Raw genomic sequence first — 57,671 nt, 5'->3', positions numbered from 1 at the left:
AGCTCCACCACACAGAACAACCGCATCATACTCATCCACTAGCTTTTGAGCAGGAATATCCTTGCCAATCTCTGTATTCACTACAAAATTAATACCTTCTGCAGCTAATAAATCTACACGACGTTGAACAACTCTCTTATCGAGTTTCATAGTGGGAATGCCATATGTCAGCAGTCCGCCGATGCGGTCACTGCGTTCAAATACAGTTACTGTATGTCCAGCCTTATTAAGTTGAGCTGCTGCTGAGAGTCCAGCAGGTCCAGAGCCTACGATTGCAATCTTTTTGCCTGTACGTTTCTCTGGAGGATTAGGTACAACCCAGCCTTCTTCAAAGCCCTTATCAATAATAGCTAACTCAATGGTCTTAATGGTCACCGGCTGTCCAATTAGACCCACTGTGCAAGAGCCTTCGCAAGGAGCAGGACAAATGCTTCCAGTAAACTCAGGGAAATTATTCGTCTTATGCAGACGTTCCAGGGCTTCTTTCCAGAGTCCACGGTACACCAAATTATTCCACTCTGGAATTAGATTATGAACTGGACAACCCGAGGTTCCTCCAGCCATATCAATTCCTGTATGACAATACGGCGTTCCGCAATCCATGCAGCGCGCTCCTTGTGTCTGAAGCTCGTCCTCGGATAAATGATGGTGGAACTCCTCCCAGTCTTTTACCCGCTGCTCAGGATCCCGATCACCTGGGAGCTGCCGTTTATACTCCATAAAACCTGTAGGTGTAGACATGTTTACGTTTCCCCCATCCGTTCTCTTCGTGTTGAAGTATAGTACATTGTAGCATATTGCGGCTTCATATGGTCATGATCAGCGCAATGAAGTACCTGCACATTCTATACCTGTAGATTATCATTTCTAATTTTAATTATAGTAGCACTCATTACTTTTGCACAGTAATGGATTAATCTACTGATTTTTTGTACTATTTCACATGTTATGTCAGAGAAAACGTTTTATTGCTATTCCGTACGTTCATAAACAAGAAAACGATAATCATACGGATTCTTTTCATCACGAATTCCCTTCTTATTGGAAACCTCTTTCCACACACTCCAGTCAATATCAGGAAACCGGGTATTTCCTTCAAAATCCTGTTCAATTTGCGTTAACATCAACTTGTCAGCATACGGCAACATCAGCTTATAAATTTCCGCACCGCCGATCACCATCAGCTCATCGTCTTTTCTACCCTCGCTGAGAGCTTCCTCAAGCGTGTGTACAACCTCTGCACCTTCAGGAGCATAATCAGTATCTCTAGTCATAATTAAGCTTGTTCTGCCCTTTAGAGGCTTCCCTCCGAGCGAATCCCACGTTTTGCGGCCCATAAGCATTCTCTTTCCCAGTGTTTCTGCTTTGAAATAAGCGAAATCAAGCGGTAAATGCCAAGGCATATCATTATCTTTTCCAATAACATGATTGGTGCCCATTGCCCATATTAAGCTAATACTCATGATACACGCTCCTTCCTACCTATATAGATCAAAAAATCTTGATAACCATTAATTTATACTGCGATCGGAGCTTTTATCGAAGGATGCGGATTGTACCCTTCAATGATAAGGTCTTCCAGCTCGATATCAAAAAGTGATTTCTTATTTGAATTAATAACCAAGGTAGGCAATGGTCTTAAGTCTCTTGATAATTGCTCTTTTACTTGATCAACATGGTTTGAATAGATATGTGCATCACTAATGCTATATACAAACTCGCCTACTTCTAGACCACACTCATGTGCAATTAAATGTGTAAGTAAGGAGTAAGACGGGATATTGAAGTTAGCTCCAAGAAAAGAGTCAGCGCTGCGCTGCAGCAAGTGACAGCTTAATTTACCATTTGCAACATAGAACTGGAACATAACGTGGCAAGGTGGTAACGCTGCTTTACTCCCTTTTGCCCCAGCATTTATAACATCTTCCGGGTTCCATGCGCTTACAATTAAACGACGAGAATCAGGATTTGTTTTGATCTGATGAATTACATCTTGTAATTGGTCAATGGATTCACCCGTAGAAGATGTCCAATTTCGCCATTGCTTACCATAAACATTCCCTAGGTCACCATGCTTCGCTGCGAACGCATCATCTTCTAAGACACGATCACAAAATGCTTTCATCTCTGCTTGATAAACTTGATTGAAGTCTTCATCAATTAAACAACGATTCCCGAAATCAGTCATATCTGGACCTGTATATTCGTCTGATTCAACCCATCTTTTGAAAGCCCATTCATCCCAAATATGATTATTATTTTTCAATAAATAACGAATGTTTGTGTCGCCTTTAATAAACCATAATAATTCACTTGCGATTAAACGGAACGGTGTCCGTTTTGTTGTAAATAATGGGAAGCCTTTTGATAAATCAAATCGCATTTGATAACCAAATACACTAATAGTACCCGTTCCGGTACGATCTTCTTTTTTTACACCATTATCTAAAATATATTGTAAAAAATTCAAATAGGTTTGTTCTAACTCATTATTCAAATTACTGCACCTCCGTAATATTTCACCTCATATATTATATCTGAAAAATCCGATTTTTGTAGAAGGTAAGATATTTTTTAAATTTATTTAATAATCTGAGGAATTCACTACTCCGATATTCTTAACTCTACTCTAACCCCATAAGCACGAAGTGAGGCTTGTCCACCTACAGGGAAAGTAATCATAGGGGATGTATGTCCAAAGTCCACGTCTGCAATGACAGGAATGTCTGATAGCTCTTCTTTCGAAGTTATGATTTTGATCAACAGTTCTTTAGTCATACGTGATTCTTGTTGGAATCTGCCAATAACCAATCCTTTAACATGCTGAAAATCTGGTTGATGAATCAGCGATTGTAAATCCCTATCAAAGGTTGCAGGCGATGACTCATAATCATCCTCAAGAAATAATATCGAATTTTTTAAACTTGGCATATACTCCGTTCCCTGCAAAAGATTTAGTGTACAGAGGTTCCCACCGATAATTGTCCCTTTCGCTTCTCCATCATTGATAATGAACGGACCTTCATTTCTGATAAATACACGGTTCTCCTGATCCAGATACCACTCATCATCACTCCAATGCTTCGAAGGCCTCACCACTATTTCTTTGTTGTCCATCATCAGCTTACGGAAATATTCGGTGGTATATTCATTGTCGTGAAGCATTGCGAAGCTAGAAAAATGTGGTCCTGAATATGTAACTAATCCTGTTTTAGCATAGATTGCATTACTTAAAGCAGTAATATCCGAATACCCGCATAATCGTTTAGGATGCTCTGCAATGATGGAATAGTCGATATAACGTAGCAGTTGATTGCTATTAAAGCCTCCAATGGTCGTAAGAATCCCTTTAACATTCGGATCTAAAAAAGCTTCGTGCAAATCCTCTATTCTAGAATCGATCGATGAGGAAGCAAAATCATCCTTCTCAAAAGAATTTACGGAAAATGATATCCGAAAACCTAATTTTTGCAGCTGTTCTTTGGCAATTTTCCTTTGTTCAGCAGCGATTAACGACAGACTTCTGGCAGGTGAGATGATTCGCAACTCATCACCAGGCTTTAACTTATTGGGTTTCATCATTTGTCCTCCCTATATAAGTTTTTAAAATACGGATGAATGATTTTATAGTGTATTCGCTCAAATTGTTTCATCTCCTCCCATTATATCTTTTTTCAAAAAAGTGGAAAACTCAAAAAGGCGAAACGCAAATGCGTTCCGCCTTTCAGTGCCTGCTAGAGCAATTGGGTAGAGAAATTATTTCATTACGTGAATAGGGTGACCTTCAACCAGTTCAGCAGCTTCCATGACGATTTCGCCAAGGGTTGGATGCGCATGAATAGTCAAAGCGATATCTTCAAGTGTTGCGCCCATTTCAATTGCCAAACCAAGTTCAGCGATCAAGTTAGAAGCTTCGATACCAACGATTTGTGCACCAAGCACAAGATTGTTTTCGGAGTTAGCAACAATTTTGATGAAACCTTCTGGGCTGTTCAAAGATACGGCGCGGCCATTCCCTGCAAATGGGAACTTACCAGCTTTCACTTTGTAGCCTTTGTCTTTCGCTTCTTTCTCAGTCAAACCAACGCTTGAGCATTCAGGATCTGTAAACACAACTGCTGGGATGACTTTGTAGTCAACAACAGATGTAAGTCCTGCAATCGCTTCTGCGGCAATCTTACCTTCGTAAGAAGCTTTGTGAGCCAACGCCAGACCTGGAACAACGTCGCCGATAGCGAAGATGTTAGGAATGCTTGTGCGACCTTGGTGATCGACTTTGATCAATCCACGCTCGTCGAGCTCAAGACCGATCAGGTCTAGTCCAAGTTCACCATCAGTGTTAGGACGACGGCCTACAGTTACAAGCAAGTAATCCGCAGTAACTTCTTTGGATTCGCCACCAACAGAATATTTCACGGTAACTTCCTTGTCGTTCTGTACAGCACTTTCAGCTTTAGCGTTAGTTACGATTTCGATGCCAGTTTTAGCCATGTTTTTCGCAACAAGACGAGTCATATCTTTATCAAAGCCTGGAAGTACAGTATCCAAACCTTCGATGATTGTTACTTTAGTACCGAATTTGGAGTACATTTGGCCAAGCTCAGCGCCGATGTAACCACCACCGATTACGATCATACTCTTCGGAATTTCTGGAAGCTCAAGAGCTTCAGTCGAAGACAGAATGCGTCCACCGAATGGGAAAGGTTTCAGTTCAATCGGACGGGAACCTGTAGCAATGATGCAGTGTTTGAAGCGATAACGTGGGGATTCATGATCATTGAACACACGTGCTTCTGTGTCGCTGATAAACATGCATTCGCCGTTAAATACTTCAATTTTGTTGCCTTTCATCAAGCTAGTCACACCGCTAGTCATTTTCTTAACTACGCCGTTTTTGAACTCTTGAGTTTTGGCAAAATCCACTTTAACGTTCTCAGCAGTAACACCGAAAACTTCACCATGCTTAGCAGATTCGAACTGATGTGCAGCAGCAATCAGTGCTTTAGAAGGAATACATCCACGGTTCAAACATACACCGCCGAGTTCCGATTTATCCACGATGAGGACTTTTTGGCCGAGCTGGGCGGCACGAATTGCCGCCACATACCCACCAGGACCTGCACCAATGACCAATGTGTCAATATCTAGAGAAGCGTCTCCTACTACCATAATTATACCTCCATAACCAGCAGCTCAGGATTATTGAGCAGCGATTTAATGTAGTTCATAAAGTTTTGAGCAGTCGCACCATCGATAATACGGTGGTCAAAGCTGAGTGACAACGCCATTACAGGAGCAACTACGATTTCACCATTCTTAACTACTGCTTTTTCACTGATACGGCCAGTTCCGAGGATAGCCACTTCAGGGAAGTTAATGATTGGAGTAAAGAACATACCGCCAGCAGAACCAATGTTACTGATGGAGATCGTGCTGCCCTTCATTTCGTTAGCAGACAATTTACCGTCACGACCACGAACTGCAAGGTCAGTGATGCTGCTAGCGATCATCCAGATGCTCTTACGGTCAGCATCTTTGATAACTGGAACGATCAAGCCGTTTGGTGTATCAGTAGCGATACCGATGTTGTAGTATTTCTTGTAAACAATCTCGCCTGCTTCTTCATCAATCATAGCGTTAAGCGCTGGGAATTGACGGGAAGCTGCAACCAATGCTTTAACAATGAACGGAAGGTAAGTAACCTTAACGCCTTTTTTCTCAGCGATTGGTTTCATCCGTGTACGGAATGCTACCAGTTCAGTAACATCTACTTCGTCCATAATTGTAACGTGCGGTGCAGTGTAAGCCGATTTTACCATTGCATTGGCGATCGCTTTACGAATGCCCTTGTATGGTACACGTTCTTCTTCAAGACTAACATTACCGCTCGCTGCTGCAGATGTTGCTTTAGCTTCAGTTTTAGCAGCCTTAGGAGCTTCAGAAGCTGCCGCTGCAGGAGTTGCCGCTGCCGCAGGTGCTGAACCACCTTTCAAGAATGCTTCAACGTCTTCACGAGTGATTTTGCCGCCTTTTCCAGTTCCGTTCACTTTAGAGATATCCACTTTTTGCTCACGAGCAAATTTACGAACGCTTGGTGTAGCCAACACATCACGGTCAGGCGCTGGTGCTGCACTAACAGATCCACCTTGTTTAGCATCAGATGGGCTAGTTGCTGCAGGGGAAGAAGTGGTATTTGCACTTCCTTTTGCTGCATCTGCTTCTGCGGAAGCATGACCTGCTTGTTCAGGAACGTCACCTTCTGCAGCAATGATAGCTACAACATCGCCAACACGGCATACTTGACCATCTTTAGTCAGAACTTCCAACACAGTACCGTTCACTGGACAAGGAACTTCAACTACTGCCTTGTCATTTTGAACTTCCATGATGATATCATCATCGGTTACTTTGTCACCGGCTTTGATATGCATTTTGATGATTTCACCTTCATGCAGACCTTCACCCAATTCTGGGAACCGATATTCAAAGTTCGCTGATTTAGCATTCGCAGGAGCTGGTGCAGCAGGTGCAGGTGCAGCTGGAGCTTCTTCAGCAGCATGGCCTTCTTGCTCAGGCACGTCGCCCTCAGCTTCGATAATAGCTACAACTTCGCCAACACGGCAAACTTGGCCATCTTTAGTCAAAACTTCCAACACGGTACCGTTCACTGGACAAGGCACCTCAACTACCGCCTTATCATTTTGAACTTCCATTACGATATCATCATCCGTTACCTTGTCACCGGCTTTGATATGCATTTTGATGATTTCACCTTCATGCAAACCTTCACCTAGTTCAGGGAATCGGTATTCAAACTTTGCCACTTTGAAAACCTCCTTGTGAAATTGGGACTGATCTTATGGTTAGAATTCAGAAGAAGAAACGACGTTGTCATCCATAAAGGATGACAACCGTTTCTCATAGAAAAAATATTTTAGAAATCCAAAACTTTCTTCACGCCTGCAATAATACGCGCAGGGTTTGGAAGCCATGTATCTTCAATTTGTGCGAATGGATATACTGTGTCCGGACCTGCGATCCGAAGAACAGGTGCTTCCAAGTGCAGCAATGCTTTTTCGTTAATTTGTGCAATAACCTCAGCAGCAACACCGGAGCTCTTTTGAGCTTCTTGTACTACGATAGCACGGTTAGTCTTCTTCACAGACGCTACAATAGTGTCGATGTCGATTGGACTTACAGTACGAAGGTCAATAATTTCAACGTTAATGCCTTCTTTTTCGAGTTGCTCGGCTGCTTTGGTAGCTGTATGTACCATCAGCCCGTAAGTAATGATAGATACATCAGCACCTTCACGTACTACGTTAGCTTTGCCAAGTTCAACAGTGTATTCACCTTCTGGCACTTCAGCACGGAATGCATGGTAAAGGTTCAAATGCTCCATGAAGAATACAGGGTCATTGTCGCGGATAGACGCGATAAGAAGTCCCTTAGCATCATATGGGTTTGAAGGAATTACTACTTTAATACCCGGGCTTTGTGCAATCAAACCTTCGAGTGAATCTGTATGAAGCTCAGCAGCCTTAACTCCGCCACCAAAAGGAGTACGGAATACGATTGGAGCATTATATTTACCGCCAGAACGCCAGCGCAGACGTGCCGCTTGAACAACGATCTGATCAAGTGCTTCAAAGATAAAACCAACGAATTGAATTTCTGCAATTGGGCGGAAGCCTTGTACACCAAGACCAAATGCCAGACCACCGATAGCGGACTCAGCTAGTGGAGTATCAAAAATACGATCTTCGCCAAATTCCTTTTGCAGCCCTTCCGTTACACGGAAAACGCCACCTACATTACCAACATCCTCTCCGAAGATAAGAACGTTAGGGTCACGATTCAGTTCAACGCGCATCGCGTCGCGGATCGCTTCTTTCATATTCATTTGTGCCATTGCCTGATATCCCCCTTATTCAAAATCGGCTTTTTGCTCTTCCAGATGTTTAGGTGTTACTTCGAACATGCTGTCGATCAAGCCAGGTATAGTCATTTTTTCGGTTTGTTCAGCTTTTTTAATCTGCTCGTTAACAGTAGCTTTCGCTTCGTCTTTCACGCGCAGCGTATCTTCTTCAGTCCAAAGACCTTTCTTCTCCAAATACTTGGCAAGACGGTTGATTGGATCCTTTTCGCTCCATTGTCCTTCTTCTTCTTTCGAACGATATTTACTTGCATCGTCAGAAAGGGAGTGTGGACGGAAACGGTAAGTTACAGCTTCGATCAATGTAGCACCTTCGCCATTACGTGCACGCTCAGCAGCGTCACGAACAGCACTGATTACTGCAAAGATGTCCATGCCGTCAACTTTAATTCCCGGGATACCAGCTGCAACCGCTTTGTGAGCGATCGATTTGGAAGCTGTTTGTTTTGCGAATGGAGTCGTAATCGCGTAACCGTTGTTTTGAACAAAGAAGATAACAGGCAGTTTAAAGCGACCAGCAAAGTTCAAGCCTTCATAGAAGTCGCCTTCAGAAGAACCGCCATCACCAGTGTAAGTAATTGCAACACTCTTTTGTTTCTTCAATTTAAAGCCCATTGCAATTCCTGTAGCGTGCAGGATTTGCGCGCCGATGATAATTTGTGGCATCAATACATTAACGCCATCAGGAATAGCTCCACCATGTTGGTGTCCACGGGAATATAAGAATGCTTGGTACAATGGAAGTCCGTGCCATACTAGCTGCGGAATATCACGGTAGCCTGGGCATAAGAAGTCTTCTTTCTCCAAAGCGTACTCGCTACCAATCATAGTAGCTTCTTGACCGGATACCGGTGCGTAGAAACCAAGTCGGCCTTGACGACCAAGATTTACTGCACGATCATCCCAAGTACGGGTAAATACCATACGATACATAATTTCTTTCAGTTGATCGTCGGTTAAATCAGGCATTTTATCCTTGTTGATAATTTCTCCATCCGGGGAAAGTACCGTTAGAGCCTCGACGTCCTCTGTATACACTTCATAAGGAACTTTACTCATTATCTTCACCTCAATAAAAAAATTTGAATATCAGCTGCCTCTGTTATAATATTATTATACACCTGTTTGGTTACTTTCGTCAAAGAAATACTTATAAAATTTATATTTCTTTAAATTTTGTATGTATAACAGGTGATTTATTTTTATATAACAGTTTAAAGCTTTTGGAACAAGTAAATGATTAATCACACAGTTACTCAGCTATTCATTTTAGAGCAAACCGTTGTGTATTGCAAAATTCGACAAGAAAGGTGACGTGGCAACTATGAGCGATTCTGTTTTTCTGAAACGCACAATTGTAAAAGAAACGCTTTGGAGTAAACATCTGCAGGAGGAACGTAAATTACGCATCTATCTTCCTCCCGGCTACAACGAAGTCTTGAGCTACCCAGTGGTATACTGCCAAGACGGCGAAGAGTTCTTTAACTTTGGCCGTATCGCTACACTCGCTGGACGTCTTATTATAGAAGAAGACGTGGAGCCCTTCATCATTGTTGGTGTCGAAGTAGACGTCGCTGTTCGGACTCAAGAATACGCTCCTTTTGGAAGCAGATTCAAGCAGTACTTATCTTGCTTTTCCGAAGAGATTATTCCCTTCATTGAACAAAAATATCCTGTGCGCCGTACTCCGGACGAACGAATCTTAGCAGGCGACTCCCTTGGGGGCAGTGTATCGCTCCACCTTGCACTTGCTTATCCTGCGATCTTCACACGTATCATCAGCCTTTCCGGTGCATTCTATCCTGAATCCCGCGACATGCTGGCTAAAGAAGAGGATCTCTCCTGGCTCAACATTAATATGGTCGTTGGTCTGCAGGAAACAGAATACAAAACGGATACTGGCATTTATGATTTTGTTCAGATGAATCGAGAAACAAAAACATTGCTTGAATTACGCGGAGCAACCGTATCCTACCGAGAGAAAGACGGACTTCATCTCTGGGGCTTCTGGCAGAAAGAGCTACCAGAATCTCTACTCTATTTCTTAAACGCATAATGACCTATTGATAGTAGTAAATAGTGAACATCTAAAGAACAGTATGTAGATTACTTGATTGCGCTTACAGTTAAATCCAGCAATTTCCCTCGATTTACCATATGAATCATACAGAGAGAGCTGTAATCCGAATGGGTTACAGCTTTTCTCTTATCATTCTTTCCAGCAATATGTCACAGCCCGCGTTGATCAAATCATATACCTGTTCAAAATTACCTGTAAAATACGGATCCGGCACTTCGCGCAGCTCCTCCTCAGGCAATAAATCCATGAAGAACATTAGCTCGGCGTCTTTCCCACCTGGAATCTTTCGAACATTCTCTCCATTAGACTTGTCCATGCAGACGATATAGTCAAATTTTTGAAAATCTTCACTGTCGACTAGCCGCGCTAACATGTTCTCATAGCTAATGTCGTTCTGATCAAGGATACGTCTTGTTCCTTCATGCGGCTCTTTTCCTATATGCCAATCTCCAGTTCCCGCTGAGTCTACAAGAATCTTATCAGATAGTTCTCGTTCATTAATCTTATGCCGCAGAACAGCCTCCGCCATTGGTGATCGACAAATATTACCCAGACATACAAACAGTACTCTTACGATTTTGTTCACCTCCCGTTGTTAAACCTAATTATATGTGAATTTATACTCAAAAGATCGCACACTCTCATTTTAGCGTTCTCGAGGTCAATTGTGCAACCTTTCGATCTGCATTATACTGGACAGGATACTCAACAAGAGGTTTAAGAGGAGGAATGGATGTTATGTCATCCAAACGAGTCGTAATTTTTGCAGGTGGAGAACTGTCTCCAGAATATTTCAACCTATTAGATGAAGATGATTTTATTATCGGTGCGGATCAGGGAGCGCTATTTCTCATTTCACACGGATATACACCAGATATAGCAGTAGGTGATTTTGATTCCGTTTCGCCTGAAGCGCTTCAAGATATTGAATCCAAAAGCAAGAAGACTATCACCTGTGATGCCGTGAACAAAGATTTGACAGATAGTGAGATGGCGCTAGATATTGCGATGGATCAGCAACCCGATTCTATTCTACTATTAGGTGTTACAGGTACTCGAATTGACCACTCCCTGGCTAGCATTCAAATGATGACAAGAGCCCTACAACGTCAAATCAACTGCTACGTCATGGACACGCATAACTATATAACCCTTACAGGATCCCAAGCAGTTATCAACGATTTAGGCTATACCTACGTTTCTTTACTGCCTTTAACCCCAGAAGTATCGGGTATTACCTTAGAAGGATTTCAATATCCATTGACTAACGCTACACTAAAGCTTGGACAATCACTTGGTGTGAGTAACAAACTGGTTTCATCCTCAGGGACGGTTACCATTCGAAGTGGATTGTTGCTGATCATTCAGAGTAAAGACTAGATACATAGAGATCATGTTTAACGTAAAAATGCTACTTTTTTATAGTTTAGAAACATCATTGTAACTTTTATCTCAAATTCGAAAAAGCCGTAAAAACTCTTTTGTACCAAGGGTTTTCCGGCTTTTTTAAGATCCTATTACATCAAATTATTAATTTTTTGTAACTTTTAATGAATTTTTAATAAAACGCTTACAACCCATACCCAGCCTCACTTTATTGCACCTCTTCCAATTTTTATGTCATAGATAACCTGCTATACTACGAATCAGGCAAGCAAGACAGACAAACACAACAACAAAGACTAACACCTTGGAGGTAATACAACATGAATAAACAACAATGGATTAAAAAAGCGATTGTTATAGGAATGGTTACTACAATGGGCTTGGGTACAATGATGGCAACAGGCGTAGGCGCAACGAAAGTTGAAGCAGCTTCCGTATCTAAAGGTCAAAGCGTAGTTAATCTCGGGAAGAAATATATGGGAGTGCCTTACAAATTCGGTGCATCCACTTCTACTACTAAAGTTTTTGACTGCTCTTCTTTTACAAAATACATCTTTAAACAATATAATGTAACATTGCCTCGTACATCCGTAGATCAATCTAAAGTAGGGAAAGCAGTATCGAAAGCTGACCTTCGTGTAGGTGATCTAGTATTTTTCTCCAGCGGTAGCAGAGCAAACGGTAAAAATGTAACTCACGTTGCTGTTTATGCTGGCAATGGCAAAATTCTGCACACTTACGGCAAACCAGGTGTTACGATTTCAGATCTTAACTCCGGTAATTGGAAAAAAACATATTTAAAGGCTCGCCGCGTACTGTAAACAACGACTCTGTAGAGTTCTAACTATAATAGAGAAATAGTCTCAGGATGTGGTGCCGCCTTCGGGCGCCCTCATTACATATCCTGTTCCGCGAACGGTGTGAATCAACTTGTTCCGGTGACCTTTATCCATTTTCAAACGGATATGTCTGATGTAAACATCTACAACATTGGTATCTGCGTGAAATTGGTAACCCCATACTTCCTTAAGTATCTCGATGCGAGAGCATATCATTCCTTGGTTCGCAGCGAGATAATACAATAGATCAAATTCTTTGGGTGTCATTTTTAACTCGATCCCGTCGCGACTTACAAACCTGCGGCTGGGATCGAGCATTAAACCATCGACTCTCAGTATTTGATTTAAATTTCGACGCCGTCCAGTAAGGGTTAACAAATTTAGAATTCTGTGTTTGAATTCACCGGTATGTAAAGGCTTTGTCATATATTCATTACCCCCGGCTGAGAACGCCGAAACTGCCCCAGTTCCAGATTCAGATTGTTCACCGGAAATCACCATTACCGGTAGAATCATCCCCTCAGCTCTTACAGCGGAAATTATGTCCCAGCCTTCCCAAGTCCCCACCTCGCATAACTCAGCAAGCAGCAGTACCGGTTCTACTTTTGATATGGATAAGCGGAGATCCTCGGGATCTTCGCTTTTTGTTGCTTCAAGTCCAATATCTTGTAGCACACTTTCTATAACGGTTCGATCTTCTTCTCTACTACTGCTATCAGCCATATACCATATTATTTGCTCAATCACAAAGTTCCCCCATATCCATATGACTTGCACCAGCATCACTGCGGTACGTATAGAATTCCCGGAAAACAAAAAGACCATTCCTAAGAAATGGCCTGAACACCTATTTACAGCTTCTTTATCCAAAATATCGATGATAAAAGCTCCGAGCAGCAGCAATATCTTTTGTTCCATGAATCAACGCTCTACCATCAGCAAAAATTACTAACCGATAAGGCCCTTCTATAAAAGAAATCAGATAAGCGTTGCTGTCCACGCTTCCGCTTCCTAAACGAGACAAACGGTCCGCAGTTTCCTGCAAGTTAAGCTTCTGTGGTCTCGCAGGGCGAATTTGTACTGTATCCCTTCCACAAAGAACATCGCCTCGTTCGGTATTCGCTGCCATTAGATAGGGATAGATCGGATGACTCCCACAAGAAGGGCAGTTTTTCTTTTTGGCAGCTTTCACTCCAATTTCATGGTATTCATTCCGCCACACATCAAACGTTAACAGTTTGTTTCTTAATTGTTCTTTACGCTTACCTAGTAGTTTCAGCGCCTCTGCCGTTGCATTTGCCGTAACTAGTTGTACTGCTTGCGGAAGTATACCTGCGGTATCACAGGTATCACCTCCTAGCGGTACTGTACCTAGAAGACAATGGAGACATGGAGTTTCTCCTGGCAAAATCGTATAGGTTATTCCATAACTCCCTACACATGCACCATAGATCCAAGGAATACCGTGCTTTTGCGCCATATCATTAATAATGAGCCGAGTATCAAAATTGTCTGTACCATCCATGATCAGATCAACCCCTGAAACAAGCCCTTCCAACTCTTCGGCACGAACATCTATAACATAGGCTTCAATAACGACCTCAGAATTAATCTGTTGAAGTCTGCGCTGCGCAGCAGCAGCCTTAGGCATACGTTCAATAGCATCTACCTCAGTATAGAGCTGTTGCCTCTGAAGGTTACTCCACTCTACATAATCACGGTCAGCTAAAATAATTTTGCCTACCCCGCAGCGTACCAGCGTCTCTGCAATCCCTGTACCAAGCGCACCTGCTCCCACTACTAAAACACTAGACTGCGCGAGCCTTTCTTGTCCCTCTTCTCCAAATGGCGCAAATCGCACCTGACGAGAATAACGATCTTCACGACCATCTGTATGAATCATTCGGTTTCCCTCCCCGTATCCAAAAACCGGAGAACAGCAGATCGTCTGCTATTCCCCGGGAGTATGAAGATTCTATACTTGTACTGCTGACCACTGTTCAACATCCCAAATTTTCGTAACCCAGTCTTCATAGAAATCAGGTTCATGGGAGACGAGCAGGACTGTGCCTTTATATTCTTGTAATGCCCGCTTCAGCTCTGCCTTGGCAATAACATCAAGGTGATTGGTAGGTTCATCGAACAGAACCCAGTTGCTCTCACGCATCAACAGCTTACATAGACGGACCTTAGCTTGTTCGCCACCACTCAGCATGCTAAGCGGTCTGGTAATATGCTCATTTTTCAGACCACATCGAGCTAGATGTCCACGCACTTCATTCTGAGTTAGACTAGAAAATTCATTCCAGACATCCTCAATAGGTGTAAGATTAGCTGCTTTCACTTCTTGTTGGAAATACGCTGAGTTCAGATAATCTCCTAGATAGGTTTTACCGCTATACGTAGGAATCACGCCAAGAATAGTCTTCAGTAGCGTCGATTTACCGACACCATTGCAACCAGTTATAGCGATCTTTTCTCCACGTTCAATGGTCATGTTCAGCATAGGAAGCAACGGACGGTCGTAACCAATCTCGAAATCAATGCCTTCGAAGACTGTTTTCCCGCTGGCCCGACTTTCTTTAAACTTAAAGGTAGGTTTTGCAGCTTCTTCTGGTCGATCAATTCGATCCATACGATCCAACTGTTTCTCACGGCTCTTCGCCCGTCCAGATGTGGAGGCACGAGCTTTGTTACGCTGAATGAAATCCTCTTGTTTCTTAATAAAATCCTGTTGTTTCTCATAAGCATCTATGTGTTGGATCTTATTCATCTCGGCCATATTCAGAAATTTCTCGTAGTTCGCAGTGTATCGAGTAAGTTTGCCGAACTCCAGGTGATAAACCACATTTACGACTTTATTCATGAATTCCGTATCATGAGAGATCAATATAAATGCATATGGATATTGCTTCAAATAGTTAGTTAACCAGTCGATATGCTCAACATCCAAATAGTTAGTAGGCTCATCCAGCAATAGTACATTCGGTTTCTCAAGCAGAAGCTTCGCGAGCAGAACCTTTGTGCGCTGACCCCCACTTAGTGAAGCGACATCACGGTCAAGTCCAATAACGGATAGGCCAAGACCATTCGCCATTTCCTCCACTTTTACATCAATAAGATAAAAATCTCCGATGTCCAGCTGTTCCTGAATGTCCCCCATTTGCTCGAGTAACATCTCTAACTCTTCAGGAGAAGCGTCGCCCATCTTTTCAGTTATAGTTAGCATTTCCTGTTCCAGCTCTAAAAGTGGCAAGAAAGCGTCCTTCAATACATCACGGATGGTTTTCCCTGGCGTTAAGATCGTATGCTGATCCAAGTAACCGTAACGGACGCGAGGCGTCCACTCTACTTTTCCACTATCCTTCAACAGTTTTCCAGTCAAAATATTCATAAGCGTCGATTTTCCTACGCCATTTGCTCCTACGATTCCTACATGCTCACCCGGTAACAACCGGAAAGAAACATTTTTAAACAACGTCCGATCCCCAAAATTGTGGGAAACGTCTTCTACACTAAGTAAACTCATAAATTCTCCGCAAGCTCCTGTCTATACTTAAATAATGCGTAATAAGAAGAAACGACGTTGTCATCTTTTAAAGACGACAACCGTTTCTCGTAAAAATATAAGGATAAAGTATAGTGTGAAGCTTATACTTTCTTATATTTCAAGCAGAAACGTCTTCGGCGTCCCTATAGGACGGTAAGCGTTCATGCAAGAAATATAAAGATAAAGTATAGTGTAAAACTTATACTTTCTTATATTTTTCAAAACACGTATAAATATATATTTTAACACACTTTAATGCAACACTGAACTAAAAGTTAGTTGAGTGAAAAGAGGAAGCATAGAGAACCGCTTTATTCAGCCTTTCTTTTGAAAAAAACTACGGCTTTTCCCCTTACTGGGTACATCTAATACTCCCTCAAACATTTCATTGATCACTTCTACCAACTTCCCCTTAGGCTTGAATGGATCTTGCTGAAAAGGTAGTCCATAAATCTTATCTGTACCTATAGCGGTTTGCAACAGATGTACAGTTGAGGGTTCTGCGAGTGGTAACCCCACCCTCCAATTCGTTTCAGGCTGTAACCTTTTACGCCTAAGCCACACTAGTAAATCTTCGAGTCGCCAATCTGCACCAGAAGTAATTAGAATCGGCATATCGCTATATTTGAACTCATCAAGCGCCCCTTCATATTCCCCAACGCCAAGATCCAACACTACAAATTGATAATCCCCTCTCATCAAATCAGCCATTTTTCCGTGAATAGGACGTTTCCAATAATGCACCCCTTTCCATGAAAAAGCAGATATCTCATTCTTGGATGCAACAGTTGTAATCTGTGTATGTAACATGCTGCGAATGCGTTCATAAACCGATGAATCAGGAGAAAAATCAACCCATGCAGTTGCCCCCTTCTGTGCAAGTAAGCTACTCACTGCGAATGAAGTATGTGTTGTTCCAAGACCTGAAGCAACTCCGAGTATGGCAATGACCATCGCTTTTCTCTTTTCTAGAGAATGTGGGACTGAAATAGTAAAATCATTTACTCTAACCATTTCGGACTCCATACGAATTAGCGTCTGTAGAACTGCTTTCGCATTCTGATAACGCTCTTCCGGGTGATGTCGTAATAAGCGTCTTATGATTGGAATAATGCCAGCTGGCATATGGTTATATAGCCGATCCTCCATCCCAGACTCCCATTGACTACATTGCCCTCCAGTTGCCATAAAGAGAATTAATGCACCTAATCCATATAAATCGGATACCGGCTGACTCTGCCCACTTCCATATTGCTCAGGTGCCGCGAATCCAACCGTACCAAGCTTAACCGTATCTTCAGAGATACCGTGTTTGTAGCTTCGTGCGATCCCAAAGTCAATTAACATCAGTTCTTTTTGCAGTGTCAACATGATATTTGAAGGCTTTAGATCACGATAGATAATCGGTGGTTGATGACTATGCAGATATTGAAGGACTTCTAAAAGCTGTTTAGCCGCCTGAATGATGAAGTCACTTGGCAAAGGTCCGGGATTATCCTTCATTAGCTGACTCAAGCTCACACCTTCAATATAGTCCATGATTAAATAGGAATACCCTTCTCGATCTGGAAGATAGAAATCGACAATACGCGGCAATCGTGTGTGGTCTAGTGTAATTAACATATCGGCTTCCGCTTGGATGTCAGAATGCAGCTCATCTAAGCATAAGCTTTCTTTTACAGCCCATCGTTTACCCTTTAGACGCAAATCTTCCGCAAGATAAACATTACTCATCCCACCTGAACCAATATGGCCCGTAATTCTGTATCTGTCATCAATAACCTGTCCAATCTTAAGTTTTGTCTCAAAATACAAACTTACTCCCCCTTTTCGCAAAAAAAAAAGAGAAAGCTTCCGCCATTAACGTTCTTACCGCAAAATACGGTCACGTTAATAACGGGATGCTTTCCCTTAGAAAATTAAAATTTGTTTGATTAGTATTTAATCATATAAAGTGTAATTTCATCACGATTATGGAATAGCTGCTTTGCACGCTGAATCTGCATTCGCTCCCCTTCAAACATCGCAATAATTTCTTTGATCATCGCAAGTGGTTTCTTATGCATCAGTTTTACGGTCACAATGGCCGTCCCACCCGGTGACAGACTGTGGAGTAACCCGGTTACTAGCTTCGCCATCAGCTTAGGACTCCAGCTCATATCGCACACGAGCAGATCAAATTCATTGTCCCGGAATTTTACTTCTCCTGCGTTTTTACGAAGGATTTTCAAGCCCGGATAATTACGAAGGGACTCATGCATTAACGCAGGGTCAACCGCAGTAACCTTCATTCCACGTTCCAGTAAGAAAGAAGTCCACCCACCTGGAGAAGCACCAATATCTAACGCATTACGGAAGCTGTAAAAAGGAATATCAAACTCCTTCTCGGCTTCCATTAGTTTAAACTTGGCACGTGAGATTTGTCCATCCTCCTTTCGGAAACGGATGGCACCGCCATTCCAGCTAGATAAATTCGCTTCTGGTCTGGACACACCTGCATATAAGGCATTCCCGTCTGCGTAGACTGAAATAACCCAGGCTGGATCTTGCACAGTAAATTCTGCGCCTAAGCTCTGCAATTGCTCTTGGAGCCATTCACGAAGTTCTCCTGGACTGTCCTGCCAGAAGGAAGGATCACCTTTACGAACGTTCAGGGATACCTTCTCACCCTCAAGCTCAGTGTGGCGACTTAAATACACCGCTAAACGCTGTAGAGCTTCCATGGTTCCTTCATCCTGAAACTGAACAGGCTGTATATGACGCAGGAAAATGGGAAGATTCTGTGTGAGTAGGCGCGTTACTTCCTCTGGTTCAGATTGCAATGTAGCCAGAAAGATTTCTCCTGGTAGTAACAAGGTACTCTTCACAGCACCGAATAAACGGCGAAGCTCTTCTTGCGCATAAGGCGCAAATCCGTGATTTGCTGTACAAATATATCGGGAATACACTTCTTCTTCCGGAGCAATGTTCTGCTCTTCGGTATCTTGTCTTAAATCGTTCAAATCGTTTTGCCTCCAGGTCTAATTTTAATCCAGGGACGACCGCTATCCCATTCAACATCAACAGGAATATCATAAGTGGCCAAGATCATTTCTTTCGTTAATACTTCTTCTTTCGGTCCAGATCCAGCTAACTTACCCTCACGGATTAATGCAACATGCGTGAAAAGCGGGACAATTTCTTCCACATGGTGAGTTACGTATACTACAGAAACATTACGCTGTCTCAGCTTGTCTATTTCAGCCAGCATTTTTTCCCTTTCATATAGATCAAGGCCGGCACATGGCTCGTCCATAATTAATAGCTTAGGGTCAGCCATAAGACATCTTGCCAGCATAGCCTTTTTACGTTCCCCCTGTGACAAGGTCCCAAAAGGATGAAATGCCATATTGCCTAGATTCATATCTTCCAGCATGCTGATTGCTTTCTCTTTTACTTCGGAGGGGATCGTCTCGTAGAAACGCAAATAAGCGTAAGCACCTGTTGCTACGACCTCCCACACCGGATCTTCTAATGACATCTTTTCCATCAAGGAAGGCCCGATATAGCCAATTTCTTTACGAACCTCACGTATATCACATTGTCCATATTTATAACCCAGCACTTCTACAGTCCCTTTGCTAGGAAACAAATAACCAGTCATCATCTCTAAAATTGTGGTTTTACCGGAGCCATTCCGTCCCAAAATGACCCAGTTCTCACCTTCTTTAACTTCTAGCGACACATCGTCCAAGATTAAGTTTTCTTCCCTGCGGAGAGATAAATGTTGTAATGAAATGATTATGATGTAACACTCCTTATGTATTCCAGTACTCGCTCAACTGAAACCATGGAATAATAAACTTTCGGATCATCTTCCCGTTCTGCAGAAGCTACAAGTAGTGCAGGAACGCTCGTAATACGATATTGTTGAACCAAATTCGGCAGCATGTTCACATTACCTGTAACCATTTGAAGTTCAGCAGGCAATAGATGAGCCGCCACCTCTAACATCCGTTCAGCAGCCTTACAAGTACCGCACAGTGGAGTGTGTAAGAATACTACAAGCGGTTCTCCTGAACTCTTGAGCGCCTCCAGTAATTCCACTTCATTCATTACCTTCATTTCAAGTTCGTCTCCTCGGCGATATCGTGAAGCTTATCAGAACTTAGGGGACTATTTACCAAAAGCATCCCCTCAGGTTTAGCAGTATATAAGATCTCATACATTTCTTTTCGCCCCCACAGACTGGAAGTGTGCAAATAGATTTCTCGGGGGAACAGTCCTTCCAGTACGATCCGTCTGGCAACTTCTCCACCCGAATAATCACCCGGCCCCATATCGTAATCCAGTGATAAAATATCCACCTCGCACTCACGCAGCATTAGAAGACATTCTTCCGTCGAACGAGCCAGAGCGAACCCTTTAGGTACCTTTCGAAGATCATCCATATAGATATGAATCACAATTACGCCTCCGCTTCAAACCAACCACGCACAATGGCAATTTCTTTTCGGTGACTGCCATCCGTACCCTTCTCAGTTTCCAAGACAACAGCTGAACTTCGTAAAAGCTCGGAGGACAATAAGCTTTTCAGCCCCTGCTCTCCAATATGTCCTTGTCCGATTCCAGCATGTCTGTCGCGTCTTGAGTCGAAAGGAAACTTAGATTCATTTAAATGAACAGCAACAAGATGTGGCCAAAATCCAAGTCGCTCTCCACGTTCAAGGAAGTCTTCCGTTCGCTCAGGGTTCCAGATACCAGCTGCGTAAGCGTGACAGGTGTCCAAACAAAATCCTATTTTCTCCGGAAATTGGCTAAGCTCTCGAACTTTCACGAGTTCTTCAAGTGTAATCCCTTCATTTCCATGGTTGCCCGCTTGATTCTCTATAAGCAGCTTAGTACGACCATCCCAGGACTGAAGCACATCATTCATACATTGTATAATATTTTGATAGCCTTGTAACGGCTCCATTCCACCAAAATGTCCAAAATGAACAACGATGCCTAATGAACCACAAGCTTCTGCAATCTCTAGATCATTTAAGAGAGAGGATACATAAACCTTTCGCGGAGTAACATCATCTACACCAGCCGCCATGTTAATCCCATAGGGTGTGTGAGCAATCGAAGTAATCCCTTTGTCTTGGCAAAAGAGCGCACAATCCCTCGTATCTCGTACATCTACCTGTTTAAGTTTCAAACTACGCGGATTTTTAGGAAAATATTGAAAACATGTTGCACCGCTCTCCCAAGCGAATCGGGCAGCTCTCCCATAACCACCGCGAATGCTGACATGAGCCCCTATTTGAAGACTATTGGTCATGCTGACAGTCTGGGCAATAAAACACTTTGCGTCCAGATAGCTCTGTTTTGATAATTGTTCCCCCATCACGAAGACAAGACTCACCTTCACGATCATACACTTTACATTGATTATTATATGAACCTGTAACAGTATCCCCAGTCATAAACGGCATTTCCATGTACCCACCAATTTCAGTGGCCTCAGTCAGTACTTTTTGGATGCTCTCATAAAGACGGGCTATAGATTCAGTTGTTAAATTCTGTACTAGTGCAGAAGGTAAAAGCCTAGCTTCAAAAGCAATCTCATCGGCGTAGCAATTCCCGACTCCAGCCATCACATGCTGATTTACTAACAGGCTTTTGAGCGCACCTCGCCGTCCCTTTAATAATCCTGTGAATCGTTCCAGCGTCATTCGACGATCCAGCAACTCAGGTCCAAGTTTACCCATTGTGGCTTCGCTTTCCTTAACCGACAGCAAATGTAAATACCCTAAGCGAAGTCCTATGAAGTAAAGGGTATGATCTCCAAATGCAATTTCGACTTGTGTGTTACGATCCGGCCGTTCTTCCTCCGTTCCATAAAAAAGTATTCCACCAAGCATCAAATGTAAAAGTAGTCTTCGTCCATCATGAAGATGAAACAAAATATACTTGGCACGCCGCTCAACAAAAACAACACGCGCACCGATCAATGCATTTCTAAAAGCTTCTGTTTCCATATTAATTGATTTTTCTCTGTTCACGATTACATCAGATATTGGCACATTTATAATATGCTGACTAAGCAGCTTTCTATAATTCTCCATTTCCGGCAATTCCGGCATAGCTCATCGTCCCTTCTAGGTTGGTGAAGTAATAAGATCCTAGCTATTATACACCGAGAAACGTTTTAAGTTCAGTTAAATCGGCACAAATTTCATCCGGTGAGATTCCGGTAAGGTTTTTATAGTGGTCAAGATTTTCTGCATTTGTTAATCCGGTAAATACAAGAACTGTACGACAGCCCGCATTTACTCCAGCTGCTATATCTGTACGCATATTATCACCGACAACCACTGCATGTTCAGGCTCGATACCAAGAAGATCTGTCGCAAATTTGATTAAATGGGATTCCGGCTTGCCAATCACTACCGGACTCACTCCACTAGCAGCCTCGATGGCTGCTCCGATCGTTCCTGCGCCTGGCATAATGCCATCATCTGATGGCAGCATTAAGTCTGGGTTAGTGAGTACAAACTTTGCTCCTCCCAGAATCCAGCGCGAAGCTTGCGAGAGCGACGTATAGTTGAAGGAGCGATCGATGCCTTGCAGTACATAATCGGGTGAGTCTGTGACGATGCGGAGCCCAGCTTCGGTACAAGCCACATGCAAACCCTCTTCTCCAAGTATCGCCACTGCAGCCCCAGGTGATTCCTCAGCTATGTAACGTGCGGCCGCCATTGATGAGGTACATACCTCCTCAGCTTTCGCATCGATTCCCATTCCACATAAATGTGCAGCCACATTAGCCGCTGTACGCGATGAATTGTTGGTAACAAATAAAAAAGGAATGCCCGCTTCACGCAGACCTTTAATCAGTAAATCAGCACCAGGAATCATTTTATGCCCATGGTATAACGTACCATCTAAGTCAATCAATAATCCTTTAATCTGTTCCATTATAAATCCCTCTATTTCCATAAAAAAATTAATTAATGTGTTAAATTAATAATGGTATTAATAAACATTCAACCTAAGCCCAGCTTGGATTTAGAATGATTAATAATACTTTTTGTTTGGTGGTATTACCCGTTTATTTTCGGCAAGATTTCCAGCCATTCGTACCTCTTTCACGCTGTAATTACTTTAAATCTAACACACTTCGTCGAATGAAATCGAACGAAAGACTCATCGAGCATTTTTTAGCATAGCACTGTCATTTCCTGCGCTTTCCCGGAAAATAATCATTTCCCCAATTGCCCGTTTTGTCTTCGATAAATTGGATATGTGCCGAATTCCTCCGCTAACAATGTCTCTGGAAAAACGAGCTCAGCTTCTTCCAGCAAAGGAATCAACTCTTCAGACGAACTGTAACGAGAGCTGAAATGAGTCAACAATAGTTGGCCGGCATTGGCTTCCTTTGCTAGCTCTGCAGCTTGACGTGCTGTACTGTGATGGTATTGATACGCCATTTCTGCCAGATCATGAGCAAAGGTTGCTTCATGAACGATAAGGTCTGCATGAAGTGAGAGTTCTAAAGCTCCTGAACAAGGTCTTGTGTCTCCCAAGATCGTAACAATACGCCCTCTTTTAGGTTCTCTAACAACATCAGCAGCGCAGATACGAACACCGCCATCCGTTATAACATCTTCACCTTTTTTTAATTTTCCATATAACGGTCCAGGCTTTAAGCCATAACTCTTTAGTAATTCCGTATTGAGGCTCCCGGGACTATCCTTTTCCGTTACCCGGTAACCATAGCTATCAATACGATGCTCTAATAATGCTGCCTCCACTTTAAAACCATCATCCTCAAATACCGTTCCTCCTGTATGCTCGACAATCTCAATCTTGTATGGAATTCGGGATTGGCTCACAGCTAAGGATATATCTAAGTATGCCTTCAATCCAGGGGGACCATAAACCGTTAAAGGAGATGTCCCTCCCTGATAACCACGACTAGATAATAAACCTGGAAGACCAAATAGATGATCTCCGTGTAAATGTGTAATAAATAGCTTTTCCAGCTTCCCTAGGCGAATCGGTGAGCGAAGAACCTGATGCTGAGTCCCTTCCCCGCAATCGAACATCCAAATGCTACGGCGTTCTTCCAGAAGTCTTAATGCAATCGACGTTACATTGCGTTGTATAGTTGGTACCCCTGCATTCGTACCTAAAAAATATATTTCCATCCCTCTTCCTCCCTTCTTCTTATTGACTGAACTATCTCTTATCTATTCTAAACGTCCTTCTTCCAGCAAAAAACCCCCCAGTTACGGGAGGTTCCGCTGAAAGGTATACAATCCCCCTACAGACCGGGTGTATAAATGAAAGAATTACAGCTTCTCTACATTAAAATACTGCGCTTCTGGATGAGCGAATACCATCGCCGAAACGGAAGCCTCAGGCTCCATCATAAAGCCTTCTGTAAGGTGAACACCGATATCCTCTGGGGATAACAGTTTAAATAGTGGTCCCTGATCTTCCAGATCTGGGCATGCAGGATAACCAAAGGATACACGAATCCCTTGATATCTTGCCCCATGTCTTTGTTTCATGGTCATATCTGCAGGATCTGGGAAGCCCCATGTATCACGCATCATGTGATGAACACGCTCCGCTAATCCTTCTGCTACTTCCAGCGCTACAGATTGTAACGCATGTGAGCGTAAATAATCTCCATTATCCTTAAGGGCTGTAGAGAGCTCACGAACACCGTGTCCCGCAGTTACCACGAGGAATCCAACATAGTCCATCATTCCACTGTCGACCGACTTCAAAAAGTCCGCTAGACAGAGATAAGGCTCAACACCTTGTCTTGGAAAAGTAAAGGTATGCAGAATCTCGGCTGTATTCTGTGGATTATACACGATAATATCGTTACCACTTGATTGTGCCGGAAAGAATTGATACATCGCATGAGGAGTAATCGTACCTTCCAGCATCGCTTGATGTAGAATGTCATCGACAGTACCTTTCAACTCCACAGTCCGCTCATCACCAGCAGCTAATTGCGCCTCTACAGAACCTCGTAGCCCCAGATGGTGACCGAGCAGCATTTGCATGTTCACATAAGGGATAATATGCCCCAATGGATAATTACGAATGACATGGCGCTCTAAATCGGGTGGAACAAATACAGGTGCATCTGGAGAAATTTTGGAGCGTACAGCTCTAGTCAGCGTAGGAAGCTCTTGCTTAGGAGCAACTGCCACTGCGGATTCTGCTTCCACTCGAATTTCCTCGGCAATTTTCTCCCGTTCAACAGGATTCATAAGCCGATTAGCAATATCGAGTCCATCCATAGCATCCTTAGCATATAATACCAGCCCATCATATTCCGGCCGGATACGTGTTTTGGTGAACTTGCGAGTCAAGGCAGCACCACCTACCATAATAGGCACATCAATCCCAGCCGTGCGTAGGTCTTGCGCAGTCAGCACCATCTGCTGTGCCGATTTTACGAGTAGTCCAGACAATCCGATCGCATCGGCTTTTTCACGACGAAACGCTTCGATAATGGTCTCAGGTGGTACTTTTATACCCAAATTAATGATCTGATAACCATTATTGGATAAGATGATCTCCACCAGATTCTTACCTATATCATGCACGTCGCCTTTTACAGTTGCCAGCATGATCTTACCTTTTACCGATGTCTCATCCTTCTTCATAAACTGCTCTAAATGACCAACAGAAGCCTTCATTACTTCAGCGCTTTGCAGCACCTCAGCAACAATCAACTCATTGTTATTAAACAGCCGTCCAACCTCCGACATCCCGGCCATTAGCGGGCCATTGATAATCTCCAAAGGTCCTGATTTGGTAAGCGCCTCATTAAGGTCTGGAATAAGTCCTTCTTTGGTGCCTTCAACAACATATGAAGCCAGACGCTCTTCTAGTGACAGGTTAGAAATTTTCTCTTTTTTCTCAACCTTTTTCCCTCGGAAGGCGGCTACAAAAGCAGCAAGCGTGTCGTCATTTGTATTATAAATTAATTCCTCCGCAAGACGACGGTCTTCAGCAGGAATAGACGCATAACGTTCTACCTTCTCGGTATTTACGATCGCATAATCCAATCCAGCCTTAGTGCACTCATAGAGAAATACTGAATTCAGCACTTCACGTCCTGCTTCCGGTAATCCAAAGGAAACGTTGCTGATCCCCAAGATCGTATGAACACCTGGAAGTGCTTCTTTGATTAAACGAATCCCATCAATAGTTTCTTTAGCAGAGCCAATATATTGTTCATCCCCGGTTCCTACAGGGAACACAAGCGTGTCGAAAATAAGGTCTTCTCCAGCTAATCCGTATTTGTTCACTAGTAAGTCGTAGGAGCGTTTGGCAACTTCCAGTTTGTCCGTAGCCTTAATTGCTTGTCCTGTCTCATCAATCGTACCCACTACGATAGCTGCGCCATACTTATGAATCAATGGTGTGACCAGCTCAAATTTTTCTTCACCATCTTCAAGGTTAATGGAGTTAATTATCGCCTTACCTTGACAGTACTGTAACGCCAGGTCAATAACCTTCGGATCGGTAGTATCGATCATCAAAGGAACTTTAACCTTTTTTACAACTAATTCTAGAAACAGCTTAATATCTTCAATCTCATCACGGTCCGGATCTTGCACGCAGACGTCGATAACTTGAGCACCACTCTTCACCTGTGCACGGGCAATTTCTGAGGCTTCCTCATATTTACCTTCGACGATAAGACGTTTAAACTTACGCGACCCTAATACATTCGTACGTTCACCGACCATGTATGGACGGTTGTCGTTCTCAATATAAATAGGTTCAATCCCTGAAAGTGCCGGTGGATGATTTCCTGCAAGCGGACGTGGAGGGAATTGTGAAAGTGCCTCCGACATAGCACGGATATGTTCCGGTGTCGTTCCGCAACAACCTCCCGCAATGTTAAGCCATCCCTTTTCTGCAAACGCAGCAATTTTACGCGCAAGAGAATCAGGAGATTCATGATAATGCCCATTCTCATCTGGCAGTCCAGCGTTCGGATAACAACTCACAGCCGCTGAAGAGATTGCAGAAAGTGAACGAATATGATCACGCATGAACTCTGGACCCGTCGCACAGTTCAGACCTATAGAGATAGGCTTCAGATGTTCTAAAGAAATATAGAATGCTTCAATGTTCTGACCGGCAAGTGTGGTACCCATCGGCTCAATTGTTCCCGAAATCATCACTGGCAATTTGATACCCGTCTTCTCAAATGCATTTCGAATACCTATACTTCCAGCCTTCACGTTCAAAGTATCCTGAGAGGTCTCTAGCAATAACGCATCTACTTGACCATCAATCAATGCCACTGCCTGTTCCTCGTAGCTATCAACGAGCTCTTGGAAAGTCACGCCTCCCGTAACAGAGAGTGTCTTTGTTGTAGGACCCATCGCACCTACAACATAGCGGGGACGATCTGGTGTATCATATTTATCAACGGCATTACGGGCTAGCTTTGCTGCAACCAGATTAATTTCACGAGCCCGTTGCGGAATATCATATTCAGCAAGTACAACAGACGTTGCACCAAATGTATTTGTTTCAATGAGATCAGCACCTGCTTCAAGATACTGCTCATGAATCGTCTGAATTACTTCTGGACGAGTTAATACTAGCATTTCATTACAGCCGTCCAATTCTTCCCCACCAAAATCCTCACCTGTCAGAGGCACCTGTTGGATCATTGTGCCCATTGCACCATCTAGAATTAATATTCTTTGTTGTAAGCTTTCCTCAAGTGTATATTTAGCCAACGTATAGTCCCCCCAGTAAAACATTAGAGTAAGTTTAGCAGAATAAAGGAATTTCGAAAAGCCTTCCTTTCCACTCTGCATTATCTGTAATCATAGGAATTGCTATTCTTTTAATTATGGTTTTACAGAGAGTTCTTTATTAGGCATAGAATGCTGAGTTCTAGCAGTTACGTGTGATGTAACAATATATTGTCCTTCTTTCGTTAGTGTTCCCTCTGCTTGATAGATTCCATCACTGACTAGCTTTCCTTTAAATTCAATTTTCTGTTCACTATCATCTTTACTCACAATTTCGAACAGAACCTCTTTCGCATCATCTACTGCCAAGTTGTCTTGCGTCACCACTGCTTCAAAGGTCACCTTCTGATTTACAACAACCTCTTCAGGATTCCAATGTAACTCGACCTTGATAGGTTCCATAGACATGTCCATGTTCATGTTCATATTATGTACGCCAGAATGTTTAGTTTGGTCTGATGAACATCCTCCCAATACTAAAAGTGTTGCACCTAATAATAAAGGAACTATTGTTCTTGAAATCTTCATTTAGATTCCTCCCAGTCGAATTGATTACTAAGAATCTACCAATTCATGTTATACATTCTCCATCTATTATACACATTATTATTGGTTTTTCAGTATTTCGCATCAATTCAGCTAAACTCTTGTGACTTAAATCATATACTAGTAAATCTCATCTAACATACTAAATATGATGTAGATATAAAAAAGACAGCAAGTCTCCTAGATACCTAGGAACTCACTGCCATCTTAAAGCTTAAATGAATGAAAGCCTCTTCTACTCAATTTTATAAAGATTGGACTAATGAAAGAAGCTCTCCAAGATGTTTGATTTCATAATCCGGCTGAATTTCCGGATCTGGCTGTTTGCCTTTTCTATTAATCCAAACTGTAGTCAAACCTGTTGCCAGCCCACCACGAATATCCGTTGTAAGCTTATCTCCGACCATAACTCCTTGCTCAGGTGCAATATCTAAAAGTTCTAGGGCATGCAGAAAAATTTCCTTATCCGGCTTTCCTTTTCCGAAGCTTCCAGAAATCACGATGTGATCAAAGAAAGGAACGATTTCAGGTACGCCATCTAGTTTCTCTTGTTGCAATGCAGGGCATCCATTAGTCAGAAGCAATAGCTTCACTTTCCCCTTCAGTTCTTCAAGCACCTGAATCGTTTCTTCATAGATGTAAGGTCGATTTCTACGCTCTGCTGCGAATCTGGCTGCTAATGTCTCAGCAAGAGCTTCGTCCTCTACACCAAGTGCTGCAAGACCACGACGCCATGCCTCTTTACGATATCCCGGTGCAAGCTGCTCCAATTGACGGAATTCCGGCTGTTCACCTGCAGTAAAGTTCCCCCAAAGTGCTTCAAACGGATTAATCCCAATCATCTTTGTAAACGGGTTCGTTTCGTAGGATTCATATAGTCCAATGGCTTCTTTACGCACCGCAAGTTCCAGTTCTTGTGGATCAATCGTATCCCCAGCGGCTTCACATGCAGAACGAAATGCTTCATTAACGCTCCGATCATCCCAGAGCAGTGTATCATCAAGGTCAAATAGTACGGCGGAAATTGGCATTACAGGTCTCCCTCTCCCATGGCTGGTTAATTTCTATTCGTGAACTACTTCAATTTGGTGAGCTTTTGCGAATGCTTCCAGTCGAGTCCCCATTGCATTGGTATCATAACGATTCATAAGTCTGGTAAAAATCCATTTCGTGCGTTTGCCTTTATGCTTAATTACAACAGCTCCACGCGAAAGGATGATTTTCTCAATATCAGAAGCTGGCAGATAACGTTCGCGGTTGAATTTTATAGTAGATAGTCTAGCATTCTCTACCTTCAAGTACGGACGTCGGAAGAACAGAAGTGCCGCTAGTAAGTAGTACAAAACGACTCCTAGCCAGTTCATAAGCATACCATTACCTTTGGCTTGGTCCACTGAACCAATCATCCAAAACATAGTACCAAGCACTAATAACACTACTGGAAATGCAATGTTACGGCCTTTAAAGGTTTCGCTGTTCTTACCAGGAGATTTAGATTTAGATGCGTAAATCGTTTCCTTCCCCTGTTTCTTTCTTTGCTTATTAATTTGCTGCGTGTTGCGTTGAACCATTCTTTCCCAAGAACGGGCCATATGCGTTCCCCCTAGTCATCCAGTAATATCTATGAAAAGGAACAGGGTGTTAATGCTTACGCCCCTTGTTACCTTGTTCATGCTCATCATTATCGACCAATTCAATCGTATTCAATTGTGCTCGGAAGTTATTGCGAATATTCCCCAAATAAATTTCACGAAGCTTGGCGCGTTCCGCCGTTTCCTCTTGATTAAGGCCTACGCTCTTCTGTTTGCGTGCCAATTCGTTAATACGCGCGACCAACTCATCAATATTCAAAACTTTCCCTCCCCTTATAAATTAATTCTAACTCTGCCATGAGAAAAAGAGCTTGTCAAGGTTTACTCCCTGCAAGCTCTTCATGTCCTCTTATTATGTTCTTAGAATATTAATAAATAGGTAAAGTGAGAATATCTCCAGCATTAATCTGACTACCTTTAATGCCATTGGATTTTTTAATTCCTTCTATATATACAGCCGTTTTCATATCAGAAGGTTTATTCTCAAGAGCAATACTCCAAAGTGTATCTCCACGTTCAACCACTACGCGCTTCTCATCCTTCATTAAAGTAGTAGATCCTGCAAATACATTACCTACTACTGTAAGTCCTGATAGTACGAGCACGATGATCAATGTCAGTTTAATAACAAAATCTCTTCGGAACAAACGCATCAAGCCTTCAAGCAAAAGCTCTGTAATTTCTTTAATCTGAGCTGAATAACGGGTAATAGGATTATGTCCTAAAGATTCAACCACTGGGGCTTTATCGTAGATGCTGCGGTATGTACTGTATTTTAACATGAATATCATCCTCCAAACACTTGTTCTTACTTTTGAAATTATAATAACACGAACATGTGTTTTGTTCAATACTATTTTAGAACAATTGTTCTCTTTTTTTCAGAGGTTACTATTTACCATATTCTTCATATAAAGAATCACTCTTATCGTTTAGATGAAGGAAACGCAATCAATACAAGACTACCATTTATTAACTCTTTCGAATTAATATTTATAATAGTTAGAACTTATGTTTGTGCGAACGGTAGTTCTATGTTATAATTTTCCCAAACATTACTATATGGGGTTGATTCCAATGTCAAAGATTTCAAGTCGCCAGCTGGCGATCCTGGAATTTATACGTAGCGAAGTCCGCAGCAAGGGTTATCCTCCTTCCGTCCGGGAGATTGGAGAAGCTGTTGGTCTTGCTTCCAGCTCCACAGTTCACGGTCATTTAGATCGGCTAGAGAAGAAGGGACTTATCCGTCGAGATCCAACGAAGCCTCGTGCGATAGAATTGCTTGGCCAAGAGGATTCCGAGAATGTCCATCATTTCGCGCAAACCGTCGCTCGCATTCCTGTCGTAGGTAAGGTTACCGCCGGGGTTCCTATCACTGCTACTGAGAATATTGAAGACTACTTCCCGCTTCCAACTCACTATGTTGGAGATAACAAAGTATTTATGTTATCGGTTCAAGGTGACAGTATGGTCGAAGCTGGGATTATGAATGGCGACTATGTTATTGTTCGTCAACAACAAACGGCTGATAACGGAGATATCGTTGTAGCTATGACCGAAGAAGATGAAGCAACCGTTAAGACTTTTTATAAAGAACGTGATCATATACGTCTTCAGCCGGAGAATCCGGCGTACGAGCCTCTTCGCCTTAATCGCGTGACCATTCTCGGCAGAGTTATCGGATTATTTCGAGATATCCACTAAGTATGCACTCCTACCAAGCGAAAACGGATACCGTCCTTTAAAGGACGGTATCCGTTTCTACGAGAAGTATAAGGATAGGATATATCGTAAAAATATATACTTTCTTTTATTTTTTAAAAAGCTGTTCTGCAAATGCAGAACAGCTTTTTCACTGTTATCAAACCCCATTTATCAATCACAGAACATTTGTTCCCATAAGCTAAAATGACCATTTTTAATGAATAACCGTTTAGGCATCCTCCTCATATCTTAATTAGAAAGGAGTGTTGCACAATGCCAAATTACCGGATTATAGTTGATCTGACGCAGCGTATGCTTTATCTTCTTGATAACGACATTGTGATCAGGGGCTTCCCAGTCGGAATCGGTAAAATGTTAACTCAATCACCACTCGGTGAATTCACAATCATTAACAAACAACCCGATCCAGGTGGTCCATTTGGGGTCTTTTGGATGGGTCTATCTAAGCCTCACTATGGGATACATGGAAATAATGATCCCTCATCCATAGGGCACGAAGTATCCCACGGTTGTATTCGTATGTACAATAAAGATGTGTTAGCACTAGCTGCGATTGTTCCTATTGGAACACGAGTAACGATCAGGAATTAAATCTATCTCTATAGATAAACACGCCTCACTCATGGTTCAATGGAGGGGGCGTGTTTGTATTTATGTATTTTTGATGACCTAATAGGAATTATGTGGTTATATGTCGAATAATGTTAACAGGATTTCAAATTGAAAGGAAGTGTCTCGTTTTGAACAACTCAAAAATTAGAACCCTCGTCGATTTTAAAGTCGATGCACTTGTTAAACTCTCTGGCTTATTGTTAAATAACGATCAAGCGAGTGGAAAAAAAGTAAATTTACTCACCTCATTCGGCAGTATTCAAGGGACCATCTCCCCTTCCACCTCCAATAAAGAGGATGTTTTTGACTTAAAATCTCTAATGGATGATGTCATTGTAGATGAATACATATCTTATTTAGGTGCGGAACATCCCGATAAAAATTTCAGCTATAACTTTGTAGTCCTTAATGATGTTTCTGTAAGACCCTATACTCACTATGAATCTCCGATCGAATACAAACAGCTAATTGTTTATACCGATCAAATCACAGCCTTCAATTTCTTATGATTTTGACATATTTATTTTAAAAAGCTCTCAACAAAGCACTCCAGCAGTTGCCCCAATTTTGCACTCAGCTCGCAAAATCGGCAGATCTCTGGGTGCTTTCTCTTTTTCTAATCAGTAGTCGTTTCCTAAATTCCCACGATTTTCGCTCTTAACAGATACTAGTAGAGAGAATTCAGGCATATCTTTCAATAAGCAATAAATCTTGCTCTACTGAGATCTTTGGAGGTGTGATTACATGCTGATTTTCTTGATGTATATGTTTGCCATTGTAGGAGGAATCTTAATTCTAAGTGCCGTTATTATAGAATTAAAAAAACTATCTACTTCTTCTGAACTTTCTAAGCTGTTAAACGCAACCTCATCTTTTAATATTATATTCACCAAAACATTCATTCCGCCCAATCAATCGCACTTGATCGCCCTTAATGAACCTTATAAAAAAATAGCAATAGGTACCAGCAATCCGAAAACAAGCAAAAAGGCAATAGCAAAGCTATACTCGTTCGACAATATAATGGGATCAGAGATTGTTGTTAACGCACTAACCCTTTCAAAAGTATCTAAACGACAACAAAACAGCAAATCAACTGCTTCAAGTGCGGATATTAATGTGGTTAATAGCGGTGACGAAGAGGCTGATGTTATCGAGGAACTTACGCTTAAAATATACATGAACAGCAATGAAATACCTGTGTATAGTATTTCCTTCTTGCCAGGCTTACTACCCATTCAACAATCCGATAATCAGTACAAAGAAGCTTACTCCCAAGTCCAACAATTACATACGTTCTTCAGGTCGATCGTATCCGAATGAATGCCCCCCTTCCGCCTATTATTACTTCACTTTACCTTTCCCAATTAGAAATTTTGAAAACCTTAAGGAAAGACAAAAAAACGGTCCTTTTGGGAGGGCCGTTTTCGCTGCATCCAACATTCATTTTAAAATTGCACACTAAATCCGTTAAATTGGTGAATGCCCGTACCATGAGCGACAAGATCCCGTTCACGTAATTCACGAACTGCCTTCATAACCTCTTGCAAAATAACTGGATCTAGACCCAACGTATTATGAGAGCCGAATACTTGAGATACATTTGGAATTTGCGCAATCTTTTCTAAAGAAGCCACTAAATCTGCCGGACTAGTAGAGGGATAAAAAGCATAAATTGGCGTAACATCATACAACAAATCCCCTGTAAACAGATACCCGTTGGCATGATCAAAGATGCTAATATGACCTGGTGAATGACCCGGTGTGTGGTAAATTTCTAATCTACGCCCGCCTAAATCAAGCACATCTCCCTCTCGCAATAGAGCTGTTGGTTTTCCTTGATAAGGCGTATACGTATTAGGATCAAACGTCTCAGGAACAGGAAGAGTAATATCTCGGCTCATATCTTTTCTGATCTGGGCAAGGGACAAACCTCGTATTCCATTAATCAGCCAATCCTCATCCTCTTTATGAACATAGATCATCTCAAATTGTCCATGACTGCCTATATGGTCTGCATGCACATGCGTAGTGATGACAGCGATAGGTAAATCCGTTAACTGATCCGTTATTCTTTTTATATTGTCGATGCCTAATCCCGTATCAATCAACACCGCTTGTTCTTTTCCTAACAACAAAAAAGAGTGCACCTTTTCCCAATGCCCATATTCACTGATTGCATAAGTAATTGGATCAATTTTCGTGACTGTGAACCATCGATCTTGAATCAAGTGTGATCCTCCATTCCGTTCCATTTCTCCCTTACCTGCTCTTCTCCTTTATAATAGTCCGCTTGTTGATCCGCCTGATAAATTTCTTGATAGGGGAGAATGTTGATTTTACCTGAGTCCGGATATTCGCAAACATCTATGCCCTGGTTCGTTCGGAGATCAAGATACTTGCAAGGGGCATCCGTATGATTATAAAGTTGATGCGCTCCTTCAGGTCCTATTTCAAAAAATAGTACATCACCTTCAGAAACCTCACTAAAACCCTCGGGAGTTCTTAACATCGCTTTTCCCGTCAAAATCACAAATATTTCTTCAGCGTTTCTATGAAAATGATAAGGAAAGGAATACTTATCTGGATCAAGCGATCTTATGTCGAAGACAAGATGTTTAGAATTAGCGATCTCAGCTAACCTCTCACTCGTATGCCAAGCAAACTCAGGGATCGGAGATAACTTTTGTTTAAATGAAACTGTATTTTCATTAAAAATCTTCGCCAAATATAACACCCCTCATCCATTACGCTTTTCTTTCAATATAATCGGTTTGGTACTTTATGTAAATGCAGATTATCAGGTTTAACAATAAAAAAAGCCCCGCCAGCATTGGCGAGACTCTTATATGTGAGATATCCTATTTATTTTGAAGAACGATTTTGATTTCTCCATCTGAACTAAAACTTAAAACCGTAAAATCAGTATTGATTTCAAGTTCTTTCCAATCCTTAGGAAGCTGGTAAGCTAGTTTGCCACGAATTTTCTTTCCCGCAGCTAAAGCGCCGTCCATTGTTCCTACTTGACTATCCAAAGTATGAGCCAAGAGATCTTCATTTATGGAGAAGCTGTCTTGGTATGCATTGAACATTAGCATAGAGCTTACCATATAATCTTTACTGGAAATATTCTCAAGTATAATTCCGATTTCTACAAACTCATTACCCTCTGATGGTTGTACATAATCATTTCCCTTAGGCTTTTCCAGAGATTCAACTGTAAGCTTAAAATTCTTAGTTGTGATGGTTTGTCCAACTTCAGTTATCATCGTTTCCTTTGGCTCTTCAGTAGGCTTGCTGGTAGGCTTTTCCGTTTCGACCGGTTTCTCTGTTGCTGCAGTATCATCTACCTTTGCCACTGCTGGTTCTGATTTTGATACTGTGGGTTCACTATCATTCCCCTGTGATCCAATCACCCCTATTACAACAAAAACAATAATAAGCCAAAACCACCATTTTTTAAAAAAAGGTTTCTTTGTTTTCAATATTCTACTTCCTCTCAGATAATATCCATTTCCAACTTTTGCTAGGAAAATATACCCATATTATCCTATGAAAGATATACCTTTGCAAGAAAAATATAAAATAATGTCAGATGATAAGAATAATTGTGACTGTTATATTAAATTCCATTTTACTAGAACTATAAATATAAAAAAACTCAACGGCAAAGACATAAAGGGTCTAAAGGTTCTTGTAAAAAGTCATGTATTGCAATCTTTACCACTCTTGAACTTGAGTGTGGTAAAGATCACAACAAATATACTACTCCAGCTATAGCCAAGGAAAGAACTCCTCCTAAAGCAGACCATTTCGCTACTTTGTTTTTAATTTTACGGTCTTCTTTAGATTCCGAATAAAAATTCCCTCTTTGCTGAGTACCTGTCGTAAATCCGCCAATACATATACCAGAGATCACAAAAAAAGCCAGTCCTATATATATGAATATGCGCATATTAGAGCTCCTCCCAGGAAAGCATTGGATATCTATATATAAGATATTCTAACATTATTCTCCACTACCGGAGAGAGTCCTCTTCTTCGAGTTTTGACTCAGATGAAGTTATTTACAAAATAATCGTCTTTTGTGCAGGGTTTCGCACTCCAGTAACCTTATTGCTTCTTTAGAGCATAATTTGGTACTTTTCAGGCCAATAACTGCATCGCGGTTCGCTAGCAACTTTGTATGCGAACCTATAAGCCTAATCAGACGACTAATTTAATGCAGTTTGTCCTTATGCTCAAGAATATCCTCAAAAAGAAGGGAGTGCCTCAACAGCCATCGCTGACGGGGCACTCCCTTCTTAAATAAACATGCAACCACGCGCACCCCTTTTTAACGCTCTCCTTCAACAGGTTTTTTAATAGTCTTTTAAATCCTTTATCAAAAATCCTTGTCAACAGTTCATCATAAACTTTGTTCTTTGTCTGGATGCTCATTTCCTTACTCAGCAGATAACCGGCTTTCTGATCAACGAACTTTCGCAAGAATCCGTGAACGATCTTATTATTAGCGAGGTTTGTAGCTTCTACCAGCGCCCCACCTGCTCCAATGGTCATTCGCTTACGTTTTAAGATATCAGCCTTATTCCGGTAGTAGCGTTCACCAGCAAGTTTTTCCTTACGTTCCTGGGAAGATAACCAATCATCTATTTCTTGCTTAACGATCTCCTCCCTTTGACTTGATATAAATCTATTCGACATTAGGAAGTATTTACTTGCCGTTCCACCATACACTTTCCTACGCCTCACATCTGCATCTTTGGGGGTTATGAAGCGCTTGGAGATGTCATTCTTTAAACTTAATTCAAATAATTCTGGTACAATTTACCTACTGAGAATGTTAAACTAGTAGGATCTATGTCTTTTTATTATTTTACATAAAAGGGAGTTATCTTTTCTATGAAATTTAAAAATGTTTTGTTTATCATTTTAACTACTTCATCACTAATTTCAGTAACCGCATGTTCTCCACTACAAACATTTCATCAAAAAAGTCTTCAAGTGGTAGCTGATATAAAAGGAGTAGAATTACCAGCACAAGTCGAGAATGCCTCGGATTTGACTTTTACACTTGATCTATCTTCAAAATATGATAGATACGTTAGTATAGACTTGCTTAAAGTTTCAACAGAAATTGTAAAAGAGTTTGATGAAAAATTTAAAAACAAACAATTCTTTACTGAAAGTGAAATAACGAGTTTAAAATCCTTACTTGAACCTTATGATTATTTAGCTGAAGATGTTTTTGATTCTCAATTTAGTGACGAAAAAGCAGATTTAAATGATGATACATTATATGGATATATTAATGATTGTTTTTCTGACTTAGAAAAACAACACTACAGCGAATATCTTGAAGATTTAGCGCATGTAAAGCAACTAATTGGGCAACCAATGACTTTTGAACACGATTTAAAGAGTTTAGAAAATGCAGTAATACTTGAATTTGGTTTTACAAGTGGATCAGTTACAGATCCAAGAAATGTTTCTGAAGAAAGATTAAAAGAGATAAGAGATAAATATCAAATAAAACTAATCAGCACTAAAGCTAGCAAGGATGATCCAAATTTAATTAAAGTCAACCTTGAATACTTAGATATTGTTGATAATCTTACAGCAACAAAAACAGAAGTGTATAATTTACTTATCTTACCTGAAGAGAACTGGAGTTATAAATACAATTCATATCCTTTTGAAGAATAATAAACGGTATGCCCTTACAACCTAGAAAATAAGTAGTGACATACCGTATGGGCAATCCATATACCGCGATAATGGGATTCGGGTCACATTTACTATAAACAATTGCTATAGAGGAACCATATGTAATGGTTCCTCCTATATATAGGTGGCAGGCGTACGGCAAGACTAGACACATTGGAGAAATAAACTCATTCCCTTGTTAATCTCTACTTTGGTTGTAGCTCGATCCAGATAAAGATTGTACCGTGCTTTTTTTGGTGTCTAGTTCTTGAGAAATCTGTTTTAATGACATTCTGCAACCGTGATGTAGAACGAAGCATTGCCTTTCTCTCTCAGATAAATCATGCATAGCATCCTCAATAGCGTATTGTTCATGAGGTTGCAAACATCGTCCTTCCTCTTCTTCCTATTGAAACTCTACTTCATAGGCTGTCAGATATTCCATCCATGCTGGGGGCTTGCAGTAAAAATAAATTGTCTATGCCCGTCAGCCAATGCTTTTTGAGTTTCCTTGTATTTCATTCCACTGACCCCTTAATAACGAATGGTCTCTCTGCTGCTTTCCCTGTTGGGCGTCGATACTTTAGATCTAACCCTGCCTTTTCCTCTGGAGACAATTGCGAGTTTTTAATGACTCCTTGCCCACCGCCTGATGTTTCTTTCTCTTTGCTTATAATTCCTAAGTACCAATCGCTCATTAGGTATGACCTCCAGTTATAAAATCAATTGATGGTAAGTATTTATTTAATTTATAATCAAGTTGGATGATGAGGGCTGTGCCTAATCTTTCTTTCTCGGCCTCTCCCCTACACTAAAAATTAGGAGAGGTTTTTTATTCGAATTAAGAGGTGAATTTTATGAACGGCAAGAAAGTTATCATTATTCTTTTGTCCATCTCTTTACTGGGTGTGATTGCTTACTTCGGAATAGCTTATGGATTACTATGGTATATTTTTAATGGGTAAGAACTGAAGATTATCCGGCCCCCGTTTTACTGGGATTACTCAGTCTGACTCGATGGCCAGACGGCCTGTAGTGCCACTTAAATTAATTCGTACTCGCCTTGATCTAACCCATCACTCACATCGTAGAAAGGGCTGTACCCTGAAACATTTCCATTTGAGTGCATAACGCCATCATAAACCTGTCCTTTTTCGAATACTCGTCGCATATGGCCCCAATCATCCCAATAGATATCTTTCAAAGCTCGAAACTTGATCGGTTTGCTCATATCCTCTCCTCCCCTCCCCCTTATACCTAAATGTGTGGGGTCTCAGCCCCCTAACCTTTATATCTCCCATAAGCTATATCAATGTTCACTTTGCTTCTCCGTTTATCATGTTGCTTCTGGATCGTGGCATGTAGCTCGTTGCATTACGGACAAAACTCAAACCAAGAGACTGTTGTGGCACACTCTTTGCAAATAGGCGTTATCACATGTTTCGTGGTATCTTCCTATCATCCGTCCCCGTTCATCTTTAGCAGAAGTCCATGAGTAACCGACTACAAAGTCACACAATTGAGTAGCTTCGTTCTTTCGGCAGAAGGTGCAGGGGTATTTCGGCATTACCGCGACCTTGCCGATTATCTCAGCCCCCTTATAGTTCAGTACAGCCAAACTATCTCTTATATCCTCCTTGTGGGAAAAGAGGGCTATTAACCCTCTCTGTCCATGTATCTTCGTAATGTGCATCAAATCTCGGTAAACTTGTAAATATTAACATTAAATTATAAAATCAAACAAAGGTGGTGTTAACAATGAACTTAGTACAATTCATGTTGGTTGGAGTAGGAGCCATTTTCTATTTCTCATTAGGAATCATCATTGTCAAGATATTACTTACAAGAAAATTACCAAGTAATAATTACACTCCATTTGACTACATCACGGCCTATTCTCATATTGAGTTTCACGATGAGAAAAAAGAGATAGAAGAAAATGCGGACCATGGTGATGATAAGGACAAAAACATCATTTCGTTATCAAAACGAACTTCTCTTCCCTGATTCGCAATATGTGGGAGAGGAGTGCTGTAACCTCCTCTATCCCTTAATGTCATGTATCTTCGTACTGCGCAGTAAATAACTTCAAATAAGTTCTTTTTTTTAGTTTGTTATAATAAAACAATAACTATTAATGAGGTGTTATCTTGCAATATATTTTTTTAATACCATTGGCATTTGTTTGGGCAATTCCCTTGGTTTTACTGTTAAAAAAAGATTATCTAACTAAAAACAAGGTTTCAGATAAAAATGCTAGCATAGAGAAAAAATTAGACAGAATAATAGAATTGCTTGAAAAAGATAAGGGTGCATAATCACTTTTATCTTTTTTTATGTCGCAGTATGCGTCTACTGTGCCTTTGGGAGAGGAGGGATACTCCTACTCCCTTAATGATCTGGTGCGGCCCTCGTGTTGCTGGGTTTATGCTGTCGGACGATGGACAAACAGCTGTAAAATTATCATTTTTGTTGTAGATTTGCTAATGCTACTGAGATACGTAAATCCTCTCTGCGGATCGTTAATGCCGTAACCGGTCCGTAGCAGCCTACATCCTCTGTCCGGTACTCTACAGGTCCGCTGCAGACGATGTGTCCGATATATGTAGGGAGCCTTACCTCTACTTGGTCACCTACTTTGACAGGAGATTCATTCCTATCAATTAATTCATTTGTCATCGGCTACTCCTTTTTCCTTTAACCTTTCTATTCCTTCCAAAGATAAATACTTAACTAGATCAGGTATTGTATCACACAAGAATGGATTACATTCGTTGTATCCTGCTATCCTCCGTCTGAATAACTGTATTGAAGCCTTATAATGCAATGCTCTTGTAGCTTTACTTTTTTAGACTTTTTCATTTAGCGAATCCCCCGATCTACTCTTTGACACTACTAAGCGTGATATATGCTGCCTATGCCCTCTCTCGGGGGCAAATGTTTGTCTTATCCTTTACCTGTGTCATGCCTTGTTGCTCCCTTCCTCCAACAATTCACGTGCTTTACTTCCTCTGTCGCTCGTAACCTTTGAATGACCTCTACCGAAGCTTGGCAGTTCCCAATGTACTTGATTTGCATAGAACTCCAGTACCTCCCGTTGTCGGGCTATGGTCTGCTGCACCTCCTTAAGTGCTATCCGATCCTATCTATGTTTTCTAGACTGTTACTTATTGAGCGTTCATAAGTTTTGTTCAGTTGTTGTGACTCTTCTAGAGCATCCAGCGCATCCATTAACTCAACTTCTTCTCTGCTCAATGTTCCTTTTCGGGCTTGTCGTTCGGAAAGCTGCGCGTTTCAAACTTCTTCTCCCTGAGAGCTATGAGCGTTGCCCATGGCTGAATGATGGTTATGGCTTTCATACTTCCCCTCCTATCTACTCTAAAAAAAGGCTCACAAGACTTGTTGGACAACATACTCTATAAATAAAAAAGGAGTGAGTCTCATGACAACACGAGCTCTTGATATGCGGATTTCGGAACATATGTCTGGGTTAGGGAGTGCAATTGAGTACGTATACGTCAACCCAATTTTGATTGGAGATTTGGGAATTCAAACATCTTCAATTGTAGGAACGCCAGATGCAAACAAGGTACGTATATGGTTGTCTGGTTCAGTAACTTTCTATAAAGCTTTCGATACACCAGATGAAACCTCAGTAACAGTCGTAATAGAAAGAAACGGAAACGGAATCCTTGGTTCTGGCACAATAATCTATGAATCGCAAGTCCGACCAGGTCCTATAGAGAGTACAGCATCCACAATCTCCATAACCGCAGGAGATTTCCCCGATATTCCTACTGTTTCAAATGGTCAAATTCGCTATTCACTTTTTATTTACTCAGACTTAGAAGTTGGGAGAAACGGAATATGGATGGTAAATGCTGCGTTTAATGGAATAGCATTTGCAGGATGAAGGAAATATGTCAGAAAGAATTATTGTCTGATCAATTAGAAATTTCGAACTGCCAGAACCATGTCTTATTATCCGTCATTGGGGCTTATGCCCCTTATTTTTGTGTCACAGCTCAGCCTTGGCATTTATCTCAAATGCTCCTGCCTTAATTACCTGATTCATTGCTTTTCTGGTGAACACTATGGTTCTTTGTTGATTCCTCCTCCAGGACAGGAGCTTTTGTTCTTCAAGCGCTTAATAAAACCGTGAGTTGTCGATATTGACTGGTGCCCCATGGCTACTGCAATTTCGCGTATGCTGGACGGATAAAGAAATTCAAATGAGAATTTTTCAATAAAGTCGATGATTGCTTGCTGCTTTTTCGAAATGAATTCCATCTTCAGCCTTCCCTCATAAATAACTTTAATTCGTTGTTATAAGACATTTATAATCTTCAAATCGGTCATTTGGATGATAAGAACCCTGAGCAGCATAGCCATTAAGAGCATCAGTAAACATTGCAGTGAAGGTTTCTAGATCCTTGGTTTCTAATGATTCCAAAAATCTAATTTCCTTTGCTCGGAGATCCCTGCCAGCAGCCGTTATGATTAGATCTGCTATAGGTTCAATCTGCTGCAGTCGTTCTTCTTTTGCCTTTTCTAACTCCAACTGCTTAGTATCCTCGAATAAAACTACGTTTTCAGGGGGCATTACGGGGGCGCTCATTAACCTTCCATAAAACCTCCAAACCTTACCCACACAGAAAAAAACCCTTAACGCTTAGAGCGCCAAGGGCTGATTTATTCTAGTAAAGAGTCATGTATTGCGCTCTTTCCCACTCGTGCACTTGTGTGCGGTAGATATCCCATTCGATTTCTTTTAGCTCGTAGAAGTGAGCCAAAGCATGTTCGCCGAGAGCTTCGGTAATAACATGACTGCGGATCATTTCGCTAAGTGCTTCTTTCAAATCGGATGGCAAGCTTGGAATGCCTTCTTCGATGCGCTCTTCTTCAGACATCACATAGATGTTACGGTCAATCGGAGCTGGAAGATCAAGCTTACGTTTAATTCCGTCAAGACCTGCTTTCAACATAACAGCAAGTGCGAGGTAAGGGTTAGCTGCTGGGTCCGGGTTACGAACCTCAACACGTGTGCTAAGACCTCTAGAAGCCGGAATACGAATCATTGGGCTACGGTTACTTGCAGACCAAGCTACGTAGCAAGGTGCTTCATAACCAGGAACAAGGCGTTTGTATGAGTTAACTGTTGGGTTAGTAATCGCTGCAAAAGCACGAGCGTGCTTCAAAATACCAGCCATGTAGTAACGTGCAGTTTTGCTCAGACCCAGCTTGTCGCTTTCGTCGTAGAACATGTTTTCTTTGCCTTTAAACAAGGATTGGTGAGCGTGCATACCAGATCCGTTGATACCGAACAATGGTTTAGGCATAAAAGTTGCATGCAGGCCGTGTTGACGGGCTACCGTTTTCACGACGAGCTTAAAGGTTTGAATTTGGTCAGCAGCAGTAATCGCGTCAGCATATTTAAAGTCAATTTCATGCTGGCCCGAAGCTACTTCATGGTGGGAAGCTTCGATTTCAAAGCCCATTTCTTCAAGGGTCAGTACGATTTCACGACGACAGTTTTCCCCTAAATCCGTTGGCGCTAAGTCAAAGTATCCACCTTGGTCGTTCAATTCCGTAGTAGGATTGCCTCTTTCGTCTGTCTTGAATAGGAAGAATTCAGGTTCTGGTCCAACGTTCATAGCTGTGAAACCCATTTCTTCTGCTTCCTTCAGACAACGTTTGAGGATACCACGCGGGTCTCCAGCAAAAGGTGTACCATCTGGCATGTAGACGTCACAAATCAGACGAGCTACACGACTATCAGTCACCCAAGGGAAGATTACCCATGTATCTAGGTCAGGGAAGAGATACATATCAGATTCTTCAATCCGTACATAACCTTCGATGGAAGAACCATCAAACATCATTTTATTATCAAGCGCTTTTTCCAATTGGCTAACTGGAATCTCTACATTCTTGATAGTACCTAATAGATCCGTAAATTGCAGACGAATAAAACGAACATTCTCTTCCTTGGCAATGCGTAAAATATCCTCTTTAGAAAAGCTCATGTGATCCTCTCCCTTTCGAACTTCTATATATTATTATTTATTAAAAAACCGGGATAACTCACCTTGAATCAGAGACACTTGTCCCGGTCTTTTACCGGAAACTAGTTCTTGCTTCAGCATTCGGTGAAGCTGGGAATCGGATAACTCTCTACGTCTAACCTCTGTATCAGGGGTAATAACAGTAGCTTCCTCGGATTCCTTAGAGACAGGATTCATTACTTGCTTAATGCCAGCAATATTAACACCCTTCTCGATCAGAGCTTTAATTTCTAATAGGCGCTCAACATCATTAAAAGAGAACAAACGCTGATTCCCCGACGTACGTGCTGGTACGATCAGACTGTGCTGCTCATAATAACGAATTTGTCTCGCGGACAAATCAGTCAGCTTCATTACAATTCCAATAGGAAATAGTGCCATATTTCTGCGGATTTCATCACCCATGACTCATCCAACCTTCCAATGATCTTTTTCTGATCTCATTGTACATTTCCTAATACAGCGTGTCAATGGTATGTGAGATATTCTTACAGCAATTTTCTTTCACGCATACTTTGAAGTGCCATCAAAACGCCATATTTAACATGTGAATAGGTTAACCCGCCTTGCATATAGCCAATATAAGGAGCCCGTATAGGTGCATCTGCAGATAACTCCAAGCTTCCACCTTGTATAAACGTACCTGCAGCCATAATAACAGGATGTTCATAACCTGGCATATCCCAAGGCTCTGGTACCACATGGCTGTCCACAGCCGCAGCGCGTTGTATGCCCTGAACAAAGGCAATTAAGTGTTCTGGTCCATCAAAGGAAACCGCCTGAATCAAATCTGTACGAGGCTCGTTCCACGCTGGCTTTGTCTCAAACCCGCATCGCTGAAATACGGATGCAGCAAAAATACTTCCTTTTAAAGCTTGTCCGACCGTGTGCGGTGCCATAAACAACCCTTGGTAAAGCCCACGTGTTGTTCCTAACATAGCCCCCACTTCACCACCTATGCCAGGAGCGGTTAATCGATAAGCTGCCAATTCTACAAGATCCTGTCGGCCACAAATATAACCGCCTGTCTCAGCAATACCACCACCCGGATTCTTAATTAACGATCCTGCTACTAGATCCACACCAACCTGTGGAGGCTCAAGCTCTTCGGTAAACTCACCATAACAATTGTCTACGAAGACAATCACTTCCGGTTTCAACACCTTTACCCTCGAAGTCATTTCACCAATTTCAGCCACTGTGAAAGAAGCACGCCAATCATATCCGCGTGACCTTTGGATTCCAATCACTTTAGTATTTTCGTTAATAGCGAGAGCTACCTCATCCCAATCGATCTTGCCATCTGCAGTAAGAGCAACCTCCCGGTAAGTAATTCCGAAATCTGCGAGAGAACCTGTCCCATCCCCTGTGTGACCAATTACCTTATGTAAGGTATCGTACGGACGTCCTGTGATGTATAGCAGCTCATCTCCTGGACGCAGTACACCAAATAGGGCTGTTGATATGGTGTGTGTTCCTGAAGCGAAATGCGGGCGTACCAGTGCAGATTCCGCACCAAAAACGTCAGCATAGACAAGATCCAACACTTCACGGCCACGGTCATTATACGCATACCCCGTTGAACCGGCAAAGTGAAAATCACTGACTTGATGACGCTGGAACGCTTCTATAACCTTCCACTGATTCTTATCTACAATACGATCAAGGGCTTTGACAGCGCCTTCTATTTCAACTTCTGCGGCCTCTGCCGCGCTCAAAATATCCTCTGCAAAAACTACCATTCGTTCTTATTCGCTCCTTACATTTACTTGCCATCATAATGACAGAAAGCGGCAGTAAACTGACGCTTTCTAGATTAGCTATTATTTTATACCTATAAACGAAGCATTTCCACCTTAGGAATGACTGACAAGATTACTGCTGGTCCACAAAATCAGCAAGCATGTAACCCCATTTGTCATAATCCTCTTTATTAAGACGAACGTTATAGAGCACATCGTTCTCATCATATGTCGTTTCCAGAACCTCTCCCACCCTGTAGAGCAAGGAAGAAATGTCACCTCGGTCTCCGGGAATGCGGAAGTTGAGTGTGTCGCCAGCCAGTTCATCGGCGATCATTTCGGTAATCCGTGTTAAATCTTCAGGATTAAATGCACTGATCTTCAAGTACCCTGTACCTGTAGGCAACATTTCCAGTTGCTCAGGCTGACATAGATCAATTTTATTAAAAAGTACGATTTGCGGTGTACCAGATGCACCAAGATCCTGCAAGATGGATTGGACAATCTCCATCTGCTCCTCACGCATTGGTGAAGAGGCATCCACCACATGTAGCACCAAATTAGCCTCATTCACTTCCTCCAGCGTTGCACGGAAAGATGCGACAAGATCATGCGGAAGATTCTGAATGAAGCCTACAGTATCCGTAAGCACGACTTCTTTACCACCTGCTAGCTCAAGCACACGTGAAGTAGGGTCCAGTGTGGCAAACAACTGGTTTTCAATATAGACATCCGCATCGGTTAGTTGCTTAAGCAGCGTTGATTTCCCTGCATTCGTATACCCAACAAGTGCGACTTGCACCGCTCCCGCCTTGCGGCGACGCTCCCGATGTAGCTCACGAGTCTTAACAACCTCATCCAGCTGGCGTTTCAGCTCCGTAATCCGATCACGAATATGCCGGCGATCGGTTTCCAGCTTACTTTCACCCGGACCTCTGGTACCAATTCCTCCACCTAGTCTGGATAAGTTCTTCCCTTGGCCGGAAAGCCGGGGTAACAGATAGGACAATTGTGCCAGCTCTACCTGAATAATTCCTTCTCGCGTCTTCGCACGCCCCGCAAAAATATCCAGAATAAGCTGCGTCCGGTCAATAATCTTAAGATCCAGAGCTTCTTCAAGATTCCGTACTTGGGCTCCGGACAATTCTTGATCAAAGATAGCTGTATTAGCCCCGAGAGCATCAGCAGCCATCCGTAGCTCTTCTACTTTACCTTTACCAATAAACCATCTAGAATCAGGCGTTTCCTTGTTTTGACGCAGCACATCCAGAACTTCAACACCAGCGGTTTCGGCTAATTGCACTAATTCCTGTAGTGAAAGCTCTGGATCAATTCCGGTTCTTTTAATTTTATCTGTGACGAGACTTACCAATATCGCTCGATCTTGTACATCTGTTTCCGTATCATGCGTTGTTATTGCCATGTATGTCATGCTCCTTATGACGGTGATAGTATCCTGTAATTCATAATTTGAAATCCTCAGTTCGAAGCGTCATTAATTCCTGCTTGCCTGGGCTGGTACTTTCATACTGGTTTAACAGTCTTACAGCCTGACCCCGAACAGCTTTCTCAATGGCGTTGCGAACATACCGCGCATTACTGAAAGCATGAAGACTCTCCGTCTTCTCTACTAACAAATGCTGCTTTAACTTGAGTATCGCCTGTGGCATCAAAATATAGTCGCGATCTTTTGCCATGAGTTCAGCAATTTGCAGCAGTTGATCGATCGTATAATCAGGAAATTCCACCTGTATCGGAAACCGTGAAGGCAATCCGGGATTGCTCATCAAAAAATACTCCATCTCCCCAGAGTACCCCGCTAAGATAAGTATAAATTGACTGCGATGATCCTCCATGGCCTTGACGAGCGTATCAATCGCTTCTTTTCCAAAATCCTTTTCTCCACCCCGAGCGAGGCTATAAGCCTCATCGATAAACAAAATACCACCCAAAGCCTTTTTCACCAGATCGCGAGTCTTCTGTGCAGTATGACCGATGTATTCTCCTACAAGGTCGGCTCTCTCCACCTCAATAAGATGTCCTTTGGTCAGTACACCCATACGCTGGAACAGCTTAGCCACGATTCTAGCCACGGTTGTCTTGCCAGTTCCGGGATTCCCTTTAAAAACCATGTGATAAGCTTGCCCGCCGCTTGCAAGTCCTGCCTCAGTTCGCATTTGAGCAATTTGTAACAAGGCGTAGATTTCAAAGACTAGCTCTTTGATATTGTCCAGACCCACTAAACCTTCCAATTCTTGCGTTAACTCTTGGAATAGGCTAGTGTGGCCGTGATTTTTTGGAGGTACCGGCCGACTCTCTCCAGAAGGGTTAGTTATAGCCGGAGGCTCTTGACTCCGCAATACAATATTGATTTGTCGAGACGGTCTTTCTTCCTCCCGTCCACTGGCCGCTGCTACGCGTCCGCTCATCGGTATCACCTCATTATCCAGGGCTGACTTCTCTAATCAAGTCTATTCCAGTAAATGAAGTGTTATTAGAAGATTCGGGATTTTTTGGACAAATCACAGGAATAGCTGCTGAAGCTTCCATTTCGTATAGGCTAGAATCTCACGTGTTTTATGTCTTGTCATCGATAGAACGGTGGATTCTGTAAGTCCCAGCTCAGGATTCACATATCCAAGCTCGTCAGCAATTTCATGAGCCCGCCACCCATGATAGGTATGCGTAATAATTATTGCTGAAGACAAAGCTTCACGTGCCATAATCTCTTTACTAAACAAAAGATTCTCGTAAGTGCTGGTAGCTTCATTCTCTACGTAAATGGCGCTATCTGGCACTCCTTTAGCAACCAAATAATTACGCATTCCTTGAGCTTCTGTGTATTGTAAATCAGGTTTATCTAAACCACCAGATACAATAAGATGTGGGAACATCCCTTTTTGATAAAGCTTCAGTCCGTAATCCAGCCGTTCCTTAAGTCCTGGGCTAGGCTCATCCCCCCACATCGACATGCCAAGAATGATCCCAACATCCGCCTTTTGCATAGGATCAGTGGTGGCAGCTTTATTAATATTGTTTAACGCATAAGCACACCACAACAATCCAGCAATCACAATTATCGATAAAGCGATAAGCAACGTTCGTTTCGTCCAGAATCTGCGTTTTTTGGAAACAATCCGAATCGGGGAAGACCCTCTTCCGTAGACATACCATTCCATTTCTTTATTTCCTCCTGAATTCTCCATGATGAAATAATTCGGCACGATGCTTCAAAGATAGTGAGAAATAAGGGAAAGCATGAGCATCGATGCCGCGTAAAATAGTATTGGCTGTCTCCCAGGCGAGTTTATAATCACTCTCGGAAATATCTTCCCTCTCCAGCGCTTCCTCTAATTCATCCTCATCAAGCAAGAAAACCTCGCCGTTCCAAAGCACAACCACATCCAGATACAAATCATCAAACCATGGAACGCCTTGGTCTGTGACGCCCTGCACCTTGCAGGTGTCTATGTACCATTGAATGATATTTTGCCGTTCGTCGAACATAGCCGTCACAATATAGTGACTGTCTTTTGGGAAATATTGCAGCCAGGAATAACCTTTATCCGCAATACGATATGTATGCCGTCCATAGCTCTTCCACAGTGGTTCTTTCAGCCCGTAGATGGTATAAAGCGTAATATATCCGCTGAATTCCCGGCTCTCCACATAGCGGCAGGCAAAATGGCGACGCGTAATCCGGCGCCAGTTGGCCCGGTCTCCGAATTTACGTTTCATAGAAATTACCCTCTCCAGTATGGTTTCTTCAGCTTACCACATTTAGAGGATACACTCAAAACATCCCGCAAAATATAGCAAATTTTTATCAAATATCCTATTAGAAAAATATGGAGTTTTAAAAGAAAGAAGCTGTCCCATAAGTAGCATTCACTACTTTTGAGACAGCCTCAGGAAAAGAAAAGCTAACTTCATAAATTTAAAGCATCACTATTGAACAGAAGAATCACCATTCATATTGCTCGCCTCTTGATCAGGGCTTTGTGTTGCATTACCACTGTCATTCCCCGAACTTCCGCCTCCAGAAGGTACATCTGGTGGAGCGGTAGGTATCGGTGTTGCTGACGGTGGAGGCGTAGTGAATTCTGGCAAAGTTCCTGTTCCACCATTATTTCCGCTTCCATCGTTGCCACCACCATTATTTCCACCGTTGCCATTATCCCAGCCATTGTCTCCACCATTCTCAGGGGTTGGTGTCGGGAGATTAGGGTCAATGGTTGGTTCAGGCGTTGGCATCTCATCCTGCACAGAGACAGTAACCACATTCGATGGTTCACTTTCTACTTGGGTTGCAGGATCGTAGGAAGTAACATAATACTCGTAAACCAGACCAGGCATTGCACTAAAGTCTCCTGCACTAGTCGTGACCGTATTTAACAGTAAACCGAAATCAGCCTCGGATGTCTCTCTACGATAAATACGATATTCTACACCCGCAACAGGAACTGCCTGCCAGCCCAGATTTACTGTCATCGTAGATGGATCATAAGCTGCAGTAAGTCCACTAACATTCTTAGCTGGTTCAGGTGTTTCTGTAGGTGCAGGAGCGATTTCATTATCTAGCTGTGGGAAGGACTTCTTAGGAACATCCCTTAACGCTTCCTCCATCACTTTACCCCAGAATGCTGCGGCAAGCCCACTGCTATTCTTAAGCAGATGTTTCTTGCTTGGCTTGTCATAACCCATCCACACAGCAGCTGTCCATTCAGGTGTATATCCCACAAACCAAACATCACGGTTCGAGCTGATTCCAGAATATCCACTTTGAGTCGTACCGGTCTTACCAGCAACTGGACGATCAATCCTTGCTTTTCTACCCGTACCACTCTCTACAACCTTTTGCATCATCTCGGTCATTTGATAAGCCGTTTGCTTACTCATAACACGCTCAGGCGTTGTATTAGCCTTGAAGACGGTCTCTCCACTACTATCAGTGATCGATTTAATGGAATATGATTCTCGAAGTTCACCGCCATTTGCAAAAGCACTGTAAGCTTGTGCCATTTCCAGTGTATTCGTTCCTTTGCTCATACCTCCGAGAGCCAGTGAGAGGTTCTTGTCCTCGTCTTCCAGTCCAATCCCCAATTTCTTAGCAAACTTAAATCCGGTATTCACTCCAATTTCATTAAGCAACCAGACCGAAGGAATATTCTCTGATTTCTGTATAGCATCACTCATACTAATACTCTTGGAATATCCGTGAAGGTTAGTTGGGCAATAGTTGGAAAAACACTGCTTCTCGTTGCTTAACGTAGAATACTTGTCGTACTTTCCAGTTTCCAGTGCTGGAGCATAAGCAACGATTGGTTTAAAGGCTGAACCAGGAGAACGTCGGCTGCCATTTACACGGCTGTAGCCTTTTTTCTCATAATTCCGTCCACCTAGAAGTGCGACAATGCCGCCATTCTCTTGATTCACGATGGTCATAGAACCTTGTACCAGTTCGTCGTCTACACTCTTCTCGAAGTTATCACTGTCTGCAAAAGCATCTTCTACGGTTTCTTGAGCGTGCTTATCCATCGTGGTGTATATCTTGTAACCACCAATATTCAGATCATCTTCGGATAGTCCAAACTTTTCTTCTGCTTCTTCCACTGCGAAGTCAATAAAAGCTTGATAACGCTGTTTCTTTTCAGGTGGCTTATAATTATAATCCACGGCTTGTGCTTCGTCTCTCTCTTGCTCCGTAATATAACCTTGTTCGTACATGAGCTGAAGTACTACTGCACGACGTTCCTTTGAAAGATCCGGGTTACGCAGAGGGTTGTAACGAGACGGTCCCTTAGGCATCGCAGCCAGTGTCGCAATTTCCCAAACTTTCAGATCATTCAGATCACTCTTACCAAAATATCTTTCAGATGCTGCTTTAATTCCGTAGATCGTACCCCCAAAGTTTATTCGGTTCAGGTACATCGTAATGATCTCTTCTTTAGATTTCTGGTTCTCCAATGCTACAGCAATGGATACCTCAGTCGCTTTACGGAAAAATGTTTTATCCCGTGTCAAAAAGATGTTTTTGGCCAGCTGCTGAGTAATGGTACTACCACCTTCTACCATGCTGCGTGCAGCAATATCTTTTACCGCTGCCCGGCCGATTGACCATAAATCCACACCAGAATGCTCAAAGAAGCGTTTATCTTCTGTGGCCACAAAGGCATTGATCAATAACGGTGGAATCTTCTCATACTCTACAGGATCGCTTTTCTCAAGCGATAATTCGCCGATTAAATTAGCATTGCGGTCATATACTTTTGTAGTTTCATTTACGGTCAGCTTGTCTTGGTTCTCTAGGAGAAGTTTTTGCCCATTCAGCATAATGAACAGATAACCGCCAAGCGCACAGAAAATGGCCAACGCTGTAGCAAAGAACAAGCTCCACAGCACACGCTTTTTAGTCAAAAACTTCTTTTTCTTCTTACTTTTCGGTTTTGGTTTTGAATTGGAACTGGACGATCCTCTATTTCTATTGTTGTTCGTCCTTGATGTATCATCTCTAGACATGATGCCTCCTGACTCCCTTCCTTGAATAAATCATGTATGGACTTCTCTGAATGAAAAGAACAACCTTCTCAGGTTGCTCTCTCACACTCTATTCAAACGATTTATTAACAAGAAAGGTTTCACTTCAATTTTGTTAATGTTATTCTTCGTTACTATTGTCCTGCATAAGTGACACACTGCGCTGTGGTGTAAAAGTGGAAATCGCGTGCTTATACACCATTTGCTGGCGTCCATCACTGTCAATAACGATTGTAAAATTGTCGAATGCTTTAATAATTCCCCGGATTTGAAAGCCGTTGGTCAAATATACTGTAGCAGGGATATTTTCTTTGCGTAGTTGGTTCAAGAATGTATCTTGGATGTTAATGGACTTGTTCATATGACGTACCCCCAATGGTTCAATTATATTGTTCAGAAGTATATTCAAGACCTGAGAGAAACTTTCCTGCTATTATAGCACGTATTTTCGAGAAATTCTCAGAAAAGTTTTGCTCACCTTCGACATCGATCCACTCGATTTCCTTCATGTGGCGAAACCATGACAACTGTCTTTTGGCGAATCGGCGAGTATCGCGTTTGAGCAGTATCACAGCTTCCTCAAGCGTCAGTTCCCCTGCGAGGTAAGCGGCAATTTCCTTGTAGCCCAGTCCCTGCATGGACACAAGGCTTCTGCTGTAGCCGTTTTCCAGCAGTCCCTTCACCTCAGCAACAAGACCATCCGCAAGCATGCTATCAATTCGGTCCTCAATACGTTTATATAGTATTTTCCGGTCCATTGTCAAACCGATAAGGCATAAGTCATAGGGCGACTCCTTCTTTTGAGCTGCATGAGAAGCGGAAAGTGTGGTGTTTGTCTGGTGATGAATTTCCAGTGCCCGTATAATTCTACGGCGGTCATTCGGATGCAATTTCGCTGCACTGACCGGATCAACGGCTTCAAGTCTGGCATGCAGTGCAAGCGCTCCATGTTCTTCTGCAAATTGATCCTGTTCTTTACGGAAAGCTTCGTCAGCCACAGCTTCAGAGAATTGAAAACCGTAACATAAGGACTCAATATAGAGACCCGTTCCCCCAACAATAAATGGAAGTTTCCCACGACTGCTTATCTCTTCGATAAGTCTGCTACCTTGTTCCTGAAATTCAGCAGCAGAATATGGGTCCTGTGGATCATGAATGTCGATTAGGTGGTGAGGAATTCCCATCATCTCAGCTGGAGTGATCTTAGCTGTACCAATATCCATACCACGATAAACCTGCATCGAATCGCCAGAAATAATCTCTGCGTTATATGCAGCCGCAAGCTCCAAACTTAACCTGGTTTTACCTACAGCTGTTGGTCCTAGTAAGACTAGAACCTTATGTCTCTCTTTAGTTGTCAATGTGTATCACCCCGTACGATGTTTTGGAGTTGCTCCGGAGCAGCTCTGTAAAGCCAAGCCTTTCAAATTCGCCGCTCAGAGCCTTTTCTTTCAAAAGAACAGTTTTACGGGCCACTCTTACCGCCTCAGCTACACTCTCTAGTGATAATGCTGCACGATTAGCAAACTGCCGCAGCGGGGAAATCGAAGCAGAACCGGTCAGCGGCACTCGGAACATAGGATCAAAGTACACAATATCTACACTTCGATCCGGTAGAGCACGTAAGTAGTCCAAATGTTCACTATGAACGACATTAATTCTACGCAAGGCATCATTAACCCTTACTTGCCCAGAGGTATAATGCCGCATCCCTTCATAGAGCAGTGCATACAGCGGCAATGAGCTCTCCAGAGCGGTAATCTCTGAGGACTCACCACCATGCACAGCAAATAGCAACGAATCAGCACCTAGACCCGCTGTGCAATCTAGTACGCTATCTCCGGGAAGCATTCGAGCAGCGACAAGCATCGGTTCTATATCACCCTTTAGAATCCGTTTCGCACGAACGAAACCCATGCTTGGGTGAAACTCCATAGGCTCCATCCCTAATCGGTGTAAACGAACGGCTTCTTGAGAAAGAATTAGTATATCCTCATCTCCATAGTGTTCCACCATCTTGGGTATAGAGAATTTCTCGCGTGGAGCGTATTTACAGCCCGTTCTTTCTGCGAGATTCTGAGCTCGCTCTACAATATCCATTATCGGGCTATAACCCGTAGTTATAATCATGTTGCCTCCAGTCATACTTACAACAAATTTCTAATCGTACAATTACATCACCCGTTTGAACAATTTCTCTAAATCATAGGATGAAAAAGAAATCACAATCGGACGCCCATGTGGACAAGTATACGGCTGTCTGCATGCTGCCAGACGAGACAACAAGGCCTCGACTTCCTGTTCTGTTAGTTTCTGGTTGGCTTTGATGGAGGCTTTACACGAGCATAGAATAGACGATTTCTCTCGTAGCTTTGCTAGGTCAATCAATCGTTCACTCAAGACCCACTCCGCCATTTCTTCAACGATCGCCTTCTCCTCGCCTTCAGGAAACCAATACGGCAAAGATCGAATCAGAAAAGTCTGTCCTCCAAAATGTTCAAGGTACACTCCAGCCTGCTGAAACCAATGTAAACGTTCACTAAGTTGACGACTTTCCGAAGGCGTGAACTCAAGCGTAATTGGCAAAAGCAGATCCTGAGAAGCGTCTTCAGGACGACCGAACTTCTCATAAAAAAACTCGTAATTTATGCGTTCGTGAGCCGCATGTTGATCAATGAGATACAGCCCGCCGTCATTCTGAGCGATAATATAAGTCCCATGATGCTGTCCGATATAATTTAGTTCCGGGAAGGCAGGAAGCCCAGGTTCTTCATCGACTGGCGGTGCCCATAACGCTTGGGCAGAAGGAATCTGCCTCTGCAGGGATGAAGCTTCTTGCGGGCGATATCCATTAGCATAGTTGTTGCTCACATTATTTTGACGTCCTTGTGAAGAGGAAGACTGGTATCCTGACCCGTAGGATGGAGCCGTTTCACGGGTCATCGGAGTATCAATCTGCCCCTCTTTTCTGAACTCACTGGCGCTCTGCTCAACATTTGATGGTTGTTGTCTACTAAAGGAACTACCAGATCCCTGAGGAACTGAATCCTTGCCCATCTCAGACGGTGGGGGTGCCGGAACTGACCCTTTAGAAAAAGCAAACTGCTCCTGTATAAATGAACTGCTGCCCTTTGGCCCAATGGTTTCTTTACCTGGACGCGGTATCAAACTTTGCCCTAACAACACTTTACGAATTTCTTGTTCAACAAACGTGTAAAGCTCATTCTCCTTACTAAACCGAACCTCCAGCTTAGCTGGATGAACATTGACGTCCACAAGTGAAGGATGCATGTCCAGTTCGAGCACCAGCAGTGGATAGCGGTTAATCGGAAGTAAAGTATGATAAGCACGCATGATCGCTGCGTTCAGACCATTGCTGCGAATATATCGTCCTCCCACAATGGTAGTCACTGCGTTTCGATTTGAGCGTGTCCATTCCGGACGACTTATATAACCAGAAATACGATAATCCAAGTCCTCTGCCGCAATCGGCAACATAGCCTTAGCTGCGGAGGTTCCGTACACCGCTGCGATCACTTGCAGCAGATCACCATTACCAAGCGTGTGCAGCAGCTGATTGCCATTATGATGCAAGGTAAAAGAGATTCCTGGATGGGCTAACGCCATTCGATACATGGCATCCGATATATGACCAAGCTCCGTCTGGATACTCTTCATGTATTTCAGCCGTGCCGGTGTGTTGAAAAATAATTCACGCACCGCTAGATCGCTCCCACGGCCCGAAGGGGAATCTTCATTCCGAATTAAATTACCACCCTCAATATCAATCAGGCGTCCTTTGCCGTCATCGGCAGTAGCCGTTAGAAGAGAGACTTTGGATACCGCAGCAATACTGGGGAGCGCCTCACCACGGAACCCTAAGCTAGTGATCTGGAATAGATCACGCCCATTAGCGATTTTACTTGTGGCATGACGATAAAAGGCGGTCTCGCAATCCTCAGGCTCGATCCCCGAGCCGTTATCTTTTACTCGGATGCTCTGTAAACCGCCTTCCTCCACCGAAACCTCAATCCTTGTGCTTCCTGCGTCAATGGCATTCTCAACTAGCTCCTTCACAACAGAAGCTGGTCGCTCTACAACTTCACCCGCAGCAATCTGGTTGGCAATATGCTCGTCCAATATATGAATTTTGGCCAATTTCATTCACCTCTTATTTAGGCAATCAATAATTAAAGATCCTTTGCTTTCATCTTCAGGTCGTTCAGCAGACTCATAGCCTGAAGCGGAGTCATATTCATAAGATCTGCGTTACGCACAGAAGTGATGAATTCTTTTATCGCAGGATTCTCTTGTACTTCAGTTACTACAGCCGACTGATTTGCACTACCTTTCCGATTCTTACGTGGTTCTTCCTCGCCAAAGATAGACAGTTGAACTACTTCATCTGCTATTGATGAATAGGAGTCTGCAGGAATCCCCGAAGTTTCTGCGATGACATTATCGGGTTGTTGGGTAGATGTAGTTGCGACCTCTTTTGCAGCGGCCTGACTTTCTAGTCCACCCCCATAATGAATAGAGGAACCACCTGGATGAGCCGCCTGCTCGATACTCTGAAGCAGACCGTAAGCACGATCAATGATCCCTTCAGGAAGCCCTGCTAGGCGTGCACAATAAATCCCATAGCTACTGTCTGCCGCTCCCGGAACAAGCTTACGCAGGAAGTTTACTTTATCCCCGCTCTCCTGTACGGCCATAGAGTAATTCTTAAGCCCTTTAAGACTTTCTTCTAAGTGGGCCAATTCATGAAAATGCGTCGAAACTAAAGCTTTGCAAGAAATGGTATCGTGCACATACTCAATTACCGCTTGTGCAATCGCCATGCCTTCACTCGTCGATGTTCCTCTACCAAGCTCATCTATGATAATTAAACTCCGGGCTGTTGCTTTTTCTGTCATGACCTGTATGTCGGCCATTTCTACCATAAATGTACTCTGACCTCCGATCAAATCATCAGCTGCCCCAATACGAGTAAAGATTCGATCAATTAGCGGAACTTCTGCACTGGTGGCCGGAACAAAACAGCCAATTTGAGCCATAATACAAATGAGTGCAACCTGCCGCATATAGGTACTTTTCCCAGCCATATTAGGACCAGTGATTAAAAGAATATTTCCATCTTCCTTACTTAGCGTACTTCCGTTTGCTATAAATGCCGAGTCCTTTAACACAGCCTCCACGACAGGATGACGACCACCTTCAAGTCGAAGATCGTACCCATCCGATAGAACAGGTTTTACGAAGCGATGCTCGGCACTGACGGCTGCCAGACATTGATACACATCAATCTCAGCTACCTTTTCCGCAAGATTCTGCAGTCGCGGAATTTGGCCGCTGATTCGATCACGCAGTTCAGTAAACAGGCTATATTCCAAATCTGTCATTTTATCTTGCGCTTCAAGAATCAGTGCCTCTTTCTCTTTAAGCTCAGGTGTAACAAATCGCTCTGCATTTGCAAGCGTCTGCTTACGTTCATAACGCCCTTCCGGCAACGAAGCCAGATTGGATTTGGTGATCTCTATGAAATAACCGAAGATTTTGTTATATCCGATCTTCAGTG

62 protein-coding genes and 1 pseudogene (2 of these 63 only partly in view) are annotated in these 57,671 nt (G+C 42.5%); 11 read left to right on the top strand and 52 right to left on the bottom strand.

Annotation, left to right across the window (positions count from 1 at the left end):
* The 8 genes from NSQ29_RS10285 to pdhA form a co-directional block, all read right to left on the bottom strand.
* On the bottom strand, window positions 1–741 hold the beginning of the coding sequence (locus NSQ29_RS10285) for a glutamate synthase subunit beta (protein ID WP_341124968.1). The gene continues 747 nt to the left of window position 1, outside the view; only the first 741 of its 1,488 coding nucleotides appear in the window; it begins with the start codon at window positions 739–741; its stop codon lies beyond the left edge, outside the window.
* A 230-nt stretch (window positions 742–971) separates the two neighbouring features.
* The gene (locus NSQ29_RS10280) at window positions 972–1,463 is read right to left on the bottom strand and encodes a dihydrofolate reductase (RefSeq protein ID WP_149647325.1); all 492 of its coding nucleotides are present in this window, start codon (window positions 1,461–1,463) and stop codon (window positions 972–974) included.
* Window positions 1,464–1,516: 53 nt separating this feature from the next.
* Window positions 1,517–2,497, bottom strand: coding sequence for a thymidylate synthase (locus NSQ29_RS10275; protein ID WP_042188802.1), 981 nt, complete (start codon window positions 2,495–2,497; stop codon window positions 1,517–1,519).
* 107 nt (window positions 2,498–2,604) lie between these two features.
* Window positions 2,605–3,579, bottom strand: coding sequence for a S66 family peptidase (locus NSQ29_RS10270; protein WP_341126748.1), 975 nt, complete (start codon window positions 3,577–3,579; stop codon window positions 2,605–2,607).
* Window positions 3,580–3,756: 177 nt separating this feature from the next.
* On the bottom strand, window positions 3,757–5,169 hold the full coding sequence (gene lpdA, locus NSQ29_RS10265; RefSeq protein WP_042188806.1) for a dihydrolipoyl dehydrogenase: 1,413 nt from the start codon (window positions 5,167–5,169) through the stop codon (window positions 3,757–3,759).
* Window positions 5,170–5,171: 2 nt separating this feature from the next.
* The gene (locus NSQ29_RS10260) at window positions 5,172–6,824 is read right to left on the bottom strand and encodes a 2-oxo acid dehydrogenase subunit E2 (protein WP_076283552.1); all 1,653 of its coding nucleotides are present in this window, start codon (window positions 6,822–6,824) and stop codon (window positions 5,172–5,174) included.
* Between the two features lie 110 nt (window positions 6,825–6,934).
* On the bottom strand, window positions 6,935–7,912 hold the full coding sequence (locus tag NSQ29_RS10255) for an alpha-ketoacid dehydrogenase subunit beta (protein WP_042188810.1): 978 nt from the start codon (window positions 7,910–7,912) through the stop codon (window positions 6,935–6,937).
* Window positions 7,913–7,927: 15 nt separating this feature from the next.
* Window positions 7,928–8,995, bottom strand: coding sequence for a pyruvate dehydrogenase (acetyl-transferring) E1 component subunit alpha (gene pdhA / locus NSQ29_RS10250; RefSeq protein WP_042188812.1), 1,068 nt, complete (start codon window positions 8,993–8,995; stop codon window positions 7,928–7,930).
* A 265-nt stretch (window positions 8,996–9,260) separates the two neighbouring features.
* Here pdhA and NSQ29_RS10245 point away from each other — a divergent pair, with 265 nt between their 5' ends.
* Window positions 9,261–9,992 (top strand): alpha/beta hydrolase, encoded by a 732-nt coding sequence (locus NSQ29_RS10245; protein ID WP_341124967.1) that lies wholly within the window; start codon window positions 9,261–9,263, stop codon window positions 9,990–9,992.
* Window positions 9,993–10,128: 136 nt separating this feature from the next.
* Here the strand turns inward: NSQ29_RS10245 and NSQ29_RS10240 are convergent, their stop codons facing one another.
* Window positions 10,129–10,593 (bottom strand): low molecular weight protein-tyrosine-phosphatase, encoded by a 465-nt coding sequence (locus NSQ29_RS10240; RefSeq protein WP_076283779.1) that lies wholly within the window; start codon window positions 10,591–10,593, stop codon window positions 10,129–10,131.
* A 161-nt stretch (window positions 10,594–10,754) separates the two neighbouring features.
* Between NSQ29_RS10240 and NSQ29_RS10235 the strand changes: the two genes are divergently transcribed.
* Both NSQ29_RS10235 and NSQ29_RS10230 read left to right on the top strand, forming a co-directional pair.
* Entirely contained in the window at window positions 10,755–11,396 is a 642-nt protein-coding gene (locus tag NSQ29_RS10235) for a thiamine diphosphokinase (protein ID WP_076283550.1), read from the top strand.
* Between the two features lie 326 nt (window positions 11,397–11,722).
* The gene (locus NSQ29_RS10230) at window positions 11,723–12,223 is read left to right on the top strand and encodes a C40 family peptidase (RefSeq protein WP_339241593.1); all 501 of its coding nucleotides are present in this window, start codon (window positions 11,723–11,725) and stop codon (window positions 12,221–12,223) included.
* Between the two features lie 42 nt (window positions 12,224–12,265).
* Here the strand turns inward: NSQ29_RS10230 and NSQ29_RS10225 are convergent, their stop codons facing one another.
* From NSQ29_RS10225 to NSQ29_RS10140, 18 genes are all read right to left on the bottom strand, one after another.
* The gene (locus NSQ29_RS10225) at window positions 12,266–13,159 is read right to left on the bottom strand and encodes a response regulator transcription factor (protein WP_341124966.1); all 894 of its coding nucleotides are present in this window, start codon (window positions 13,157–13,159) and stop codon (window positions 12,266–12,268) included.
* Window positions 13,104–14,144 carry a ThiF family adenylyltransferase gene (locus tag NSQ29_RS10220; protein ID WP_341124965.1) on the bottom strand — a complete coding sequence of 347 codons (1,041 nt, stop codon included), beginning with the start codon at window positions 14,142–14,144 and terminating at the stop codon, window positions 13,104–13,106. Before NSQ29_RS10220 ends, NSQ29_RS10225 begins: the two co-directional genes overlap by 56 nt.
* A gap of 72 nt (window positions 14,145–14,216) precedes the next feature.
* Complete coding sequence (locus tag NSQ29_RS10215; protein WP_042188823.1) at window positions 14,217–15,770, bottom strand: ABC-F family ATP-binding cassette domain-containing protein; 1,554 nt, start codon at window positions 15,768–15,770, stop codon at window positions 14,217–14,219.
* Window positions 15,771–16,106: 336 nt separating this feature from the next.
* Complete coding sequence (locus tag NSQ29_RS10210; protein ID WP_341124964.1) at window positions 16,107–17,606, bottom strand: serine/threonine protein kinase; 1,500 nt, start codon at window positions 17,604–17,606, stop codon at window positions 16,107–16,109.
* A 119-nt stretch (window positions 17,607–17,725) separates the two neighbouring features.
* Entirely contained in the window at window positions 17,726–18,793 is a 1,068-nt protein-coding gene (locus NSQ29_RS10205; protein WP_340970165.1) for an SAM-dependent methyltransferase, read from the bottom strand.
* Window positions 18,790–19,572 carry an ABC transporter ATP-binding protein gene (locus NSQ29_RS10200; RefSeq protein ID WP_076283544.1) on the bottom strand — a complete coding sequence of 261 codons (783 nt, stop codon included), beginning with the start codon at window positions 19,570–19,572 and terminating at the stop codon, window positions 18,790–18,792. Before NSQ29_RS10200 ends, NSQ29_RS10205 begins: the two co-directional genes overlap by 4 nt.
* On the bottom strand, window positions 19,572–19,895 hold the full coding sequence (locus NSQ29_RS10195) for a thioredoxin family protein (RefSeq protein ID WP_341124963.1): 324 nt from the start codon (window positions 19,893–19,895) through the stop codon (window positions 19,572–19,574). Before NSQ29_RS10195 ends, NSQ29_RS10200 begins: the two co-directional genes overlap by 1 nt.
* The gene (locus tag NSQ29_RS10190; RefSeq protein ID WP_341124962.1) at window positions 19,892–20,236 is read right to left on the bottom strand and encodes a cyclic-phosphate processing receiver domain-containing protein; all 345 of its coding nucleotides are present in this window, start codon (window positions 20,234–20,236) and stop codon (window positions 19,892–19,894) included. Before NSQ29_RS10190 ends, NSQ29_RS10195 begins: the two co-directional genes overlap by 4 nt.
* Window positions 20,237–20,238: 2 nt before the next feature.
* Window positions 20,239–21,162, bottom strand: coding sequence for a deoxyribonuclease IV (locus NSQ29_RS10185; RefSeq protein ID WP_445739158.1), 924 nt, complete (start codon window positions 21,160–21,162; stop codon window positions 20,239–20,241).
* Window positions 21,086–21,901 carry an Fpg/Nei family DNA glycosylase gene (locus NSQ29_RS10180; RefSeq protein ID WP_341124961.1) on the bottom strand — a complete coding sequence of 272 codons (816 nt, stop codon included), beginning with the start codon at window positions 21,899–21,901 and terminating at the stop codon, window positions 21,086–21,088. Before NSQ29_RS10180 ends, NSQ29_RS10185 begins: the two co-directional genes overlap by 77 nt.
* A gap of 46 nt (window positions 21,902–21,947) precedes the next feature.
* Window positions 21,948–22,736, bottom strand: coding sequence for an HAD-IIA family hydrolase (locus NSQ29_RS10175; protein WP_076298751.1), 789 nt, complete (start codon window positions 22,734–22,736; stop codon window positions 21,948–21,950).
* A gap of 284 nt (window positions 22,737–23,020) precedes the next feature.
* Window positions 23,021–23,968 (bottom strand): ribonuclease Z, encoded by a 948-nt coding sequence (gene rnz / locus NSQ29_RS10170; RefSeq protein ID WP_341124960.1) that lies wholly within the window; start codon window positions 23,966–23,968, stop codon window positions 23,021–23,023.
* A gap of 144 nt (window positions 23,969–24,112) precedes the next feature.
* On the bottom strand, window positions 24,113–27,490 hold the full coding sequence (gene metH / locus NSQ29_RS10165; protein WP_442950259.1) for a methionine synthase: 3,378 nt from the start codon (window positions 27,488–27,490) through the stop codon (window positions 24,113–24,115).
* Between the two features lie 174 nt (window positions 27,491–27,664).
* Window positions 27,665–28,096, bottom strand: coding sequence for a FixH family protein (locus tag NSQ29_RS10160; protein WP_052404319.1), 432 nt, complete (start codon window positions 28,094–28,096; stop codon window positions 27,665–27,667).
* Between the two features lie 263 nt (window positions 28,097–28,359).
* Window positions 28,360–29,145, bottom strand: coding sequence for an HAD family hydrolase (locus NSQ29_RS10155; RefSeq protein ID WP_341124959.1), 786 nt, complete (start codon window positions 29,143–29,145; stop codon window positions 28,360–28,362).
* A 33-nt stretch (window positions 29,146–29,178) separates the two neighbouring features.
* Window positions 29,179–29,706: a hypothetical protein gene (locus NSQ29_RS10150; protein ID WP_042188843.1), complete on the bottom strand. Its 528-nt coding sequence runs from the start codon at window positions 29,704–29,706 to the stop codon at window positions 29,179–29,181.
* Window positions 29,707–29,755: 49 nt separating this feature from the next.
* Entirely contained in the window at window positions 29,756–29,965 is a 210-nt protein-coding gene (locus tag NSQ29_RS10145; protein ID WP_042188845.1) for a DUF896 domain-containing protein, read from the bottom strand.
* Window positions 29,966–30,074: 109 nt separating this feature from the next.
* Window positions 30,075–30,488: a LysM peptidoglycan-binding domain-containing protein gene (locus NSQ29_RS10140; protein ID WP_339265088.1), complete on the bottom strand. Its 414-nt coding sequence runs from the start codon at window positions 30,486–30,488 to the stop codon at window positions 30,075–30,077.
* 295 nt (window positions 30,489–30,783) lie between these two features.
* Here NSQ29_RS10140 and lexA point away from each other — a divergent pair, with 295 nt between their 5' ends.
* The 4 genes from lexA (at window position 30,784) to NSQ29_RS10120 (ending at window position 33,366) form a co-directional block, all read left to right on the top strand.
* Window positions 30,784–31,410, top strand: a complete 627-nt coding sequence (lexA, locus tag NSQ29_RS10135; protein WP_042188849.1) for a transcriptional repressor LexA — start codon at window positions 30,784–30,786, stop codon at window positions 31,408–31,410.
* A 273-nt stretch (window positions 31,411–31,683) separates the two neighbouring features.
* Complete coding sequence (locus NSQ29_RS10130) at window positions 31,684–32,022, top strand: L,D-transpeptidase (protein WP_339265090.1); 339 nt, start codon at window positions 31,684–31,686, stop codon at window positions 32,020–32,022.
* A gap of 149 nt (window positions 32,023–32,171) precedes the next feature.
* Window positions 32,172–32,552 (top strand): hypothetical protein, encoded by a 381-nt coding sequence (locus NSQ29_RS10125; RefSeq protein ID WP_042188853.1) that lies wholly within the window; start codon window positions 32,172–32,174, stop codon window positions 32,550–32,552.
* 235 nt (window positions 32,553–32,787) lie between these two features.
* A complete protein-coding gene (locus NSQ29_RS10120; protein WP_341124958.1) occupies window positions 32,788–33,366 on the top strand; it encodes a hypothetical protein in 579 nt (192 codons plus the stop codon).
* A gap of 125 nt (window positions 33,367–33,491) precedes the next feature.
* Here the strand turns inward: NSQ29_RS10120 and NSQ29_RS10115 are convergent, their stop codons facing one another.
* The 5 genes from NSQ29_RS10115 to NSQ29_RS10095 all read right to left on the bottom strand — a co-directional run bounded on the left by NSQ29_RS10115 (window position 33,492) and on the right by NSQ29_RS10095 (window position 36,747).
* On the bottom strand, window positions 33,492–34,298 hold the full coding sequence (locus NSQ29_RS10115; RefSeq protein ID WP_341124957.1) for an MBL fold metallo-hydrolase: 807 nt from the start codon (window positions 34,296–34,298) through the stop codon (window positions 33,492–33,494).
* Window positions 34,271–34,771 carry a cupin domain-containing protein gene (locus NSQ29_RS10110; protein WP_052404320.1) on the bottom strand — a complete coding sequence of 167 codons (501 nt, stop codon included), beginning with the start codon at window positions 34,769–34,771 and terminating at the stop codon, window positions 34,271–34,273. Before NSQ29_RS10110 ends, NSQ29_RS10115 begins: the two co-directional genes overlap by 28 nt.
* Before the next feature lie 133 nt (window positions 34,772–34,904).
* Window positions 34,905–35,528, bottom strand: a complete 624-nt coding sequence (locus NSQ29_RS10105) for a DUF4352 domain-containing protein (RefSeq protein ID WP_339265098.1) — start codon at window positions 35,526–35,528, stop codon at window positions 34,905–34,907.
* Window positions 35,529–35,794: 266 nt separating this feature from the next.
* Window positions 35,795–35,998: a DUF5316 family protein gene (locus NSQ29_RS10100; protein ID WP_076283528.1), complete on the bottom strand. Its 204-nt coding sequence runs from the start codon at window positions 35,996–35,998 to the stop codon at window positions 35,795–35,797.
* A gap of 317 nt (window positions 35,999–36,315) precedes the next feature.
* Window positions 36,316–36,747, bottom strand: a complete 432-nt coding sequence (locus tag NSQ29_RS10095; RefSeq protein WP_341124956.1) for a phage portal protein — start codon at window positions 36,745–36,747, stop codon at window positions 36,316–36,318.
* 198 nt (window positions 36,748–36,945) lie between these two features.
* Between NSQ29_RS10095 and NSQ29_RS10090 the strand changes: the two genes are divergently transcribed.
* The gene (locus NSQ29_RS10090; protein ID WP_341124955.1) at window positions 36,946–37,749 is read left to right on the top strand and encodes a hypothetical protein; all 804 of its coding nucleotides are present in this window, start codon (window positions 36,946–36,948) and stop codon (window positions 37,747–37,749) included.
* 199 nt (window positions 37,750–37,948) lie between these two features.
* Here NSQ29_RS10090 and NSQ29_RS31510 read toward each other — a convergent pair whose 3' ends face one another.
* The 3 genes from NSQ29_RS31510 to NSQ29_RS10080 all read right to left on the bottom strand — a co-directional run bounded on the left by NSQ29_RS31510 (window position 37,949) and on the right by NSQ29_RS10080 (window position 38,980).
* The gene (locus NSQ29_RS31510; protein WP_076283525.1) at window positions 37,949–38,134 is read right to left on the bottom strand and encodes a sigma factor-like helix-turn-helix DNA-binding protein; all 186 of its coding nucleotides are present in this window, start codon (window positions 38,132–38,134) and stop codon (window positions 37,949–37,951) included.
* 133 nt (window positions 38,135–38,267) lie between these two features.
* Window positions 38,268–38,447 carry a hypothetical protein gene (locus tag NSQ29_RS10085; RefSeq protein ID WP_339241632.1) on the bottom strand — a complete coding sequence of 60 codons (180 nt, stop codon included), beginning with the start codon at window positions 38,445–38,447 and terminating at the stop codon, window positions 38,268–38,270.
* A gap of 344 nt (window positions 38,448–38,791) precedes the next feature.
* Window positions 38,792–38,980, bottom strand: coding sequence for a hypothetical protein (locus NSQ29_RS10080; RefSeq protein ID WP_076283523.1), 189 nt, complete (start codon window positions 38,978–38,980; stop codon window positions 38,792–38,794).
* A gap of 527 nt (window positions 38,981–39,507) precedes the next feature.
* Here NSQ29_RS10080 and NSQ29_RS10075 point away from each other — a divergent pair.
* Both NSQ29_RS10075 and NSQ29_RS10070 read left to right on the top strand, forming a co-directional pair.
* Complete coding sequence (locus NSQ29_RS10075; RefSeq protein WP_339241636.1) at window positions 39,508–39,756, top strand: DUF3951 domain-containing protein; 249 nt, start codon at window positions 39,508–39,510, stop codon at window positions 39,754–39,756.
* Window positions 39,757–39,899: 143 nt separating this feature from the next.
* Complete coding sequence (locus NSQ29_RS10070) at window positions 39,900–40,067, top strand: DUF4083 family protein (RefSeq protein WP_339241639.1); 168 nt, start codon at window positions 39,900–39,902, stop codon at window positions 40,065–40,067.
* Between the two features lie 145 nt (window positions 40,068–40,212).
* Here NSQ29_RS10070 and NSQ29_RS10065 read toward each other — a convergent pair whose 3' ends face one another.
* Window positions 40,213–40,428, bottom strand: a complete 216-nt coding sequence (locus NSQ29_RS10065) for a hypothetical protein (protein ID WP_340970202.1) — start codon at window positions 40,426–40,428, stop codon at window positions 40,213–40,215.
* Window positions 40,429–41,030: 602 nt separating this feature from the next.
* Window positions 41,031–41,108: pseudogene (locus NSQ29_RS10060) on the bottom strand (2-oxoglutarate dehydrogenase E1); the annotation flags it as partial.
* A gap of 83 nt (window positions 41,109–41,191) precedes the next feature.
* On the opposite strand from NSQ29_RS10060, the gene NSQ29_RS10055 reads away from it, so the two are divergent.
* Window positions 41,192–41,662 carry a hypothetical protein gene (locus NSQ29_RS10055; protein ID WP_341124954.1) on the top strand — a complete coding sequence of 157 codons (471 nt, stop codon included), beginning with the start codon at window positions 41,192–41,194 and terminating at the stop codon, window positions 41,660–41,662.
* A 179-nt stretch (window positions 41,663–41,841) separates the two neighbouring features.
* On the opposite strand, the gene NSQ29_RS10050 is transcribed toward NSQ29_RS10055, so the two are convergent.
* From NSQ29_RS10050 to mutS, 15 genes are all read right to left on the bottom strand, one after another.
* Window positions 41,842–42,039 (bottom strand): LexA family protein, encoded by a 198-nt coding sequence (locus NSQ29_RS10050; protein ID WP_341124953.1) that lies wholly within the window; start codon window positions 42,037–42,039, stop codon window positions 41,842–41,844.
* 25 nt (window positions 42,040–42,064) lie between these two features.
* Window positions 42,065–42,352: a hypothetical protein gene (locus tag NSQ29_RS10045; RefSeq protein WP_341124952.1), complete on the bottom strand. Its 288-nt coding sequence runs from the start codon at window positions 42,350–42,352 to the stop codon at window positions 42,065–42,067.
* 94 nt (window positions 42,353–42,446) lie between these two features.
* Window positions 42,447–43,775 (bottom strand): type I glutamate--ammonia ligase, encoded by a 1,329-nt coding sequence (gene glnA / locus NSQ29_RS10040; protein ID WP_042128352.1) that lies wholly within the window; start codon window positions 43,773–43,775, stop codon window positions 42,447–42,449.
* A gap of 33 nt (window positions 43,776–43,808) precedes the next feature.
* Window positions 43,809–44,219, bottom strand: a complete 411-nt coding sequence (locus NSQ29_RS10035; protein ID WP_042128355.1) for a MerR family transcriptional regulator — start codon at window positions 44,217–44,219, stop codon at window positions 43,809–43,811.
* Between the two features lie 83 nt (window positions 44,220–44,302).
* Entirely contained in the window at window positions 44,303–45,556 is a 1,254-nt protein-coding gene (locus tag NSQ29_RS10030; protein WP_076283514.1) for a methionine gamma-lyase family protein, read from the bottom strand.
* A 133-nt stretch (window positions 45,557–45,689) separates the two neighbouring features.
* The gene (gene hflX, locus NSQ29_RS10025; RefSeq protein WP_042188885.1) at window positions 45,690–46,979 is read right to left on the bottom strand and encodes a GTPase HflX; all 1,290 of its coding nucleotides are present in this window, start codon (window positions 46,977–46,979) and stop codon (window positions 45,690–45,692) included.
* A gap of 40 nt (window positions 46,980–47,019) precedes the next feature.
* Window positions 47,020–47,985 (bottom strand): AAA family ATPase, encoded by a 966-nt coding sequence (locus NSQ29_RS10020; RefSeq protein ID WP_042188887.1) that lies wholly within the window; start codon window positions 47,983–47,985, stop codon window positions 47,020–47,022.
* 93 nt (window positions 47,986–48,078) lie between these two features.
* Entirely contained in the window at window positions 48,079–48,735 is a 657-nt protein-coding gene (locus NSQ29_RS10015; RefSeq protein WP_341124951.1) for a YdcF family protein, read from the bottom strand.
* A gap of 4 nt (window positions 48,736–48,739) precedes the next feature.
* Window positions 48,740–49,294, bottom strand: a complete 555-nt coding sequence (locus tag NSQ29_RS10010; protein ID WP_042128364.1) for a DUF402 domain-containing protein — start codon at window positions 49,292–49,294, stop codon at window positions 48,740–48,742.
* Between the two features lie 210 nt (window positions 49,295–49,504).
* Complete coding sequence (locus tag NSQ29_RS10005; RefSeq protein ID WP_341124950.1) at window positions 49,505–52,075, bottom strand: transglycosylase domain-containing protein; 2,571 nt, start codon at window positions 52,073–52,075, stop codon at window positions 49,505–49,507.
* Between the two features lie 139 nt (window positions 52,076–52,214).
* The gene (hfq, locus tag NSQ29_RS10000; protein WP_042128368.1) at window positions 52,215–52,454 is read right to left on the bottom strand and encodes an RNA chaperone Hfq; all 240 of its coding nucleotides are present in this window, start codon (window positions 52,452–52,454) and stop codon (window positions 52,215–52,217) included.
* Between the two features lie 19 nt (window positions 52,455–52,473).
* Window positions 52,474–53,454, bottom strand: a complete 981-nt coding sequence (miaA, locus tag NSQ29_RS09995; RefSeq protein WP_076283510.1) for a tRNA (adenosine(37)-N6)-dimethylallyltransferase MiaA — start codon at window positions 53,452–53,454, stop codon at window positions 52,474–52,476.
* On the bottom strand, window positions 53,444–54,223 hold the full coding sequence (locus tag NSQ29_RS09990) for a class I SAM-dependent methyltransferase (protein ID WP_341124949.1): 780 nt from the start codon (window positions 54,221–54,223) through the stop codon (window positions 53,444–53,446). Before NSQ29_RS09990 ends, miaA begins: the two co-directional genes overlap by 11 nt.
* Window positions 54,224–54,265: 42 nt before the next feature.
* Window positions 54,266–56,251 (bottom strand): DNA mismatch repair endonuclease MutL, encoded by a 1,986-nt coding sequence (mutL, locus tag NSQ29_RS09985; protein WP_341124948.1) that lies wholly within the window; start codon window positions 56,249–56,251, stop codon window positions 54,266–54,268.
* A gap of 32 nt (window positions 56,252–56,283) precedes the next feature.
* Window positions 56,284–57,671: the 3' portion of a DNA mismatch repair protein MutS gene (gene mutS / locus NSQ29_RS09980; protein ID WP_340970224.1), read on the bottom strand. Its footprint extends 1,366 nt past the window's final position; 1,388 of the gene's 2,754 nt are visible here — the last part of the coding sequence; its start codon lies off the right edge, out of view; its stop codon occupies window positions 56,284–56,286.

The organism is Paenibacillus sp. FSL F4-0236, from assembly GCF_038000135.1.
GTDB lineage: Bacteria > Bacillota > Bacilli > Paenibacillales > Paenibacillaceae > Paenibacillus_AQ.
Note: the sequence above shows the minus strand (reverse complement) of the source record. Positions and strands in the feature narration are given on the sequence as shown.

Bases quoted from the DNA above. Each gene is read 5' to 3' on its own strand.
- NSQ29_RS10180 (WP_341124961.1), bottom strand. From the start codon at position 21,901: ATGCCGGAATTGCCGGAAATGGAGAATTATAGAAAGCTGCTTAGTCAG.
- hfq (WP_042128368.1), bottom strand. From the start codon at position 52,454: ATGAACAAGTCCATTAACATCCAAGATACATTCTTGAACCAACTACGC.
- NSQ29_RS10080 (WP_076283523.1), bottom strand. From the start codon at position 38,980: ATGAGCAAACCGATCAAGTTTCGAGCTTTGAAAGATATCTATTGGGAT.
- hflX (WP_042188885.1), bottom strand. From the start codon at position 46,979: ATGGCAATAACAACGCATGATACGGAAACAGATGTACAAGATCGAGCG.
- NSQ29_RS10010 (WP_042128364.1), bottom strand. From the start codon at position 49,294: ATGAAACGTAAATTCGGAGACCGGGCCAACTGGCGCCGGATTACGCGT.
- NSQ29_RS10095 (WP_341124956.1), bottom strand. From the start codon at position 36,747: ATGTCGAATAGATTTATATCAAGTCAAAGGGAGGAGATCGTTAAGCAA.
- NSQ29_RS10030 (WP_076283514.1), bottom strand. From the start codon at position 45,556: ATGGTAGTTTTTGCAGAGGATATTTTGAGCGCGGCAGAGGCCGCAGAA.
- lpdA (WP_042188806.1), bottom strand. From the start codon at position 5,169: ATGGTAGTAGGAGACGCTTCTCTAGATATTGACACATTGGTCATTGGT.
- glnA (WP_042128352.1), bottom strand. From the start codon at position 43,775: ATGAGCTTTTCTAAAGAGGATATTTTACGCATTGCCAAGGAAGAGAAT.
- NSQ29_RS10045 (WP_341124952.1), bottom strand. From the start codon at position 42,352: ATGCCCCCTGAAAACGTAGTTTTATTCGAGGATACTAAGCAGTTGGAG.
- NSQ29_RS10065 (WP_340970202.1), bottom strand. From the start codon at position 40,428: ATGACAAATGAATTAATTGATAGGAATGAATCTCCTGTCAAAGTAGGT.
- NSQ29_RS10280 (WP_149647325.1), bottom strand. From the start codon at position 1,463: ATGAGTATTAGCTTAATATGGGCAATGGGCACCAATCATGTTATTGGA.
- NSQ29_RS10160 (WP_052404319.1), bottom strand. From the start codon at position 28,096: ATGAAGATTTCAAGAACAATAGTTCCTTTATTATTAGGTGCAACACTT.
- NSQ29_RS10220 (WP_341124965.1), bottom strand. From the start codon at position 14,144: ATGATTCATACAGATGGTCGTGAAGATCGTTATTCTCGTCAGGTGCGA.
- NSQ29_RS10230 (WP_339241593.1), top strand. From the start codon at position 11,723: ATGAATAAACAACAATGGATTAAAAAAGCGATTGTTATAGGAATGGTT.
- NSQ29_RS10215 (WP_042188823.1), bottom strand. From the start codon at position 15,770: ATGAGTTTACTTAGTGTAGAAGACGTTTCCCACAATTTTGGGGATCGG.
- NSQ29_RS10185 (WP_445739158.1), bottom strand. From the start codon at position 21,162: ATGGGGGAACAATTATCAAAACAGAGCTATCTGGACGCAAAGTGTTTT.
- NSQ29_RS10245 (WP_341124967.1), top strand. From the start codon at position 9,261: ATGAGCGATTCTGTTTTTCTGAAACGCACAATTGTAAAAGAAACGCTT.
- NSQ29_RS10115 (WP_341124957.1), bottom strand. From the start codon at position 34,298: ATGGAACGGAATGGAGGATCACACTTGATTCAAGATCGATGGTTCACA.
- NSQ29_RS10140 (WP_339265088.1), bottom strand. From the start codon at position 30,488: ATGTTAAAATACAGTACATACCGCAGCATCTACGATAAAGCCCCAGTG.
- rnz (WP_341124960.1), bottom strand. From the start codon at position 23,968: ATGGAAATATATTTTTTAGGTACGAATGCAGGGGTACCAACTATACAA.
- NSQ29_RS10085 (WP_339241632.1), bottom strand. From the start codon at position 38,447: ATGAGCGATTGGTACTTAGGAATTATAAGCAAAGAGAAAGAAACATCA.
- NSQ29_RS10235 (WP_076283550.1), top strand. From the start codon at position 10,755: ATGTCATCCAAACGAGTCGTAATTTTTGCAGGTGGAGAACTGTCTCCA.
- NSQ29_RS10195 (WP_341124963.1), bottom strand. From the start codon at position 19,895: ATGAAGGTAATGAATGAAGTGGAATTACTGGAGGCGCTCAAGAGTTCA.
- NSQ29_RS10155 (WP_341124959.1), bottom strand. From the start codon at position 29,145: ATGCCAATTTCCGCCGTACTATTTGACCTTGATGATACACTGCTCTGG.
- NSQ29_RS10255 (WP_042188810.1), bottom strand. From the start codon at position 7,912: ATGGCACAAATGAATATGAAAGAAGCGATCCGCGACGCGATGCGCGTT.
- NSQ29_RS10015 (WP_341124951.1), bottom strand. From the start codon at position 48,735: ATGGAATGGTATGTCTACGGAAGAGGGTCTTCCCCGATTCGGATTGTT.
- NSQ29_RS10035 (WP_042128355.1), bottom strand. From the start codon at position 44,219: ATGGGTGATGAAATCCGCAGAAATATGGCACTATTTCCTATTGGAATT.
- NSQ29_RS10175 (WP_076298751.1), bottom strand. From the start codon at position 22,736: ATGGAACAGATTAAAGGATTATTGATTGACTTAGATGGTACGTTATAC.
- pdhA (WP_042188812.1), bottom strand. From the start codon at position 8,995: ATGAGTAAAGTTCCTTATGAAGTGTATACAGAGGACGTCGAGGCTCTA.
- NSQ29_RS10270 (WP_341126748.1), bottom strand. From the start codon at position 3,579: ATGAAACCCAATAAGTTAAAGCCTGGTGATGAGTTGCGAATCATCTCA.
- NSQ29_RS10130 (WP_339265090.1), top strand. From the start codon at position 31,684: ATGCCAAATTACCGGATTATAGTTGATCTGACGCAGCGTATGCTTTAT.
- NSQ29_RS10225 (WP_341124966.1), bottom strand. From the start codon at position 13,159: ATGGAACAAAAGATATTGCTGCTGCTCGGAGCTTTTATCATCGATATT.
- NSQ29_RS10055 (WP_341124954.1), top strand. From the start codon at position 41,192: ATGACAACACGAGCTCTTGATATGCGGATTTCGGAACATATGTCTGGG.
- NSQ29_RS10100 (WP_076283528.1), bottom strand. From the start codon at position 35,998: ATGCGCATATTCATATATATAGGACTGGCTTTTTTTGTGATCTCTGGT.
- NSQ29_RS10020 (WP_042188887.1), bottom strand. From the start codon at position 47,985: ATGAGCGGACGCGTAGCAGCGGCCAGTGGACGGGAGGAAGAAAGACCG.
- NSQ29_RS10005 (WP_341124950.1), bottom strand. From the start codon at position 52,075: ATGTCTAGAGATGATACATCAAGGACGAACAACAATAGAAATAGAGGA.
- NSQ29_RS10120 (WP_341124958.1), top strand. From the start codon at position 32,788: ATGCTGATTTTCTTGATGTATATGTTTGCCATTGTAGGAGGAATCTTA.
- NSQ29_RS09990 (WP_341124949.1), bottom strand. From the start codon at position 54,223: ATGATTATAACTACGGGTTATAGCCCGATAATGGATATTGTAGAGCGA.
- NSQ29_RS10075 (WP_339241636.1), top strand. From the start codon at position 39,508: ATGAACTTAGTACAATTCATGTTGGTTGGAGTAGGAGCCATTTTCTAT.
- lexA (WP_042188849.1), top strand. From the start codon at position 30,784: ATGTCAAAGATTTCAAGTCGCCAGCTGGCGATCCTGGAATTTATACGT.
- NSQ29_RS10090 (WP_341124955.1), top strand. From the start codon at position 36,946: ATGAAATTTAAAAATGTTTTGTTTATCATTTTAACTACTTCATCACTA.
- NSQ29_RS10150 (WP_042188843.1), bottom strand. From the start codon at position 29,706: ATGGCCCGTTCTTGGGAAAGAATGGTTCAACGCAACACGCAGCAAATT.
- NSQ29_RS10050 (WP_341124953.1), bottom strand. From the start codon at position 42,039: ATGGAATTCATTTCGAAAAAGCAGCAAGCAATCATCGACTTTATTGAA.
- metH (WP_442950259.1), bottom strand. From the start codon at position 27,490: ATGGGCACAATGATCCAACAGGTGCCTCTGACAGGTGAGGATTTTGGT.